The organism is Brevundimonas sp. AAP58, from assembly GCF_001295975.1.
Classification (GTDB): Bacteria; Pseudomonadota; Alphaproteobacteria; order Caulobacterales; family Caulobacteraceae; genus Brevundimonas.
Map to the genome: position 1 here is coordinate 1 of NZ_LJHU01000128.1, position 42,059 is coordinate 42,059.

The window sequence follows — 42,059 nt, forward strand, 5'->3', positions numbered from 1 at the left end:
CGTCCCCGCCCGGCGCGAGCCTCGATTCGTATTCACGGGGCGCGGGAGGCCGCATGGCCAAGGAAGAACTGCTCGAGTTTCCCGGCACGGTGTCGGAACTGCTGCCGAACGCGACGTTCCGGGTGACCCTCGAGAACGACCACGAAATCATAGCCCACACCGCCGGCAAGATGCGCAAGAACCGCATCCGCGTCCTGGCCGGCGACAAGGTCCTGGTCGAGATGACGCCCTACGACCTGACCAAGGGCCGCATCACCTACCGCTTCAAGTAAGGCCCGGCTCGCATGAGCCGGCCCGAACTCGTCCTGGCTTCGGCCAGCCCGCGCCGCATCGAGCTGCTGGCGCTGATCGGGATCACCCCCGACCGGATTGACCCCTCCGACATCGACGAAACGCCTCTGAAGGCCGAACAGCCTCCGCGCCTGGCCGTGCGGCTGGCCCGCGCCAAGGCCGAAGCCGTCCTGAGCCGCCATCCAGACGCGTTGGTCCTGTCGGCCGACACGGTCGTCGCCGTCGGTCGCCGCCTGCTGGAGAAGCCCGCCGACGCCGCCGAGGCCGAGCGGTTTCTGCGTCTGCTGTCCGGCCGCAACCATCGCGTCTTCACGGCCGTCGCCCTGGCGACGGCGGCGCGCACAACCCACCGCTGCGTCGAGACCCGCGTCACCTTCAAGCGCTTGTCCGACGCCGAGATCGCCGCCTACATCGCGGGCGGCGACTGGCGGGGCAAGGCGGGCGGCTATGGCATCCAGGGCCCCGCCGCCGCCTTCGTGACCCGCATCGTCGGCAGCCACCCGGCGGTCATGGGCCTGCCCCTGCCCGAGACGGTGAACCTGCTGGCGGGCGCGGGCTGGTATCAGATCGCCGACCCCTCGTGAGCCTCGAGGTCTTCCTCGACGACACGCCCGGCGAGACGCGCGGCGTCATCGCCCGCGACGGCCACATCGAATGGCTGATCATCCAGCGCGACGACGATCCGCCCCAGACCCGCCTCGGGGCCCGCTCTGTCGGCCGGGTCACCCAGTCCGAACCTGGCTTCAACGCCGCCTTCGTCGATCTCGGCGCGCCCGGCCGTCCCGCCTTCCTGCCGTTCGGCCAGGGCCGCGCGCCCCGCGAGGGCGAACACCTTGAGGTCGAGGTCACCGCGGAGCCTCGCGAGCAGAAGGGGCCGACGGTCCGCCTGATCGGCCCGGCCGACGGCCCACCCAGGCTCGTGATGCCCGGCCCGGATGTTCGCGCAGAGCTCGCCCGCCTCGCCCCCGGCGTGCCCGTCGAGACTGGCTCCGCCGCCATCCAGGCGTCTTGGGACGCCGAGGAAAAGGCGATGGGGCAGGGGGACTTTTTCGCTGAGGTCGCCCTCGATCTCGCCGTCCAGCGCACCCGCGCCCTGGTCGCCGTCGACATCGACTACGCCCACCTGCCGGGGCGGGACGCGAAGAGAGGTCGCCTCCGGGCCAATCTGGAAGGCCTGCGTCACGCCGCCCGCCTGATCCGGCTCAAGAGCTGGGGCGGACTGGTGGCCATCGACCTCGTCGGGACGCGTCTGGATGCCGACGCCATCGCCGCCGCCGCCCGCACGGCCTTCGACGAGCCCGAAGCCGTCTTCGGCCCGCTGAACCGCTTCGGCGTGCTGCAACTGGCCCTGCCATGGCGGCGCACGCCCATCGAGGAGCGCCTGCGCGGCTGGGCCGGTAGCCAGGTCCTGACCACCGCCGCGATCAACACGGTCCGTAGCCTGCGCATGCGGGTGCTGCAGGACAAGGCCACCCCCCGCTTCACCGCCCGCTGTCATCCCGAGGAGGCCGCCATCGCTGGCCCGCTCGCCGCCCGTCTCGGTCCGCGCGTCGCTGTCGTCGCCGACCCGGCTGTCGCCTTGGGCCGCGCCGACATCCAGGAAGCCTGAGCGTCATGTCCGCCTGCCCGATCTGCCGCAAGAACCCGACCCATCCGGACTACAGGCCCTTCTGCTCCCGGCGTTGCGCCGACGTCGATCTCCAGCGCTGGCTGACCGGGGCCTATGTTCTACCCGTCGATGACGACGAGGCTTCTCCGTCTGAAGAGGCGAGCCAGTGATGAGGGGCGTGACGCCCTCAAGAACCCTGCAGGCTCACCTGTCGTGCGCGGATGAAGCGGGCTTCAGCTGGAGCGGGTCCCAGTCCCAGCGCCATTCCGTATTCCGTGAGCGCACCTTCTGAATCGCCCAGCCGTCGTAGAAGATCCGCCTTTGCCGCGTGATAGGGCAGCCAACCCGAACCGGCCATATGGTTCAGCACGTCCATCGCGGACGCCGGGCCTTCGACTTCCGCAAGGGCCACGGCCCGGTTGACTTCGACGACGAGATCCCGGCGCTGCGCCAGAAGCGCATCGTAAAGATCCAGTATGGCGCGCCAATCGATCAAGCCTGTCCGTCGCCGGTCGGCGTGTGCGCCATGAATGGCGGCCTGCAAGGCCCGGGGGCCGGGTGGGGTTCGGCGCGATATGGACAGCCGGGCGGACGCGGCCAGGCAGGCTTCAGCCTCGGCGAGCAGACCCTGGTCCCACTCGGCCGGATCCTGGTCAGTCAGGGGAATCATGGCCCCCGAGGCGTCCAGGCGGGCGGGACGGCGGGCCTCGGCGAAACGGACGGTGGCGGCCAACGCCTGGGCTTCGGAATCGTCCGGCGCGAGACGGGCGAGCAGGCCCGTCAGCTTGAGCATCTCGTCGGCATAGTCCGCGTGGGGGCCGGCGCCGGCGGCGTCGGCGTGGGCCTGGGCGTAGGCGACCTCCAGCGTGGACAGGACCGCGTCCATGCGCTCGGGCCAGCGGTCGGGGGAGGGGACCTCGTAGGGGATGCCGGCCTCGGCGATCTTCTTCTTGGCGCGGACCAGACGTTGGGCGAGCGTGGCCTCGGGCGTCAGGAAGGCGGTGGCGACCTCCGCGGTGGACAGGCCGCAGACGGTGCGCAGCGTCAGCGCCGCGCGCGCGTCGGGGCTGACCGCCGGATGGCAGCAGACGAAGATCAGTCTTAGGCGCTCGTCGGGGATGGGCTCGTCCAGAGCCATGACGTGGTCCTCGGGCGTCGGTTCGGGCGGGGCGTCGTCGGGGCGGTAGGCGGCGGCGGTGGCGCGGCGGCGGAAGCGGTCGAGCGCCCAGCGCCGGGCGACGGCGTAGAGCCAGGCGGCGGGATCGGCGGGCGGGGCGTCGCCCCATTTCTCCGCCGCGCGCGAGCAGGCCTCGGCGAAGGCCTCCTCGGCCAGATTGAGATCGCGGAAGGCGGCGGCGAGGGCGGAGACCACCCGGCCGCCGGCGTCCCGGAACGTCTGGTCGAGGAGACGGCTCACCGGGCGGATCAGCCCTGCGGGGGCGGAGGCAGCATGGGCCGGATCTCGATGGAGCCGTTCTTCGAGATCGGCAGCTTCTTGGCCCATTCGATGGCGGCGTCGACGTCCGGCACGTCGATCATGTAGAGCCCGCCCAGCTGCTCGCGGGTCTCGGCGAAGGGGCCGTCGTGGACGGTGCGGCCCTCGGGCGTGACGCGGACGGTAGTGGCGGTGCTGTAATGCCTCAGGCCTGCTCCGCCGATGATGACCCCGGCCTGGGCCAGTTCGCCGCCGTACGCGATGTGGGCGTGGAAGATGTCCTGCCAGGCATTGCCCGTCTCGCCGTCGGGATAGGCCTCGGGATAGTTCTCGTGAATGAGCAGGGCGTAGTGCATGTCGGTTCCCCGTTTTGGATCGCGGCCCGGACGATCCGAACCTTGGCGATACCGGTGAGACGCGCGAAGGGGGCGGGAATCGACAGCCTGGGTGAAGAATCCGGCGCCGACGTGCCCGAGCCGTCCCTCGGGCGGCTCACCGGGAAGGATCAGCCCTGCGGGGGCGGGGGCAGCATGGGGCGGATCTCGATGGAGCCGGTCCTGGCGATCGGCAGCTTCTTGGCCCACTCGATGGCGGCGTCGAGGTCCGGCACGTCGATCATGTAGAGGCCGCCCAGCTGTTCGCGCGTTTCGGCGTAGGGGCCGTCGTGGACCGTGCGGCCCTGCGGCGTGACGCGGACGGTGGTGGCGGCGTCGGTGCGCTTCAGGCCCGCGCCTCCGACGAAGACGCCGGCGGCGCCCATCTCCTGACCGTAGGCGGTGTGGGCGGCGAGGATGTCGAGCCAGGCCTGGCCGCTCTCGCCGTCGGGATAGGACTCGGCCTCGGGTTCGTGGATCAGAAGGGCGTAGTGCATCTCGGTCTCCGGTTTAAGGATCGCGGCTCGGACGATCCGAACCTTAGCGATATCGTTGAGACGCGCGAGGGGGAGGAGAATCGACGGGATCGCTGCAGATTTCTCCACAGGCCCTTTATTTCGCCGACGAAGCGCGTATATGTGCCGGCTCCGCAAAACTCCCCATGAGTCTGCGCGAAAGCGCCGAGGCCCGGTCCGTCGCCCTCCGACCGAGCGAAGGCGTGGCTCCTCTCCCAGGAGCTTCAATGATTTCAGACCTCCTGGCGCTCCCCCGGGCGTCGAGGGTGGAGGTCGAAACTCCTGTCACGGGACGCCGCCCGGCGTCTCGTGCCGCCGCATTTCACGCGCGTCTCCCCGGCTGCGCGACATGGGAAAACAGAATGACTGACGTCCTGAACGGTCTCGCCATCAACGGTCAGATCGCCTCGGCCACGACCTTCACCGGTAAGAAGCGCATCCGCAAGTCCTTCGGGCGCATCCCCGAAGCCGTGGCGATGCCGAACCTGATCGAGGTGCAGCGCGCCTCCTACGAGCAGTTCCTGCAGCGCGAGGTCCGCCCCGGACAGCGCCGCGACGAGGGCATCGAGGCCGTCTTCAAGTCGGTGTTCCCGATCAAGGATTTCAACGAACGCGCCATCCTCGAATACGTCTCCTATGAGTTCGAGGACCCGAAGTACGACGTCGAGGAGTGCATCCAGCGCGACATGACCTATGCCGCGCCGCTCAAGGTCAAGCTGCGCCTGATCGTGTTCGAGGCCGACGAGGAGACCGGCGCGCGCTCGGTCAAGGACATCAAGGAGCAGGACGTCTACATGGGCGACATCCCGCTCATGACGGACAAGGGCACCTTCATCGTCAACGGGACCGAGCGGGTGATCGTGTCCCAGATGCACCGTTCGCCGGGTGTCTTCTTCGACCACGACAAGGGCAAGACGCACAGCTCGGGCAAGTTGCTGTTCGCCGCGCGGGTGATCCCGTACCGCGGCTCGTGGCTCGATTTCGAGTTCGACGCCAAGGACCTGGTGTTCGTCCGCATCGACCGTCGCCGCAAGCTGCCGGCGACGACGTTCCTGTATGCGCTCGGCATGGACGGCGAGGAGATCCTGCGGACCTTCTACGAGACCGTGCCCTATGAAAAGCGCGGCGAAGGCTGGGTCACGCCCTACAAGCCCGAGCGTTGGCGCGGGGTGAAGCCCGAGTTCGACCTGATCGACGCCGACACGGGCGAGATCGTCGCCCAGGCCGGTCACAAGATCTCGGCGCGCGCGGCCAAGAAGCTGGGCGAGACGACCAAGGCGCTGTCGCTGGCGGCCGATGCGCTGGTGACCCGCTATCTGGCGGCCGACGCGGTCAACTACGAAACCGGCGAGATCTATGCCGAGGCCGGCGACGAGCTGGACCAGGCCACGATCAACCTTCTGGAAGAGAAGGGCTTCACCACCATCGACGTGCTGGACATCGACCACGTCACGGTCGGTGCCTACATGCGCAACACCCTCCGGGTGGACAAGAACACCGGCCGCGAGGACGCGCTGTTCGACGTCTATCGCGTGATGCGCCCGGGCGAGCCGCCGACGCCGGAAGCGGCCGAGGCCATGTTCAACTCGCTGTTCTTCGACTCGGAACGCTACGACCTGTCGGCCGTGGGCCGGGTCAAGATGAACATGCGTCTGGAAACGCCGGAGGTCTCCGACGAGATCCGCGTGCTCCGCAAGGAAGACGTGCTGAAGGTCCTGCAGATCCTGGTCGGCCTGAAGGACGGTCGCGGCGAGATCGACGACATCGACAACCTGGGCAACCGCCGGGTGCGCTCGGTCGGCGAACTGCTGGAAAACCAGTACCGCGTCGGCCTGCTGCGCATGGAGCGCGCCATCAAGGAGCGCATGAGCTCGGTCGATATCGACACGGTCATGCCGCACGACCTGATCAACGCCAAGCCGGCGGCGGCCTCGGTGCGCGAGTTCTTCGGCTCTTCGCAGCTGTCGCAGTTCATGGACCAGACCAACCCGCTGTCGGAGATCACGCACAAGCGTCGTCTGTCGGCGCTGGGGCCGGGCGGTCTGACGCGTGAGCGCGCCGGCTTCGAGGTGCGCGACGTGCACCCGACCCACTATGGCCGCATCTGCCCGATCGAGACGCCGGAAGGCCCGAACATCGGCCTGATCAACTCGCTGGCCACCCACGCCCGGGTCAACAAGTACGGCTTCATCGAGAGCCCGTACCGCCGGGTGAAGGACGGCAAGGCCACCGACGAGGTGATCTACATCTCGGCGATGGAAGAGGCGAAGTACACCATCGCCCAGGCCAACATCCGTCTGGAGGACGGCGAGATCGTCGAGGACCTGGTCCCCGGCCGGATCAACGGCGAATCCCAGCTGCTGACCAAGGCCGACGTCGACATGATGGACGTGTCGCCCAAGCAGGTGGTGTCGGTGGCCGCGGCCCTGATCCCCTTCCTGGAGAACGACGACGCCAACCGCGCGCTGATGGGCGCCAACATGCAGCGTCAGGCCGTGCCGCTGGTCCAGTCCGACGCGCCGCTGGTCGGCACGGGCATGGAAGCCGTGGTGGCCCGTGACTCGGGTGCCGTGGTCGTGGCCCGTCGCGACGGCGTGGTCGAGCAGATCGACGGGACCCGGATCGTGGTGCGCGCCACCGGCGACCTGGAAGCCGGGCGCTCGGGCGTCGACATCTATCGCCTGTCGAAGTTCCAGCGTTCCAACCAGTCGACCTGCATCAACCAGCGCCCGATTGTTCGCGTGGGCGATGAGGTGAAGGTGGGCGACGTGATCGCCGACGGTCCGTCGACGGACCTGGGCGAACTGGCCCTGGGCCGCAACGCGCTCGTCGCCTTCATGCCGTGGAACGGCTACAACTTCGAGGACTCGATCCTGATTTCGGAGCGCATCGTGCGCGACGACGTCTTCACCTCGATTCACCTCGAGGAGTTCGAGGTGATGGCCCGCGACACCAAGCTGGGGCCGGAAGAGATCACCCGCGACATCCCCAACGTCGGCGAGGAGGCCCTGCGCAACCTCGACGAGGCGGGCATCGTGGCCATCGGCGCCGAGGTTCAGCCGGGCGACATCCTGGTCGGCAAGGTGACGCCAAAGGGCGAGAGCCCGATGACCCCGGAAGAGAAGCTGCTGCGCGCCATCTTCGGCGAGAAGGCTTCGGACGTGCGCGACACCTCGCTGCGCCTGCCGCCGGGCGTCGCCGGCACCATCGTCGACGTGCGCGTGTTTAACCGCCACGGCGTCGACAAGGACGAGCGCGCCATGTCGATCGAGCGCGACGAGATCGAGCGCCTGGGCAAGGACCGCGACGACGAGCTCAAGATCCTGGAGCGCAACGTCTATGGCCGCCTGAAGCCGCTGCTGCTGGGCAAGAACGCCGTCTCGGGTCCCAAGGGCCTGGGCCGCGGCGAGATCACCGAGGAGAAGCTGGCCGAACTGTCGCGCGGCCTGTGGTGGCAGATCGCGCTGGATGACGAGAAGGCGATGGGCGAACTCGAGGCGATGAAGAAGTCGTTCGAGGACAACCGCAAGGCGCTGGACCGCCGCTTCGAGGACAAGGTCGAGAAGCTGCAGCGCGGCGACGAACTGCCTCCGGGCGTGATGAAGATGGTCAAGGTCTTCGTGGCCGTGAAGCGCAAGCTTCAGCCCGGCGACAAGATGGCCGGCCGTCACGGCAACAAGGGCGTCATCTCCAAGATCCTGCCGATCGAGGACATGCCGCACCTGGAAGACGGCACCTCCGTCGACCTGGTTCTGAACCCGCTGGGCGTGCCCTCGCGCATGAACATCGGCCAGATCTTCGAGACGCACCTGGGCTGGGCCGCAGCCGGTCTGGGCAAGCAGATCCAGGGTCTGCTGGAAGCCTGGCAGAACGGCGGACAGAAGAAGGCGCTGATCGAGCGGCTGACCGACATCTATGGCGCGGACACCCCCCTGCCGGACGACGAGGAAGAGCTGGTCGAGCTGGCCCGCAACCTGTCCAAGGGCGTGCCCTTCGCCACCCCGGTGTTCGACGGCGCGCACATCTCCGACATCGAGGACCTGCTGGAACAGGCGGGCCTGGAGCGTTCGGGTCAGTCGATCCTGTACGACGGCCAGACCGGCGAGCAGTTCAAGCGCCCGGTCACGGTCGGCTACATCTACATGCTGAAGCTGCACCACCTGGTGGACGACAAGATCCACGCCCGCTCCATCGGGCCGTACAGCCTGGTCACCCAGCAGCCGCTGGGCGGCAAGGCCCAGTTCGGCGGCCAGCGCTTCGGCGAGATGGAGGTGTGGGCGCTGGAAGCCTACGGCGCGGCCTACACCCTGCAGGAAATGCTGACGGTGAAGTCCGACGACGTGGCCGGCCGCACCAAGGTCTACGAGGCCATCGTCCGTGGCGACGACAGCTTCGAGGCGGGCATTCCGGAGAGCTTCAACGTGCTCGTGAAGGAAATGCGCTCGCTGGGCCTGAACGTGGAGCTGGAGAACAGCTGATCCGGATCCGAGCCCTCTCCCGCCCGGCGGGGGAGGGCGGTCCGTCCTGCTCTTTAGCCTCTCAATGATTTACGCGGCTCCTCGCCGCAGCAAGGAACCCAAGATGAACCAGGAAGTCCTGAACATCTTCAACCCGGTCCCGGTCACCCCGACCTTCGACCAGATCAAGATCGCCCTCGCCTCGCCGGAGAAGATCCGCTCGTGGTCGTTCGGCGAGATCAAGAAGCCGGAAACCATCAACTACCGCACGTTCAAGCCCGAGCGTGACGGCCTGTTCTGCGCCCGTATCTTTGGTCCGACCAAGGACTACGAATGCCTGTGCGGCAAGTACAAGCGCATGAAGTACAAGGGCATCATCTGCGAGAAGTGCGGGGTCGAGGTGACCCTCGCGCGCGTCCGCCGCGAGCGGATGGGCCACATCGAACTGGCCAGCCCGGTCGCCCACATCTGGTTCCTGAAGTCGCTGCCGAGCCGCATCTCGCTGATGCTGGACATGGCGCTGAAGGACGTGGAGCGGGTGCTCTACTTCGAGAACTACATCGTCACCGAGCCGGGCCTGACCCCGCTGAAGCAGAACCAGCTGCTGACCGAGGACGAGTTCTATCGCTACCAGGACGAGTTCGGCGATGACGGCTTCACCGCCGAGATCGGCGCCGAGGCCGTGCGCAACCTGCTGATGGGCATCGACCTGCACGCCGAGGCCGAGAAGCACCGCGCCGAGCTGGCCGACAACCCGTCGGAAATGAAGGCCAAGAAGGCGTCCAAGCGCCTGAAGCTGATCGAGGCCTTCCTGGAGAGCGGCAACAAGCCGGAGTGGATGGTCCTGACGGTCGTGCCGGTCATCCCGCCGGAACTGCGCCCGCTGGTGCCGCTGGACGGCGGCCGCTTCGCCACGTCCGACCTGAACGACCTGTATCGCCGGGTCATCAACCGGAACAACCGCCTGAAGCGCCTGATGGAGCTGCGGGCGCCGGACATCATCATCCGCAACGAGAAGCGGATGCTGCAGGAGTCGGTCGACGCCCTGTTCGACAACGGCCGTCGCGGTCGTGTGATCACGGGGGCCAACAAGCGTCCGCTGAAGTCGCTGGCCGACATGCTGAAGGGCAAGCAGGGCCGCTTCCGTCAGAACCTGCTCGGCAAGCGCGTCGACTACTCGGGTCGTTCGGTCATCGTCGTGGGCCCGGACCTGAAGCTGCACGAGTGCGGCCTGCCCAAGAAGATGGCGCTGGAGCTGTTCAAGCCGTTCATCTACGCGCGGCTGGACGCCAAGGGCCTGTCGGGCACCGTCAAGCAGTCCAAGCGGATGGTCGAACGCGAGCAGCCGCAGGTCTGGGACATCCTGGAAGAGGTCATCCGCGAGCACCCGGTCATGCTGAACCGGGCGCCGACGCTGCACCGTCTGGGCATCCAGGCGTTCGAGCCCAAGCTGATCGAGGGCAAGGCCATCCAGCTGCACCCGCTGGTCTGCGCCGCCTTCAACGCCGACTTCGACGGCGACCAGATGGCCGTGCACGTCCCGCTGAGCCTCGAGGCCCAGCTGGAAGCGCGCGTCCTGATGATGTCGACGAACAACATCCTGTCGCCCGCGAACGGCAAGCCGATCATCGTGCCGTCGCAGGACATCGTGCTCGGCCTCTACTACCTGTCGCTGGTCAAGGACGGTGAGCCCGGCGAGGGCAAGCTGTTCGCCAACATCGGCGAGATCGACGCGGCGCTCGACGCCGGCGTCGTGACGCTCCACACCCGCATCAAGGCGCGCTGGACCGAGCAGGACAAGGACGGCAACGAGGTCACCAAGGTGATCGACACCACGCCGGGCCGGATGAAGCTGGGCGCGCTGCTGCCCAAGAACCCGAACATCGGCTACCGCCTGCTCGAGAAGAACCTGACCAAGAAGGAGATCGGCAACCTGATCGATCAGGTCTATCGCCACTGCGGTCAGAAGGCGACGGTCATCTTCGCCGACCAGATGATGGGCCTGGGCTTCCGCGAGGCGGCCAAGGCGGGCATCTCCTTCGGCAAGGACGACATCGTCATCCCGGCCAAGAAGACCGAGATCGTCGACGCCACCCGCACCCTGGTCGAGGAGTACGAGCAGCAGTACGCCGACGGCCTGATCACCAAGGGCGAGAAGTACAACAAGGTCGTTGACGCCTGGGCCAAGGCCACCGATCGCGTCGCCGACGAGATGATGGGCGAGATCGCCCAGCCTCGCGTCCTGGCGTCGGGCCGGACGGCCGAGATCAACTCGGTGTTCATGATGGCCAACTCCGGTGCCCGCGGCTCGCAGGCCCAGATGAAGCAGCTGGGCGGCATGCGCGGCCTGATGGCCAAGCCGTCCGGCGAGATCATCGAGACGCCGATCGTGTCGAACTTCAAGGAAGGCCTGACCGTGCTCGAGTACTTCAACTCGACCCACGGCGCCCGCAAGGGTCTGGCCGACACCGCGCTGAAGACCGCCAACTCGGGTTACCTGACCCGTCGTCTGGTGGACGTGGCGCAGGACTCGATCGTCACCGAGGACGACTGCGGCTCGACGCGCGGCATCACTCTGCGCGCCGTGGTCGAAGGCGGCGACGTGCTGGTCTCTCTGGGCCAGCGGGTCCTGGGTCGCTACGCGGCCGAGGACATCAAGGAGCCCGGCACCGACAACGTCCTGTTCCCCGCGGACACCTATCTGCAGGAAGAGGAGGTCGAGGTCATCGACGCGGCCGGCGTCCAGTCGGTTAAGGTCCGGTCGGCCCTGACCTGCGAGGCCGAAGCGGGCATCTGCTCCTACTGCTACGGTCGTGACCTGGCGCGCGGCACCAACGTCAACATCGGCGAAGCGGTCGGCGTCATCGCCGCCCAGTCGATCGGCGAGCCGGGCACCCAGCTGACGATGCGGACCTTCCACATCGGCGGCACCGCCCAGGTGGCCGAGACCTCGTTCTATGAGGCGACCAACGCCGGTACGGCCAAGATCGTCGGCCCGACCGTCACGGCCGCCCACGGCGACCTGGTCTCCATGAGCCGCAACGTCGTCATCACCGTCGTCGTCGACGGCAAGGACCGTGAATCCTACAAGGCGCCTTACGGTGCCCGGATCCGCGTCAAGAACGGCGAAGAGGTCAAGAAGAACCAGCGCCTAGCGGAGTGGGACCCCTACACCACCCCGATCATCACCGAAGTGGGCGGCATCGTCCGCTTCGAGGATCTGGCCGAGGGCCTGTCGTTCCGCGAGGAAACGGACGAAGCGACCGGCATCGCCCAGCGCGTCGTCATCGACTGGCGCGCCAGCCCGCGCGGCTCGGACCTGCGTCCGGCCATGGGCATCACGTCCCAGGACGCCTACGCCAAGTTAGCCTCGGGTTCGGACGCCCGTTACCTGCTGCCGGTGGGGGCCATCCTGTCGGTCGCCAACGGCGACGAGGTGAAGCCCGGCGAGATCCTGGCCCGTATCCCCACGGAAGGCGCCAAGACGCGCGACATCACCGGCGGTCTGCCGAGGGTGGCCGAGCTGTTCGAGGCCCGTCGTCCCAAGGATTGCGCGGTCATCGCCGAGATGGACGGCCGCGTCGAATTCGGTCGCGACTACAAGAACAAACGCCGCATCAAGATCACCCCGGAGCCGGACGCGGACGGCAACCAGGGCGAGGCGGTCGAGTTCCTGATCCCCAAGGGCAAGCACATCTCCGTCCACGACGGCGATCTGATCCAGAAGGGCGACTACATCATCGACGGCAACCCCGATCCGCACGATCTGCTGCGCATCCAGGGCGTCGAGGCGCTGGCCGAGTATCTGGTGAACGAGGTGCAGGAGGTCTATCGACTGCAGGGCGTGCCGATCAACGACAAGCACATCGAGGTGATCGTTCGCCAGATGCTGCAGAAGGTCGAGATCACCGACTCGGGCGAGACCACGCTCATCAAGGGCGACACGGTCGAGATCGCCGAGGCCGTGGCCGAGAACGAGAAGGTCGAGAAGCGTGGGGGCCGTCCGGCGACCGTGCAGCCCGTCCTGCTCGGGATCACCAAGGCCAGCTTGCAGACCCGCAGCTTCATCTCGGCGGCGTCCTTCCAGGAGACCACCCGCGTTCTCACCGACGCCTCGGTCAACGGCAAGAAGGACACGCTGGAAGGCCTGAAGGAGAACGTCATCGTGGGCCGCCTGATCCCGGCGGGCACGGGGGCCTATCTGCGGTCGCTGCAGAAGATCGCCAACCAGCGCGACGCCGAGCTGACCTCGACCCGCGAAGCGGCGGTCGAGCCCCTGCCGGCGGACCTGCAACTGGAGCTGGCCGAGAGCGAGTGATCGCTGTCCCGGATCAAGTCCGGGATGATCGGAATGGAGGGCGGTCCCGGCGACGGGGCCGCCCTTTTCGTACCCTGTCGGTCCGCGTCGATCCGACCCTTCACAGCCGAGCGGGACACTCTAGGGTCGCATCATCGTGATGGGAGACACGGCCGATGCGCAGACGCACCTTTCTGACCACCCTGCCTGCGGGCGCTCTGGCCGCGGGAGCCGCTGTAGGGGCTCCGGCCGCGCCGTCTCAGACGCCGGCCGGATCGGGGCAGGCAGGGCAGGGGGCGGCAAGGGCCTATCCCTATACCGGCGTCGGGCCGGGCGACCGGATCATGGGGGCACCGTTCGCGGGGCGCTCGACGGCATGGGGCACACAAGGCGCGGCGGCGACGGCGCATCCGGCGGCGACACTGATCGGCATCGACACCCTGAGGCGCGGCGGGTCGGCCATCGATGCGGCGATCGCCATTAATGCGGCGCTGGGGTTCCTCGAGCCGACGGCGAACGGGATCGGCGGGGATGCCTTCTGCCTGATGTGGGACCCGGCGCAGGGCAAGGTGGTCGGTCTCAATGGATCCGGGTCCAGTCCGCGCGGGCTGTCTCTGGAGACGGCGCGGTCCAAAGCCGGGTCGGACGGCTATCTGCCGCGCTACGGCGCCGTCACCGTCAACGTGCCCGGCACGGTCCACGCCTGGTGGGCGGCGCATCAGCGATACGGCAAGCTGCCGTGGCGCGACGTGCTGATGCCGGTTGTGGAGATGTGCGAGCAGGGCGTGCCCATGCCGCAGCTGATCGCCTGGTATCTGGAGCGCAACATGGCCGGGTTCGACCGCTCCGCCGGGATCATTGAGGACAATGATAACCGAAAGCGCGTCTATGCGCCGACGGGCCGGACGCCACGCGTGGGCGAGGTGTTCGCCAATCCGGACCTGGGCCGGACCTATCGCGCCATCGCCGAGGGCGGGCGTGACGCGTTCTACGACGGGCCGCTGGCGGATCAGATGCAGGCCTACTTCCGGCGCATCGGCGGGTGGATGACGCGGGCCGACCTGGTGGCGCACCGGACGGAATGGGTCGAGCCGATCATGACGACTTATCGCGGCGTCCAAGTCTATAGCCTCGGGCCGAACACCCAGGGGCTGTCGACCAACCAGATCCTGAACGTCTGCGAGCGGTTCGACCTGGCGGGCATGGGTTTTCAGTCCGCCGCCTCGATCCACGTCCAGGCCGAGGCCAAGCGGTTGGCGTTCGAGGACCGGGCCAGGTGGTTCGCCGATCCGTCGTTCGCGGCCACGCCGGTCGAATATCTGAACTCCAAGGCCTATGCGGCCGAGCGCGCGGCCCTGATCCGTCCCGACCGGGTGATGGACCGCGCCATGCCCGGCGATGCGCCGACGCAGGGCGACACGACTTACTTCAGCGTCGCCGACAGGGACGGGATGATGGTCAGCTGGATCCAGTCTAACTATCGCGGCATGGGCTCCGGCCTTGTGCCCGACGGCATGGACGGACACACGCTGGGCTTTATGTTCCAGGACCGCGGCGAGCTGTTCAACCTGCGCGACGGCCACCCCAACGTCTATGCGCCGGGCAAGCGGCCCTTCCATACGATCATCCCCGGCTTCGCCTGCAAGGACGGTCAGCCGTGGATGGCCTATGGCGTCATGGGCGGGGGCATGCAGCCGCAGGGCCAGGCCCAGATCATCATCAACATGGTCGACTACGGCCTCGACCCACAGGAGGCGGGCGACGCGCCGCGCTGGCAGCACGAGGGCTCGTCCGAGCCAACCGGGCATCCGGCGGAAGGGTCGGGCGTGCTGCATCTAGAGACCGGCGTGCCGGAGGAGACCAAGGCGCAGCTGAGGGCCATGGGCTGGACGCTGGGCGGGCCCAACGGCGGCTTCGGCGGCTATCAGAACGTCGTGCGTCAGGTGAACGCCCAAGGGCCGTGGACTTACGGCGCGGCGACCGAGATGCGCAAGGACGGCATCGCGCTGGCATACTGAGCCTTCAGGCCTCCACAGCCTCAGGGTCGAGCGCGTAGACGCGAGCGCAATACTCGCACGTCACATGGATCTTTCCGTCGGGCTCGACCATGTCGGCGCGTTCCTCCGCGCTGAAGGAGGCGAGGACCGTCTCGATGCGGTCGGCGGAGCAGCGGCACTGGGCCTTCAGCGGGCGGGCGTCCTCCAGCCGCACCCCGTCCTCGTGGAACAGGCGGAACAGCAGCGTCTCGGGCGTGATGGTCGGGTCGATCAGCTCGTCGTCGGCCAAGGTGTGGAACAGGGCGCGGGTGCGGTCCCAGGCCTCCTCGGTCGAGCCGCGCGCGTCGTCGCCGGCGATCAGCTGGATGAGGGCTCCGCCCGCGCGCCATTGCGTGCCCGCGTCCGTGGTCACGGCACCGACGGCGAGCCGCACCTTGGTCGGGATCTGCTCGGACTGTTCGAAGTAGTGCTCGGCGGCGAGCGACAGACTCTCGCCCTCGATGGGGGTGATGCCTTGCGTGCGCTCGAAGTCGGGGCCGCGGTCCAGGGTCATGACGAAGACGCCCTGACCCAGCAGGGTCCTGGCACCCGGACGCGAAAAGCCGCTGGAGGCGGCGGCGACCTCGGCCTCGTCGTAGCGGCAATAGCCGCGCAGGAGGCCCTCGGTGTCGTAGTCGGCCACGACGTAGCGGACCGGGCCGTCGCCCTGGGCCTGGACGATCAGGCGACCTTCGAACTTCAGGCTGGAACCGACCAGCGCCGCGAGCGCGCAGGCCTCGCCCAGCAGGGCGGCGACCGGTTCCGGATAGGCGTGGGCTGACAGGATGGTGTCGATGGCCTCGCCCAGCCGCACCAGGCGGCCGCGCACGGGCCAGCCCTCGATCTGGAAGGCGGCGGCGAGGTTGTCGGTGGGCGCGCTCGGCGCCGGCGCGTGATCGGTCACGGCGGGGTCCTGGGAAGCGGAAAATCGGTGAAGGGAGCAAGATAGGAAACCACACGCGTGATGGTAAGGCCCGGTCCGCGTGGCTATCTGTGTCGCGACCATCGCTTCGAGAGACCGCCCATGTTCAACCGACCGTCGCTGAAGCCCCTGAAGCAGCAGGCGATCGTGGTCACCCAGGCGGCGCACGGCGTGGGGCTGGCCACGGCGCGGCGGGCGGCTCGGGCGGGGGCCTGCGTCTTCCTGATCGACACCGACGAGCGGGCGCTGCGGCATCTGGTGGAGGCGATCCAGCGGGACGGCGGGCGGGCGGCCTATGCGGTGGCGGACGCGGCCGACTACGGGGCCCTGTCGGTGGCGGCGGAAAAGTGCGTCCGCCTGTTCGAGGGCTTTACGACATGGATCAACATCGTGGGGCCGGTCGAGGCGCGATCCAGCGAAGACACGGGCGTCGACGAGCCCGTCGAGGCGGAGCATTCGGGCTATGAGGGCCTGGTCAACGGCTCGCTGATCGCGGCAGAGCATCTGTCGCGGCGCAAGGGGGGAGGGGCCATCGTGAATGTGGGGCCGAGCCTGTCGGACCTGCCCCAGCCGGGCTGGGTCGCGCATCAGGCGGCCAAGGCGGCGACCAAGGCCTTCACCAACGATTTGCGCGCGCGGCTGAGGCGCGATGGGCATCCGGTTTCGGTGTCGCTGATCAAGCCGGGGCCGGTCCTCGATCCCGGTGCGCGGCGCGCGGGCCTGCCACCTCAGCCCGTCTATGCAGCGGAGGTCGTGGCCGACGCGGCCCTGTGGTGCGCGCATCATCCTATTACGGAGATCACGGTCGGCGGGACCGGACGGCTGATCGCCATGATCTCGGCGGCGGTGCCCGAGTTCGCGGAACCTTTGCTGGCCCGGTTCGCTCCTGTCGCACGGCGGGGCGACGATCCCGCATGGGACGCCGAGGGCCTGGACGGCCCGGACGGCGAGGGTACCGACGAGGAGATGATCTACCCCATGGTTCGCAACTTCAGCGCCCTGGCCGAGGCCAGGAAACATCCCGGTATCACGATCGGCTCCGTGGCCATCATCGTGCTGGCGGCTGTCGGCACGGTGCTGCTGACCCAGCGCACCGGCCCGCGTCGGTTTGAGATGATCCGCGACCGCATCGATCCGCGTGGGTGGATCGATGCTGAGGCCTTGCGCCACCGCTTCAATGACATTTCGCGCGGTCTGGGCGAGCGCGCTGCCGACCTCGGTGATCGCGCCGGAGACCTGTCTGACGACGCCCGCTATGGTGCCCGCAAGCTGCTCAAGCGCGGCCAGCGGGCGGTCTCGGAGAAGCAGCGCCGGAAGTATCTCCGCGAGGCGCGTCGCTACGCCGACGAGGCAGGCCGCTATGCGCGGGATCACGCCAAGGAGGGTGGGGCGCTGCTGGCGGTAGCGACCATCGCGGCGGCGATCGGCGCGGCCGCTCTGGAGAGCCAGCGGCCTGACAGCCGGGTGCGCCGCCTGACGGGTCTCTAACCGGCACCACAAAGCCGTTGCTGCATCTGCGAAGGTCGGCGTAACAGGGGGCATGGCCGCCCCGACGCTGATCTTCGACTTTGACTCGACCCTCGTGCGGATCGAGACGCTGGAGGCGCTCGCCGACATCGCCCTGGCGGGTCACGCCGACGCTGAGGGTATCCGGACGCAGGTGGCGTCTTTGACCGGCCGCGCGATGGCGGGCGAGATCGGCTTTGGCGAGGCGCTTCGAACGCGCCTCACTCTGCTGCCGCTGACGCGCGAACACGTCCTGACCCTCGCGGACCGCATCCTGGATGAGGGCACGCCGTCGGTGCGGCGGAACCTGAAGTTCTTCAACGAAAACGCGGACCGGATCATCATCTTGTCCGGGGGCTTTCGCGAGGTGATCGCTCCGATCGCCGAGCGCCTGGGCGTGCGCGCCGAACGGGTGCTGTGCAACGACCTGATCTATGACGAGACCGGCCGCGTGATTGGAGTGGACGAGGCCAACCCGCTGTCGCGAGAGGGCGGCAAGCCCGAGGTGATCAAGGCGTTGGGGCTGACGGGACCCGTGGTCATGGTCGGCGACGGCTGGACCGATGCGGAGGTCAAGCTGGCGGGCGCCGCCGACCGCTTCTATGCCTTCACCGAAATCGCGCGGCGGGAGCGGGTAGTGGAGGTCGCCGACGCCGAGGCGCGGTCCATCGACGAACTGCTGCATGCCGAGGGTCTGGCCGGGCGGTGGAGCTATCCGAGAAGTCGCATCCGCATGCTGTTGCTGGAGAACATCCACCCGGCGGCGGTCGAACGGCTGGAGGACGCGGGATACTCGGTCGAGACCCAGAAGGGCGCGCTGGACGAAGACGACCTGATCGCGGCGATCAAGGGCGTCCATGTGCTGGGCATCCGGTCCAAGACCAACGTCACCGAGCGGGTGCTGGCGGAAGCGGATCGGCTGCTGGCGATCGCGGCCTTCTGCATCGGCACCAACCAGATCGATCTGGAGGCGGCGGCGGGGAGGGGCGTGGCCGTCTTCAACGCGCCCTATTCCAACACCCGCAGCGTGGTCGAGCTGGCGATCGGCCTGACCGTGGCCCTGATGCGCGACGTGGCCGACAAGTCCGCCGCCATGCATGAGGGCCGGTGGAACAAGTCCGCCGACGGCTCGCGAGAGCTGCGTGGGAAAACGCTGGGCATCGTGGGTTACGGGGCGATCGGATCACAGCTGTCGGTGCTGGCCGAGGCGCTGGGGATGCGGGTCATCTTCCACGATCTGTCGGAGCGGCTGGCGCTCGGCAATGCGCGGCGGATGCGGTCGCTGGACGCCCTGCTGGCGGAGGCGGACGTGGTCAGCCTGCACGTCGACGGGCGCAAGGAGAACGCTAACCTGATCGGGGCGCAGCAGTTCCAGGCGATGAAGCCGGGCACGCTGTTCCTGAACCTGTCGCGCGGGCATGTGGTGGATGTCGGGGCGCTCGCCCAGGCGATCGGTTCGGGCCGGGTCGGCGGGGCCGCCATCGACGTCTTCCCCGAGGAGCCGCGCACCAACGCCGATCCCTTCGACAGTCCGCTGAGGGGCCTGAAGAACGTCATCCTGACGCCCCACATCGGCGGCTCGACCGAGGAGGCGCAGGAGGCCATCGCCGAGTTCGCCGCCGAACGGCTGCTGGGCTATCTAAACCGGGGCGACACCACCTTCTGCGTCAACCTGCCGAATGTGCAGCTGGCGGAGGTCTCGGGCGGGCACCGCATCCTGCATATTCACCGGAACCAGCCGGGCGTCATGGCCGAGCTGAACCGCGAACTGTCGGCGGCCGGACTGAACATCCTGGGCCAGCATCTCAAGACCGACGAGCGTACCGGCTACGTCATCACCGACGTGGACCGCGACTATGACCCGCAGGCGCTGCGGGTGCTGAAGAGTGTGGCGGGAACGCTGCGGTTCCGGTTGCTGCACTGATACCTTCCGTCGCGGCATCTTGCGTCTGTCCGTGGACGGCGCAGAGTGTTGCGGAACGGTCGCATTCAGCCGGCCGACGGGAGGACATCATGAACCGCTTTCTTCGCGGCGCCGCGCTCGGTGCCCTGACGCTTGCCGCCGCCACAGCTCTGGCCAGCGCCGCATCGGCCCAAACGTACAACCGACTGGTCGTGTTCGGTGATTCGCTGAGCGACAACGGCAACCTTTACGCTGCATCCTTCAACACACAGCCCCAGTCGCCGCCTTACTTCCAGGGTCGCTTCTCGAATGGTCCGGTTTTCACGGAGCTTCTGGGCTTTAATGCGCTGCGGGGGGCAATCTCGACGAGCTCGGTGACCGGCAGCGTGAACTTCGCCTACGGAGGCTCTCGGACTGACAATGTCGTGGCCTTCCCGCCCGGCATGCGTCAGCAGTTGACGACCTATCTCGGGCGGGGCGGAACCTTCGGATCGGGTGACCTAGTCAGCATTCTCGGCGGCGCGAACAACATCTTCCAGTCGATCGGTGCCTTCGCCGTGCTGCCGCCCACCTCGCAGGGGAATCCGACCGGTTTCGTCGACCCGACCATCCGGGCCGCGGTCGCCGACATGAATTTTCTTGTCAATGATGTGGCGTCCAGGGGCGCGGGCACGATCCTCGTGACGAATCTGCCTCGCCTCGGCCTGACGCCACAGTTCCGGCCCACCCCGCTCGCGGCTCTGGCCGACTATGCCGGTGGCCAGTTCAATAGCCAGCTGCAGAACGCCCTGCTGACGCTCGCTCCGACACGGCCGAACACCAACATCATTCTGTTCGATCTCGCCAAGGTGTCCGACGTCCTCGCCGCCAATCCAGGCCGGTTCGGCCTGACGGACGCCACGAGCCAGTGTCTGAACACGACCACCGGCGCGGTCTGCGCTAATCCCGACGGCTTCCTCTATTGGGATGGCGTGCACCCGACCGCCGCCGGTCACCGCCTGATCGCCACCCTGGCATCGGACTACCTGTACTACGGCGACCGGGCGGCCAGCTCGACGATCCAGGGCGAGACGGCCTTCCGTCACCGCGAGGACGCGATGGACGGTGCGACCGCGCGGCTGTCGGGCCGGGACGCCTGGCAGGCCGGAACGACCATCGTGGGCGGGGTCATGTATGACACCGCCGACATCGACCAGCGCGGTTTTGCCTCCGCCGGTGAAACCACCAGCTATGGCGGCAATGTCGGTCTCGAAAGCGGCACCGAGAGCCTGCGGTTCGGCGTGACCGGAGCCTGGCGCGTCGCCGACGTGACCGCCGGGGCGACCTCGTTCCAGCTCCAGACGCTGTCGCTGGACCTCTATGGTGGCTGGCGGTCTGGCAATGTCTTCGTCAACGGCGTGGTGGGCGTCGCCAGCGAGGACTTCAATGACATCAATCGCTTCAGCGCCTTGCCGGGCCTGGAGCAGACCGGCACCACGCGCGGCTTTTCGAGCGGAGCCCGGGTTCAGGCCGGTGTATGGTTCGACGCCGGTGGCATCGCCATCTCGCCGCGGGTCGCGGTGGCCTATGTCAGCTCCGACATCGAGGGCTACACCGAGCAGGGCTTCGCCGCCTCATACGAGTATCGCGACCGCGAGGTGAAGGGCATCACCGGCGAAGTCGCATTGCGGGCTGAGGGTGACGTTGGCGGCTTCGGTGTTCATGTCGAAGGCGGCTATCGCGACAGCCTCGATGACAGCTCCCAGGCCGTTCGGGTCGGCATCGCCGGCAACCCCGCCCAGGTCCTGTCGCGTCGGTTTGATGATCCGTTCGGCGGCTCCTTCCTCGCCTCGGCGGGTGTTTCGGGCCAGATGGGGCCCTTCGATCTGGAAATCGGCTACCGGGGTCGTTTCGGCGACAGCGCCGATAGCCATACGGGCGGCATCACCCTGACCTTGCCGCTGTCCTGATCCTCGGGTCGCGCCTGCAAGGAAGCGCGCCGGGTTCGCCCGGCGCGCTTTTTCGTTCTGGTTCCCGGGGTGCGACGACCTGCCGCCCCTCGCGCCCCAAAGTCGCCCCATGGACCCTTAGAACGACGGCCTGCGCCGCTCGCATTTGGTTACGAATCGTAACGGCGGCGCTCCTGACAGCTTTCTCCAAAGCGCCGACAGAGCCGACGACATCATGCGCCGACCCTTGCCGAGCCTCCGTGGCCTTCTCGCTCAGTCTGGCCAGGGAGCGGCTCTCGCCGGCGTCGCCATCCTGGCCATGGCGATGGCGCCGGCCACCCCTGAGCCCGCCATCGAGCCCGGCAGCCTGCCAGAACTTCCTCCCGTGACAGCCGTGGCGGAACCGGCTGGTCCGGTGACACGCACGATCACCTTCGAAGAACCGGTGCGCGGGTTCCCGATCAACTCCCGCTTCGGCATGCGCAGACTGGGTGGTGAGCGGGGCGCCCGGATGCACAAGGGCGTCGACATCGCGGCACCGACGGGCACGGCGGTCTATTCGTCCGCCGAAGGCGAGGTTCTCCGCATCGGCCGCCAACCGGACGGCTACGGCAACTTCATCGAGGTGCGCCACCCCAACGGCATGACCACCCTGTACGCCCATCTCAGCCGTATCGACGTGGCGTCGGGCGATCGGGTCCTGGCGGGCGAGCGCATCGGTCTGGTGGGATCGACGGGCTATTCGACTGGCCCGCACCTGCACTTCGAAGTGCGTCGCGACGGCGTGCAGATCAACCCCGGCCGCGTCGTGGGCGAGAGCTTCGAGGTCGCGGTCGAGGCCCCGATCGCCGGCTGAGGACGTTATCGCCGAACATGACGGCGAATACAGTTTGCATGTAAAGCGTCCTTTGCTACCCCTTGGTCAGTAGCCAGTGGGGGATGCGCATGGATGCCTTGACGCTCGAGGGCGTGAGCAAGCGATACGGCGGATTCCAGGCCGTGCGCGACCTGAGTTTCTCGGTCCGAAAGGGCGCGATTTGCGGCTTCCTTGGCCCCAACGGGGCCGGCAAGACCTCGACGATCCGCATGATCCTGGGCCTTCAACCGGCGACCACGGGGAGCATCACCATTCTCGGCGCGCCGGACGGACGCATGGTCCGAGACCGGATCGGCTTCCTCCCGGAAGAGCGCGGCCTCTACAAGAAGATGACGCCCGTCGACGCCATCGCCTTCTTCGGCTCGCTGAAGGGCTTGCCGACTGGCGAAGGGCGCAAGCGGGCCAAGGAGATGCTGGAGGCGCAGGGGCTGGGCGCGTCCCGCAACAAGAAGATGAAGGAGCTGTCCAAGGGGATGGCCCAAAAGGTCCAACTGATCGCCTCGGTCGTGCATCGGCCCGAGTTCGTGATCCTGGACGAGCCCTTCAGCGGCCTGGACCCGGTGAACCAGCAGGGGCTGGAGACCGTCATCCGCGATCTGGCGGCGAACGGGGCGACGGTGCTGTTCTCCACACACGTGATGCAGCACGCCGAGCGGCTGTGCGATCAGGTCGTGCTGATCGCACGAGGCCGAAAGGCGTTCGACGGCACGGTGGCCGAGGCGCGGGCGACCAGCCGTCGGTTCCTGGACCTGGAAGGAGCCATCGCGGTCGACCAGGTCGCGGCCCTGCCCGGCGTGACCGGTGTGGCAGTCGTTTCCGAGCATGACGGGGTTCGCACCCTGAAGGCCGCGTTGGCCCAGGGCGCGCCGGGTCAGGAGGCGCTGAAGGCAGCCTTTCTGAATGGGCTGGATGTGCGTCGCTTCGAACTCAAGGAGCCGACCCTGCACGATGCCTTCATCGACCTGACCGGCGACCATCCCGACCATGACCAGAGCGTCGCCCGGACTGAAACCCAGACGGAGGCTGCCCGATGAGCCGCATTCTGCTGATCGCCCGCCGCGAATTCATGGCCTATGCCCGAACGGTCGGCTTCTGGCTGTCGCTGCTGGCGTTTCCGTTGTTCGCGGTGCTGGGCGGGGCGATTCCGTTGTTGATGGACAACGCCGATCCGGTCCGTGCCGTCGTGCTGATCGAGGAGGGACCCCAGGCCGCCGGATTGGCGGCGGCGGTCCAGGGCCGCCTGGCCGATGAGGCGGAACGTTCGGCGGAACGCGCGCGAGAGGCCGCAGAGAAAGCCGCGGAGGCGTCCGGTGCGCCGGCTGGCGCGGCCGAGGGCGCGATCGCCCAGATGACTCGCCAACGGATGCGTTTTGTCGATGCGCCGGCCGATCTGTCCGCCGCCGCCCCGGGCGAGGCGCGCGACGCGGTCGTGCGTCGCTATCTGACCGACGAGACGCCCAAGGAACAGCGTCTGGACGCCGTGGTGTTTCTCGACCGCACGGCCGAAGGGCCGGCGGCGCGGGTATGGGCCGCGCGCGCCACCGACGACACAGTGGAGGATTTTGTGCGCGCCGCCCTGCGCGACGCCAATCGGGACGCCGTTCTGACCCAGGCCGGGATCGATCCGGCTGTCGTCGAGGCAACTGATGCCTTCCGACCCGAGGTCACACTGTTTTCGCCCCGGGCGTCGGACGGGGGCGAGGTGTCTTTCAAGGATCGGCTGCCGGGCATTATCGGCCTGGCCTTCAGCTTTCTGCTCTGGTCGCTGATCATCACGGGGGCCTCTATCCTGCTGAACAGCGTGATGGAGGAGAAGTCGAACAAGATTCTGGAGGTGCTGCTGTCCTCCGCCTCGCCGACAGAGATTCTGACCGGCAAGGTTCTGGGCGTGGCGATGCTGACGGTGTCGGTTTTGCTGGTCTGGGGCGGGATCGGCGCGGCGGGGCTGATCACGACCGTGCCCGAGCAGGCGACGAACATCTGGGAGATCCTGACCCGCGATGGGCTGATCTTCTACTTCCTGGCCTACATCGTGGGTGGCTACCTGATGTACGCGGTGTTGTTCGCCGCCATCGGGGCCTTCTGTGAGACGCCCCGGGACGCCCAGACGCTCATGGGGCCGATCATGATGGTGCTGGTCATCCCCATCCTGCTGGTCCAGTTCGCCCTGGTGAACCCGGACGCCCCGATGGTGCGGTTCGCGTCCTGGGTGCCCTTCTTCACGCCCTTCCTGATGGCGGCGCGCGCGCCGTCGGGGCCGCCTCTCATAGAGATCATCGGCACGATGGCCGGGATGTTTGCCGTCGCCCTGCTGATGGTGTGGCTGGCGGGCCGGGCGTTCCGGGCCGGAGCCCTGTCGGACGTGAAGCTTAGCTGGAAGAGCTTTGGCCAGGCCATCGCGGGCGGTGGGCGCTAAGGGGCAGCAAAAGCAAAAAGGCCGCCCGGATGGGCGGCCTTTGATCTTTCAGACGGCTTCGGTGATCAGCCGCGCGGTGCGCGGGGCTTCGGAGCCGGCAGCAGACCTTCGCGCTGGGCGCGCTTGCGGGCCAGCTTGCGGGCGCGGCGGACGGCCTCGGCCTTCTGGCGGGCGCGCTTTTCCGAGGGCTTCTCGTAGTGCACGTGGCGCTTCATCTCGCGGAAGCTGCCTTCGCGCTGCATCTTCTTCTTCAGGGCCTTGAGCGCCTGATCGACATTGTTGTCGCGAACGAAAATCTGAACCAGGTTCAACTCTCCTTTGGCTGCCCGCCGCGTCCTTACGAGAGGCGGGCAGACAAATAAAATCCGATCCCGCGGGCGACAGCCCGGCGAGCGAAGCCCGGTCGATACACCAAGCCCCCCGGAGTGTCCAGCGGGCCCGCCGCCATTCGTCGCGGTCCCCATCGCCGTCTCGCGCGTTCAGCCGGGCGACGCTAAGGATAGGCTCATGACCGACGTCCCCCCTCTGTCGAACGCCGAGCCTGACTGGGCCGACGCCACGGAACAGGCGGTACTGGATGCCGCCATCCGCCTGGCTCCGACCCTGGGCTGGAACGGGCGGATGGTGCGCGAGGCCTGCGCCGCCGAGGGCCTGTCGGAAGGCGATCAGGAGCTGCTGTTCCCGAATGGGCCGCGCGACCTGGCCGCCCTGCTGTCGCGGCGACATGATTCGCGGGCGCTGGAGGCGCTTGGGTCCGCCGAGGGCCTGAAGATCCGCGACCGCATCGCCAGAGCGGTGTCTGCCCGGATGGAGGCGGGCGCCGACGACCTGGAGGCCACCCGCAAGTGCGCGGGCTTTCTGGCGCTCCCGACCAATACCGACCTCGGCCTTACACTGGCATGGGAGAGCGCGGATCACCTGTGGCGCTGGGCGGGCGATACGGCGACGGACTGGAACCACTATTCCAAGCGCACCATTCTGTCGGGGATCCTGATCCCGGCATTGACCCTGCGCTGGTTCGAGGGGCGTGAGGCTGCGGAAGCCTTCGTGGCGCGCCGCATCGAAAACGTCATGGCCTTCGAGAAGTGGAAGGCCGGCAAGGACTTCGACGCCCCGGTCAGGAAGGCGACCGAGTTCCTAACGAAACTTCGTTACGGCACGCCCTGATCCCGTGTGCGCTTCCTATCAGGCCAAGCTGAACATCACCCAGCTGGTGGACTGGTTCGAGCGCGCCGGCGCGCCGCTCGATTTTCCGGGCGGCCTGCCTAACCTGGAGCCGCAGGACGAGGTGCGGCCGACCGATAGCGCGCCGGTGGTGGTCGGGACGGGCGGCGTGACCCAGCTGACGACGCAGCGCTTCGGATTCCCTCCGCTCAAGCCGAAGGCCGGGCCGATCATCAACCTGCGCGCCGAGGGTCGGACCTTTCTGAACCGGGATCGTACCGGCCGCTGCCTGGTCCCGGTCAGCGGCTTCTACGAGTTCACCGGCTCGACCTATCCCAAGACGCGCTGGATGTTTCGTGACGCCGAGGCGCCCTTCCTGGCGCTGGCCGCCGTCTGGCGCGCGGGGGAGGGTGACGCCTTCTCGCTGCTGACCACCGAGCCGGGGCCAGACGTCGCGCCCTATCACACGCGCGGGGTGATCCCGGTTGCGGTGGAGCGCTGGGCGGATTGGCTGTTCGCGGAAGCGTTTCCCGCCGACGTCTTCGCGCCGCCGCCCGCCGGGCGTCTGGTGGTCGAGGCGGCGCCGAGGCCGGCGAAGCCTACAGCGGCCTGACCTTGTTCACATGGGCCATCTTGCGGCCGGGGCGGGCTTCCGCCTTGCCGTAGAGGTGCAGCCGGGCGTCGGCCTTGCCGGCCAGTTTCCGCCACTGCTCGACCTCGTCGCCGAGCAGGTTGTGCATCTCGACGCGGGCGTGGGGCGTGGTCGGACCCAGCGGCCAGCCGGCGACCGCCCGGATGTGCTGTTCGAACTGGTCGCAAACGCAGCCGTCCTGGGTCCAGTGGCCGGTGTTGTGGACGCGCGGCGCGATCTCGTTGACCAGCAGCTTGCCGTTCCCGAGGTCGAACAGTTCGATACCGATGACGCCGACATAGTCCAGACCATCGAGCACGGCGCGCGCGATGGCGCGGGCCCGTCGCTCGGTCTTCGCATCGACCTCAGCAGGGGCAAGAGTGGTGCGGAGCACGCCACCTGCATGCGTATTTTCGCCCAGCGGATAGACGGCCGTCGCGTCGTCGCGGCCTCGCGCGGCGATGATCGACAGCTCGCGCGTGAAGTCGGCGCGCGCCTCCAGAATGGCGGGTCGGCCGCCGATGGCCTCGAAAGCCTTGGCCGCGTCCTTGGGCGACTTGATCCAGACCTGCCCTTTGCCGTCGTAGCCTTCGCGGCGGGTCTTGAGCAGGGCGGGGCAGCCCAGCGTCTCAATGGCGGCTGTCAGGTCCTCCAGCGTCGACACGGGAACGAAATCGACGGTCGTCGCGCCCACGCCATTCAAAAAGGTCTTCTCGTCCACCCGGTCCTGCGCCACGGCCAGGGCCACCGGCCCCGGGGCGACGCGGGCACCCGCCTCGGCCAGCCGTTCCATGGAGCTGGCGGGCACGTTCTCGAACTCGAAGGTGACGACGTCGCAGACGCGGCCGAAGACGTTCAGCGCCACCGGATCGTCATAGGCGGCGACGATCTGGCCGCGCGAGACCCGCCCGGCGGGGCTGTTGTCTTCGGGGTCCAGGATCACGACGTCGAAACCGAGCCGCGAGGCGGCCTGCGACAGCATGCGACCCAGCTGGCCGCCGCCGAGGATGCCGATGGTCGAACCCGGCGCGAGAGGCGCGTCGCTTCCGCTCACTCAGTCCTCGACCGTTTCGTGGACCGCTTCCGTCTGGGCCTCGCGGAAGGCGTCCAGCCGTCCCGCCAGCACCGGATCGCCCAGCGCCAGGATCTGGGCCGCCAGAATGCCCGCGTTCTTCGCCCCCGCCTCGCCGATGGCCAGGGTCGCGACCGGCACGCCGCCGGGCATCTGGACAATCGACAGCAGGGAATCGAGGCCCTTCAGCGCCTTGGACTGCACCGGCACGCCGAGCACCGGCAGGGACGTCATCGACGCCGCCATGCCCGGCAGATGCGCTGCTCCGCCCGCGCCCGCGATGATCACCTTGAAGCCCGCGCCCCGCGCGGCCGAGGCGAACTCCCAGAGGCGCTTGGGCGTCCGGTGCGCCGACACCACCCGGGCATCCCAGGCGACGCCCAGCCGGTCCAGGGTCTCGGCGGCGTGCTTCATCGTCGGCCAGTCAGAACGACTGCCCATGATGATCGCGACGGGCGGGGTCTCGGTCGCCATGCGGTCAAGGCTCCTCGCAGGAAAGCGGCCGGTTACAGCACGCGCGTTGCGCCCGCAACCAAGGGCGTTAGCCTGTCCTTGCGCGGCCGTTCCTTGAGTCGCGCCCCTGTGCCGTCTTGGAGCCCGACCGTGACCGACGCGGCCGACATCGACGCCCTCGCCGATCCGCATGCCGAGATCGCCCGCCTGCGCGCCGAGGTCGAGGCCCTGCGCGCCCGCGCAGAGGCTGCGGAGGCGGCGGCCGAACACGATGTCCTTACGCCGGTGCTGAACCGTCGGGGGTTCGTCGCCGCCCTGACGCGGACCATGGCCTACTGCACGCGCTACAAGGTTCCGGCGGCGCTGCTCTATCTCGATCTCGACGGCTTCAAGGGCGTCAACGACAGCCTGGGTCACGCGGCGGGCGACGCGGCCCTGGTGCGGGTGGCGGAGATCCTGCTCGAGAACGTGCGCGCCACCGACGCCGTCGGACGACTGGGCGGCGACGAGTTCGCCGTCGTGCTGCTGAACGCCGGGCTGGAAGAGGGGCGCGAAAAGGCCGCCGCGCTGAAGGCCGCGCTTGAATCGACCGAGTTCACCTGGGAAGGCCAGTCCGCGCGCCTGGACGGTTCATTCGGCGTGCGCGCCTTCGCCGGCCACACCGATGTCGAGGCCTGGCTGGCCGAGGCCGACGCGGCCATGTGGGTGCGAAAGCGCGGTCGCTAGGCGCGGGTCAGGGCCAGCTGAATCACATCGGTCCGCCGCGAGCGGAATCCCGCCTCGCAGTAGGCCAGGTAGAAGCGCCACAGCCGCCGGAACCGCTCATCGAAGCCCCCCATCTTGCGGATGTCGGCCCAGGCCGCCTGGAACCTCTGGTCCCAGCGCGACAGGGTGTCGGCGTAGTCGATGCCGAAGCGCTCGACCGCGTCCCAGCTCAGACCCGCCGCCTCGACCACGGGCTGAAGCCGCGACTCGGACGGCAGCATCCCGCCGGGGAAGATGTATTTCTGGATGAAGTCGACGCGGGCGTTGTACTCGTCGAACAGCTCGTCCTGGATGGTGATGATCTGCAGGCCCGCGCGCCCGCCGGGGACCAGCACGCGGCGCACCTTGTCGAAATAGGCGCCCCAGTATTCCTTGCCGACGGCCTCGAACATCTCGATCGATGCGACGCGGTCGAAGGTGCCTTCGACGTCGCGATAGTCGATCAGGCGGATGTCGGTCCGCTCCGACAGGCCGGCGTTGAACAGGCGCTGGCGGGCGAAGTCGTGTTGCTCCCGGCTAATCGTGACGCCGGTGACATGGGCGCCGACCTCCTTGGCCGCATACTCGGCGAAGCCACCCCAGCCGCAGCCGATCTCCAGCACCCGCATGCCGGGCTTCAGGTCCATGGCGCGGGCCAGATCGGCGTATTTGCGCGTCTGGGCGGCCTCCAGGGGTTCGGACGGGCTGTCGAACCGGGCCGAGGAGTAGGTCATCGTCCGGTCCAGCCACGCCTCGTAGAAGGCGTTGCCGAGGTCGTAGTGGGCGTGGATGTTCTTCTTCGACCCTGTCCGGCTGTTGCGGTTCAGACGGTGCGAGATCCAGTTTGCCGCCAGCATGATGGCGTTGCCGTCGAACAGGCGGCGGATGTGGTCGTAGTTGGAGGCTAGAACCTCCAGCAGCACGGCCAGATGCGGGCTGTCCCATTCGCCCGCGACATAGCCTTCGGCATAGCCGATATCGCCGTTGGCCAAGACGCGGCGGGCGAAGCGGTAGTCGATCACCTGCATGACGGCGGCGGGACCAGGCGTGGCACCCTCCAGCCGGTGGACCTCGCCGTTCGGCAGAGTCAACGTCAGCGAGCCATAGGTCCAGTTCGCCGACAGCAAGCGCACGAGCATGCCGAAAACGCGCGGCGTCTTGTTGGCGACGGGGATGGAGTGGTCTGCTGTGGATGCGGTCATGATGGCCAAGCTGTGTTCCCGAACAGCTACGGTCAATCCTCCGGCATGGCTTCACCGCCGCCGGTGACGACCTTCAGGGCTGCCAGCGCCCGTGCGCGCGCCTCCGCATGGTCCACCAACGGCCGGGGATAGGTGCGACCCAGCGTCACGTCGGCCGCGCGCAGGATCTCCGGCGGGGCCGTCCAAGGCGAGTGGACGAAGGCCGGAGACAACCGCTTCAGCTCTGGCACCCAGCGCTTCACATAGGCCCCATCCGGATCGAACTTCTGGCCCTGGGTCACCGGATTGAAGATGCGGAAATAGGGGGAGGCGTCGGCCCCCGAGCCCGCGACCCACTGCCAGTTCTGGGCGTTCTGGGCCAGGTCGGCGTCCATCAGACAGTCCCAGAACCAGGCCTCGCCCTTCCGCCAGTCGATCAGCAGATGCTTGATGAGGAAGGAGGCCACGATCATCCGCACACGATTGTGCATGAAGCCCGTGGTCCAAAGCTCGCGCATGCCCGCGTCGACGATGGGGTAGCCGGTCCGACCCTTCGTCCAAGCCTCGAACTGGGCCGCATCGTTGATCCACGGCATCCGGTCGTATTCCGGCCGGAAGGCGTCCGTTGGCAGGGTCGGGAAGTGCTGCAGCAGATGCGCCGAGAAATCACGCCAGATCAGTTCGTTCGTGAACTTGTCCGCCTGACTCTCTGAAATCCCGTTGGAACCCGCCGCGTCGTAGGCGGCCGTCCAGGCGCGCCACGGGCTGATCTCGCCGAAATGCAGATGGGGCGACAGGCGGCTGGTGCCCGGTCGGTCGGGCCGGTCGCGGTCGTCGGCATAGGTCTTGAGCCCGGTCTTGAGGAAGTCGGACAGGGCCTTGGCAGCCCCCACCTCTCCCGGCTCGCCCAGAAAGCCCGTCGACCAGTCCGGCCGGGTCGGGTGCAGGTCCCAGGCGTCGATGTCGTCGCTCTCGACCTCCGGCGCGCCGGACAGGTCCGGTGGCCCGAGTGTGTGGGCCGGGGCCACCGCCTGCGCCCTCAGCGCCTTCATGAACGGTGTATAGACCTTGTACGGCCCGCCCGAGCCGTTCAGCACCGTGCCGGGCGTGGTCAGCAGGGTCCCGTTGAACCCCTTCACCTCGACCCCGTCGGCCTTCAGAGCGTGGGCGATGTCCTTGTCGCGCGCCCAGCCGTCGGGCTCGAACAAGCGGTTCATCATCACGCAGGTCGCGCCGCTCTGGTCGATCAGGCGGCGCAGCTCGGCTTCCGAATCACCCCGTCTCAGCACCAGACGGCCGCCGCGCTCGGCGATGGAGGCCGCCAGCGCCCGCAGAGACTTGTCCAGCCACCAGCGGCTGGCCCCGCCGATTTGGCGCGTCGCCGGGCCGTCGTCCAGGATGTAGACCGGCAGGATCGGCCGTCCCGTGGCGTGGGCCGCCTGCAGCGCCGGATTGTCGGCCAGCCTCAGATCGCGTCGGAACCACAGGATGACGGGCGGCTCGCAGTCTGTGGTCACGCCTTCCGGCTCCGTGTTAGGTTGCGAAATCCGGCGGTCGGGACCACCTGACCGCCCCATAGGCTGGGCCAATCCAACGCGCCAGCCGCCAAACCGTCGCTAGTCGAAAGCCCCGCCCGTGACCGCTCCCAACTCCGTCATCACCCTGTCCGGCAACGGCATCACCACGCCCGTCGTCATCGGCGGCGGTGCCCGCATCGCCTTCATCGCCGGTCCGTGCCAGCTGGAAAGCCGCCAGCACGCCCTGGAAATGGCCCATGCGCTCAAGGAGATCGGCCAGCGGCTGAACGTCGGGATCATCTACAAGACCAGCTTCGACAAGGCGAACCGCACCTCGGCCACCGCCGCGCGCGGCATCGGCCTGGAGGGCGCCCTGCCGATCTTCGCCGAGATCCGTGAGGTCACCGGTCTGCCGGTCCTGACAGACGTCCACAACGAGGAACAGTGCGGGATCGCGGCCCAGGCCGTCGACGTGCTGCAGATCCCGGCCTTCCTCAGCCGCCAGACCGACCTGCTGCTGGCCGCGGCCGCGACCGGCAAGGCCATCAACATCAAGAAGGGCCAGTTCCTGGCCCCCTGGGACATGAAGAACGTCATCGCCAAGGTCACGGGCGCGGGCAATCCCAATGTCATGGCCTGCGAGCGGGGAGCCAGCTTCGGCTACAACACCCTGGTGTCGGACATGCGGGCCCTGCCGGTGCTGCGCGACATCGGCTGTCCGGTCGTGTTCGACGCGACCCACAGCGTCCAGCAGCCGGGCGGGCAGGGGACGTCGTCGGGCGGCCAGCGCGAGTTCGTGCCGGTGCTGGCCCGCGCCGCCGTCGCCGTGGGCGTCGACGCCGTCTTCATGGAGACCCACCAGGACCCCGACCACGCCCCGTCCGACGGTCCGAACATGGTGCCCCTGTCGGAGTTCGAGGCCCTCGCCGCCGACCTGATCGCCTACGACGATCTGTCCAAGGCCCGGATGGCGAAGGCGGCGTGAATCCGATAGGCGGTGGGCATGGCTGACACCCACCTCGACCTAGGCGGACTCCAAGCGCTGCTGGACAAGGCGCGCGGCCTGACGATCGCCTGCGTCGGCGACCTGATGCTGGACCGCTATGTCTATGGCGAGGTCAGCCGCATCTCGCCGGAGGCACCCATTCCCGTTCTGCGAGCCCGCCGCATGGTCGCCATGCCCGGCGGCGTGGGCAATGTGGCGCGGAACGTCGCCGCGCTGGGCGCCACCGCGCGCCTGGGCGGCGTCGCCGGTGACGATGCGCCCGGCGCCGAACTCGCCTCGCTGGTTTCGGCCGAGGATCGGATCGAGGATTTCATCGCCCGAACGGCGGCGGGCGGCACCATCGTCAAGACGCGCTACGTCTCCGGCGGGCAGCAGCTGATGCGGCTCGACGAGGAGGAGCCGGTCGTCGGCGCCTTCGAACGGGACGAGGTTTTTTCAAACGCTTCAGCCATTCTCCTGTCAGACTACGCGAAGGGTGTCGTCACCGAGCGCCTGATCCGATCCGCGCTGTGGCAGGCCCAAAACGCAGGCATTCCCGTCATCGTCGACCCCAAGGGCCGCGACTTCGCCCGCTACGGTGCCGTCGACGTGATCAAGCCCAATGCGTCGGAGCTCGCGGGGGCCACCGGCCTGCCGGTCGAGACCGACGCCGAGGTCGAGGCGGCGCTGACCGCCCTGCTGGAGGCCACCACGGCCAAGGCCATCGTCGTCACCCGCGCGGGCAAGGGCATGAGCCTGATGCGGCGCGGCGGCCCCGTCCGCCACTTTCCCGGTCGGGCGCGCGAGGTGTTCGATGTGTCCGGTGCGGGTGATACGGGACTGGCGGCGCTCGGCTTGGCGCTCGGAGCAGGCGCCTCGCTCGAACAGGCGGTGCAGCTGGCCATCCTGGCGTCCGGCGTCGTCGTCGGAAAGAGCGGCACGGCCGTGATCACCCCCGCCGAACTGATCGAGGCCGAGGTCAGCCAGCACGCGGGCGCGGCGCTCGCCAAGGTCACCGGCCTCGACGACCTCGCCGCCGAGGTCGAGGCCTGGCGCGCCCAGGGACTGAAGATCGGCTTCACCAACGGCTGTTTCGACATCCTGCACCGCGGTCACGTCGCCTATCTGGCCCAGGCGCGGTCATGGTGCGATCGGCTGGTGGTCGCTTTGAACACCGACGCCTCGGTCCGCGCGCTGAAGGGCGAGGGACGACCAGTCAACGACCTCGACAGCCGCGCCGTCGTCATCGGCGGCCTGGCCAGCGTGGACCGCGTGACCTCCTTCGACGACCCGACGCCCATCCGCCTGATCGAGCGGTTGCGGCCCGATGTGCTGATCAAGGGGGCGGACTACACGCGTGAGGGCGTGGTCGGGGGCGATCTCGTCGAGAGCTGGGGCGGAGAGGTGCGGCTGGCCGCCTTTACCGACGGCTTTTCCACGACCAAGACCATCGAGACGATGAAGGGGTCGGCATGAGGCGGGCGGTCGTGGTCACCGGCGGGGCTGGCTTCATCGGCTCCAACATCGTCTCGCGTCTGTGCGCTGAGGATCGCTGGGACGTCATCGTCTGCGACCGGCTGGAGAGCGCCGACCTCGGCAAGTGGAAGAACATCGCCAAGTCGCCCATCGCCGACTTCTGGCAGCCGGAGGAGCTGTTCACCCAGCTGGACCGTCACGTCGACCGTGTCACGGCCATCGTCCACATGGGGGCCATATCCTCGACGACCGAGCAGGACGCGGACCTGATCCTAAGGACCAACTTCAGCCTGTCGCGGGATCTGTGGGACTGGTGCGCGCTCAACGACACCCGGCTGATCTACGCCTCATCGGCGGCGACCTATGGCGACGGTTCGGCAGGGTTCAAGGACGCCGACGATCTTGCTTCTATCTCCCGGCTTCAGCCGCTAAACGCCTATGGCTATTCGAAGAAGCTATTCGACCAGTACGCCGTGCGCGAGGCCTCTCGCGACCATGCACCCAAGCAGTGGGCGGGGCTGAAGTTCTTCAACGTCTATGGCCCCAACGAGGGCCACAAGGGCGGGATGAAGTCCGTCATCGCCCAGATCTGGCCGAAGGTCGCGGTCGGCGAGACCGTCAACCTGTTCCGCTCGCACCATCCCGACTACGCCGACGGCGGCCAGCTGCGCGACTTCGTATTCGTCGACGATGTGGTCGACATCATCGACTGGCTGCTGTGCGAGCCCCGGATCAGCGGTATCTTCAACGCCGGGTCGGGCCAGGCGCGGTCTTTCCTCGACCTGGCCAAGGCCACCTTCGCCGCTGCGGGCCAGGAGCCCCGTGTCGCCTACATCGACATGCCCGAGGCCATCCGCGACCGGTACCAGTACTTCACCCAGGCCAGCATGGACCGGGTGCGTTCGCTGGGCTTCTCCGGACAGTCCACGCCGCTGGAGGAGGGCGTGCGCCGCTACGTCCAGAACTTCCTGAGCCAGCCGGATCCCTATCGGTGAGGGCGCGGTGATCCTGCCCCGCCTGACGTTGCGCCAGTGGTTCGGATGGATTGGGTTCGCGCTCGTCTTTTTGCTGGCGGCGGCGGTGGCGGTGTGGCGGGGCGATATCCTCCGGGCCGGGCTGGACCCGCAGATCCCGTTCCAGACCTACGACCCGCCGCCGGTGCCGGACTATGCCGAGCCGACCGCATGGGCTCTTCGCGACGTGCGCACGCCCGGGGCGGGGCCGGCGGCGGTCTTCTTCCTGCATTCCACCACCTATGAAGGCGGCGAGGAGTGGAACGGTCCGATCGGCGACCCGGACGCCGATGCCTATCTCGACCGGGTCGTTCTTCCCAACTACGCGGGTCCATTCGCACGCGCCGGCTCCGTCAGCGCGCCGCGATACCGCCAGGCCTCACTGTACACCCGGCTGACGTTGCGGGACGACGCCCGCGACGCCCGGGCCTTCGCCTATGGCGACGCGCTCATGGCCTTTGACGCCTGGGTGGCGGCTCATCCGACGGGGCCTCTGGTTCTGGCGGGCGTCGAGCAGGGCGGAGAACTGATCGACAGGCTGCTGCGTGAACGGATCGTGTCCAACCCGACGCTTGGTGCCCGCGTCGCAGCCGTCTATCTGATGGACGTGATTGTGGCGCGAGAGCCGCTGTCGCCCTCGCTCCCCGCCTGCGCTACCGCCACCAGCATCGGCTGCGTCATTGCCTGGTCGGGCGTCGATGAGAAGAACGACGGCGCGGCCCAGCGCCGGCTGCGCCGCGCCCTGGTGTGGGACGCCAACGGACGTCTGGTTGATCTCACCGGTCGTCAGGCGTTGTGCGTCAATCCGGTCAGCGGAGCCGCTGATGAGGTCGCCGTTCCCGCCCGCCGCCACCAGGGGGCCGCCAACGCCACGGGGCTGGAGTGGGGGGTTCATCCGGCTTTCATCGACCGGGCCGTGGCCACCCAGTGCCGCCAGGGCATCCTGCGCCACACCGAGCTGACGACCGAGTCTTTTCGCGAGGTTGGCGGCTGGGCGGATCGACGGAAAGCCCGTCAATACAATCTATTCTATGCTGATATTGAAGCCGACGTTGAACGTCGTCTGAACGTCTGGATGGCCTCCAACGCGGGCTAGTCAAGCGCCGCGCGCTCGCTTCTCCAGTCGAAAAGAGCCTCAAGCACCTGGATCGCCTTGCCGCGCTCCGACAACAGGTCGGGATCGCGGCCGAGCACCAGCCGCGCGTCGTCCGCGGCCGCCAGAAGCAGAGCCCGGTGCCGGATCGGATCGGCAAAGCGATAGGCCGGAAAGCCGCTCTGCTTCAGCCCCAGCGGATCGCCGCCGCCCCGCAGCCGGAAATCCTCCTCGGCGATCTCGAAGCCGTCCTCGGTGCGACGTAGTGTCTCCAGCCGGAGCCGTGCCGTCTCGCCCAGCCCCGCGTCCTCGCCCCCGTACAGCAGGATGCAGGCGCTGGCCTTGGAGCCCCGGCCGACGCGGCCGCGAAGCTGATGCAGCTGGGCCAGGCCGAAACGGTCGGCGTGCTCGATGACCATGATGGAGGCGTTCGGCACATCGACGCCGACCTCCACCACCGTCGTCGCCACCAGCACCGGCAGGCGGCCGTCGGCGAAGTCGGCCATGACGGCTTCCCGCTCCGCCCCCGGCATCTGGCCGTGTGCCAGCCCGACCTCACCGCCCAGAAGGCGGCGCAGATCGACTGCGCGCGCTTCCGCCGCCGCCAGGTCGACAGCCTCGGACTCGGCCACGAGGGGACAGATCCAGTAGGCCTGGGCTCCGCTCTCGACCGCCGCCTTCAGCCGCTTGGCCACCTCGCCGATACGGGCCAGCGGCAGGACGGCGGTGGCCACGGGCGTTCGGCCCGGCGGCTTCTCGGTCAGGCGGCTGACGTCCAGCTCGCCGTATTGGGTGAGCTCCAGGGTGCGCGGGATCGGCGTGGCCGACATGGTCAGCAGATGCACGCCGCCCGTCCTGGGGTCGCCCTTGGCCTGAAGTCGCGCGCGTTCATTGACGCCGAACCGGTGCTGTTCGTCGATGACGGCCAGACCCAGCCGGTCGAACCGTACCGCGTCCTGGAACAGGGCATGCGTCCCGATCGCCACCTGCGCCACGCCGGACGCCAGGGCGGCCAGCTTCTCGCGGCGCTCGGCCGGCGTGTCGCGGCCCGTCAGCAGGATCGTCGGCGCGCCCGCTGCCTCCAGCATGGGCCCGAGCCGCTGATGATGCTGCCGCGCCAGGATCTCGGTCGGGGCCATCAGGGCGGACTGGAAGCCGCTGGAGGCCGCGTCCGCCATGGCCAGCGCCGCCACGGCGGTCTTGCCCGAGCCCACGTCGCCCTGCAGCAGCCGCCCCATCTGCTCGCCGGATGCCAGATCGCGGCGGATTTCGGCGACCGCCTGATCCTGCGCCCCCGTCAGGCGGAAGGGCAGGGCGGCCAGCAGAGCCTCGGACACCGCGCCCGGCCGGATGACCGGCCCCGGCGTGATCTGCCGCGCCCGCCGCCGCCGCGCCAGGGCCAGCTGATGCGCCAGCAGCTCGTCATAGGCCAGTCTCTGGCGCGCCGGTGCATCGGCCTCCAGATCGGCCTCGGCCTTCGGCGCATGCAGCGTCTCGATGGCCGTCCGCCAGCCCGGCCACCGCTGCTTCGCCAGCCAGGCCGGGTCCTGCCATTCCGGCAGGTCTGGTGCGACGGCTAGAGCCGACAGCGCGATCTTTCGGACCTGCCGAGAGCTGATCCCCTGCGTCGCCGGATAGACGGGCTCGACCACCGGAATCTCTTCGCTCTTGTCCAGCGGCACGATCCAGTCGGGATGGACGATCTGGACCTCGCCGTTGAAGCGTTCGACCTTGCCCGACACCAGGCGGCGTTCGCCCCGGGGCAGCTGGCGCTCGATGTGCTGGGGACTGCCCCCGAACCAGATCAGGTGGACGAAGCCGGTGTCGTCGCTGGCTCGCACCTTCAACGGCACGCCCGGCCGACCGGGCGCGATCATGCGGTCGACGATCACGTCGAACACCCCGACCTCACCCTCGATGGCATTGGCGGCCTCGGTGCGGCGGCGCGTGATGACGCCGTTCGGGGCCAGGAACAGCACGTCGCGCACCAGGGGTCCCGCCAGCTTCTGCACCAGCGGCAGGGTGCGCGGCCCCACGCCCTTCAGCGTGCCGACCTCCGCGAACAGGGGAAACAGAATCTCCGGGCGCATCGCCTGCGACCATAGCGGTCGCAGCGGCGCTGGCGAAACGGGCAGGGGAACGCTATCTCCCGCGACCTGTTGGAATGATGGACCGGGCAAGGATTCTTGTGGCCGAACACGATGCGCGCGCCGAAACCCCCTCTGATCCTCGCCGCGAACGGCTGGGGCGGCTGACCTTCCGCGCCTGGCGTCGGGGTTTCCGCGAGGCCGATCTGGTGCTCGGACCGTTCATGGAGGCCGAAGGCGCGGCCCTCTCGGACAGCGAACTCGACGCCTTCGAGGCCCTGCTGGCCGAGGACGACCACGACCTTTACGCCTGGATCATCGAGTCCAAGCCGACGCCCGAGCCGCACGCCACTCCGCTGATGACCCGTCTGCGCGCCTTCATGCGCACCCATGTCTCGGCTGCGGTCGCTGAAGGGGCAGGCTGATGGACGGCGCCCAGATCGAACGCCGCACGGATCAGACCCTGGGCGGCGCGCCCGAAGGCATGGATGCCCTCGTCGTCGCCGAGCGGCTTAAGGCGTCCAGTGGCGTTGCTGTTTTCGTGGCGCGCGACGCGACCCGGGCCGCGGCATTCAGACAGGCGTTTGGTTTCTTCGCCAAGGATATTGAGGTTCTTGAGTTTCCGGCTTGGGACTGTTTGCCCTACGATCGGCTAAGCCCGACTTCGAGCGTCTCCGCCGAACGGATGGCGGCGCTCACGACGCTCGCCCGCCGCGAGGTCGAGGCGCGCGAGCCCCTGCTGGTCGTCACGACCGTCGCCGCCGCCATGCAGCGCACGCCGCCGCGCGAAGTGACCACGGCCGCCGGGTTCGACGCCGTGGTCGGCCGCGATCTCGACCTCCAGGCGCTGGAGACCTACTTCGCCATCAACGGCTACGTCCGCGCCTCGACCGTCAGCGACCGGGGCGAGTTCGCGGTGCGGGGCGGTGTGGTCGACGTCTTCCCGCCCGGTTTTGCCGAGCCCGTCCGTCTCGACATGTTCGGTTCCGAACTGGAATCCATTCGCACCTTCGACCCCGAGACCCAACGCTCGACCGGCCAGCTGCGCGAGGTGTCGTTGTCGCCGGTGTCCGAGGCCCTGTTGGACAAGGACAGCATCAGCCGCTTCCGCAGCGGCTACCTCAATCTGTTCGGCGCGCCGGGCGAGGACCCGATGTACGCCTCGGTCAGCGAAGGCAGCCGCCGTCAGGGCTTCGAGCACTGGCTGCCCTTGCTCTACGACCGGCTGGAGACCCTTTTCGCCTATCTGCCGGATCGCGCGGCGATCTTCGTCGATCATCAGGCGGACGCGGCGCGTGCCGATCGCTGGGCGCTGACGCGGGATGCTTATGAAGCTCGTCAGGAGGCCTCCAAGGCCAAGGGCGGCGGGGCCAACCGGACGCTGCCACCCGAGCGTCTGTATCTGCCCGAGGAGGAGTGGAACGGCGCGCTGGCCGGACGCTCCGTGCGTCGCTTCAGTCCCTTCGACGGCGGAGCCGAGGACGCCGGCGGTCGGCTGGGTCGCACCTTCGCCGCCGAACGCGCCCAGGACAGCGTCAACCTGTTCGGGGCGGTCGCCGCCCATGCCGGAAAGCTGAAGGCCGAGGGCAAGACCGTCCTGTTCGCCAGCTGGACCGAGGGGTCTTCGGATCGTCTCGGCGTCATGCTGTCCGACCACGGACTGGAGCCGGTCGTGGCCGTCCGCGACTGGGCCGATGTGCAGGCGGCGTCCAAAGATCTCTTCCTGCGCGCGGTCCTGTCGGTCGAGCACGGCTTCGTTACCGAAGACGTCGCCGTCATCTCCGAAACGGACATCCTGGGCGACCGTCTAGCGCGGCCCAAGCGCAAGCGCCGCGCGTCGAACTTCCTCGCCGAGGCCTCGGCCCTGACCACAGGCGACCTCGTCGTCCACCTCGATCACGGCATCGGCCGCTATGAGGGGCTCAAGACGCTGGAGATCCAGGAGGCGCCGCACGACTGCCTGGAGCTTCTCTATGCGGGTGAGAGCAAGCTCTACCTGCCCGTTGAAAACATTGACCTGTTGACCCGTTACGGGGCCGAGTCCGACGACGTCCAGCTGGATCGTCTGGGCGGCGCCGGCTGGCAGGCGAGGAAGGCCAAGGCCAAGCAGCGTCTGCGCGACATGGCCGAGGGCCTGATCGCGCTCGCCGCCAAGCGCGCGCTCAAGACCGGCGAGCCGATCACCCCGCCCCACGGCCTGTTCGACGAGTTCTGCGCCCGCTTCCCCTACGAGGAGACCGACGACCAGCTGAACGCTATCGGCGACGTGCTCGAGGACCTCGGCAAGGGCTCGCCGATGGATCGCCTGATCTGCGGTGACGTCGGATTCGGCAAGACCGAGGTCGCCATCCGCGCCGCCTTCGTGGTCGCCATGAGCGGCCAACAGGTCGCCATCGTCTGCCCGACGACGCTATTGGCCCGCCAGCACTTCAAGACCTTCTCGGAACGCTTCGCTGGTTGGCCGATCAAGGTCCGGCACCTGTCGCGCATGGTCACCGCCAAGGATGCGGCCGAGACCCGCGCGGGGCTGAAGGACGGCTCCTTCGAGATCGTCGTCGGCACCCACGCGGTGCTGTCCGATCAGGTCGGCTTCAAGGACCTGGGCCTCGTCATCGTCGACGAGGAGCAGCACTTCGGCGTCAAGCACAAGGAAAAGCTCAAATCCCTGCGCGCCAACGTCCACCTGCTGACCCTGACCGCCACGCCCATCCCGCGCACGCTGCAGATGGCGCTGTCGGGCATCCGCGAGATGTCGATCATCGCCACCCCGCCGGTCGACCGCCTGGCGGTGCGGACCTATGTCGCGCCGTGGGACCCGGTCATGGTGCGCGAGGCCCTGCTGCGCGAGAAGTATCGCGGCGGCCAGGCCTTCTACGTCTGCCCGCGCCTGTCGGACCTGCCCGACATCGAGGCGTTCCTGCGTGTCCAGGTGCCTGAGATCAAGTTCGTCGTCGGCCACGGCCAGATGAGCCCGACCCAGCTGGAAGACGTCATGAGCGCCTTCTACGACGGCAGCTACGACGTGCTGGTCTCGACCACCATCGTCGAAAGCGGCATCGACATTCCGACCGCCAACACCTTGATCGTGCACAGGGCCGACATGTTCGGCCTGGCCCAGCTGCACCAGATCCGGGGCCGGATCGGCCGGTCCAAGGCGCGGGCCTTCGCCTATCTGACGACCGATCCGAACAAGCCCATGACCCTGTCGGCCGAGCGCCGGCTGCAGGTGCTGCAGTCGCTCGACAACCTGGGCGCCGGGTTCCAGCTGGCCAGCCACGATCTGGATCAGCGCGGCGGCGGCAATCTGCTGGGCGACGAGCAGTCGGGGCATATCCGCGAGGTCGGGGTCGAGCTGTATCAGCAGATGCTGGAGGACGCCGTCGCCGAACTGCGCGCCAACGGCGAGGCGGGCAGCGTCGACCGGGGATGGTCGCCGGCCATCAACGTCGGCGCGGCGGTCCTGATTCCAGAGGATTACGTCCCGGACCTGAACGTCCGTCTCAGCCTCTATCGCCGCCTGTCGGACGCCGAGAACACCGAGAGCCGCGAGGCCCTGGCCGCCGAACTGATCGACCGCTTCGGCCCCCTTCCGGACGAGGCCAAGCAGCTGCTGCGCATCGTCGGTATCAAGGCCAACTGCAAGACGGCCTGCGTGGAGCGCATCGACATCGGTCCCAAGGGCGCGGTCCTGACGCTGCGCGACAACCGCTTCCCCAATCCCGCGGGCCTCGTCGGCCTGATCCAGAAGAACCACGCCAGCTGGAAGATCCGGCCGGATCAGAAGATCGTGGTCAAGGGCGACTGGCCGACGCCGGAGGACCGCCTGAAGGTCGCCGAGCGGATCACCACCGACCTGGCGCGCGTGGCGGGGGCCTAGGCCGCTCGCGCGGCGTGCAGGTCGGCCGAGGCGCGCTCCAGCACGGCCGCCGCGCTCTCGCCCGGCATCAGCTCGGCCACGCCGACGCGGAACTCGACCACGAACGGCGAGCGGTCCGGGCCGGCGTCGAAGGCGGTGCAGCCGATCACCGCCGCGATCCGCTCGGCCGCCAGCCGCGCGGCGGGGCCGGGTGTGGCGGG

32 protein-coding genes and 2 pseudogenes are annotated in these 42,059 nt (G+C 68.3%); 23 read left to right on the forward strand and 11 right to left on the reverse strand.

The window, feature by feature from the left end; all coding sequences use genetic code 11:
* The first annotated feature begins 53 nt into the window (after positions 1-53).
* From infA to IP78_RS15140, 4 genes are read left to right on the forward strand one after another with little or no spacing between them, the layout of a single operon-like run.
* Entirely contained in the window at positions 54-272 is a 219-nt protein-coding gene (gene infA / locus IP78_RS14125; protein ID WP_008261544.1) for a translation initiation factor IF-1, read from the forward strand.
* Between the two features lie 12 nt (positions 273-284).
* Positions 285-875, forward strand: coding sequence for a nucleoside triphosphate pyrophosphatase (locus IP78_RS14130; protein ID WP_054112302.1), 591 nt, complete (start codon positions 285-287; stop codon positions 873-875).
* Positions 872-1,900 carry a ribonuclease E/G gene (locus IP78_RS14135; RefSeq protein ID WP_054112303.1) on the forward strand — a complete coding sequence of 343 codons (1,029 nt, stop codon included), beginning with the start codon at positions 872-874 and terminating at the stop codon, positions 1,898-1,900. The genes IP78_RS14130 and IP78_RS14135 overlap by 4 nt, the downstream gene beginning before the upstream one ends.
* A 5-nt stretch (positions 1,901-1,905) precedes the next feature.
* Positions 1,906-2,070 carry a DNA gyrase inhibitor YacG gene (locus IP78_RS15140; RefSeq protein ID WP_082385162.1) on the forward strand — a complete coding sequence of 55 codons (165 nt, stop codon included), beginning with the start codon at positions 1,906-1,908 and terminating at the stop codon, positions 2,068-2,070.
* 17 nt (positions 2,071-2,087) lie between these two features.
* Here the strand turns inward: IP78_RS15140 and IP78_RS14140 are convergent, their stop codons facing one another.
* The 3 genes from IP78_RS14140 to IP78_RS14150 form a co-directional block, all read right to left on the reverse strand.
* The gene (locus IP78_RS14140; RefSeq protein ID WP_054112304.1) at positions 2,088-3,317 is read right to left on the reverse strand and encodes an RNA polymerase sigma factor; all 1,230 of its coding nucleotides are present in this window, start codon (positions 3,315-3,317) and stop codon (positions 2,088-2,090) included.
* An 8-nt stretch (positions 3,318-3,325) separates the two neighbouring features.
* A complete protein-coding gene (locus IP78_RS14145) occupies positions 3,326-3,691 on the reverse strand; it encodes a YciI family protein (RefSeq protein WP_054112305.1) in 366 nt (121 codons plus the stop codon).
* A gap of 149 nt (positions 3,692-3,840) precedes the next feature.
* Positions 3,841-4,206, reverse strand: a complete 366-nt coding sequence (locus tag IP78_RS14150) for a YciI family protein (RefSeq protein ID WP_054112306.1) — start codon at positions 4,204-4,206, stop codon at positions 3,841-3,843.
* 380 nt (positions 4,207-4,586) lie between these two features.
* Between IP78_RS14150 and rpoB the strand changes: the two genes are divergently transcribed.
* The 3 genes from rpoB to IP78_RS14165 all read left to right on the forward strand — a co-directional run bounded on the left by rpoB (position 4,587) and on the right by IP78_RS14165 (position 14,996).
* Positions 4,587-8,702, forward strand: coding sequence for a DNA-directed RNA polymerase subunit beta (rpoB, locus tag IP78_RS14155; RefSeq protein ID WP_054112307.1), 4,116 nt, complete (start codon positions 4,587-4,589; stop codon positions 8,700-8,702).
* A 103-nt stretch (positions 8,703-8,805) separates the two neighbouring features.
* Positions 8,806-12,999 (forward strand): DNA-directed RNA polymerase subunit beta', encoded by a 4,194-nt coding sequence (gene rpoC, locus IP78_RS14160; RefSeq protein ID WP_054112327.1) that lies wholly within the window; start codon positions 8,806-8,808, stop codon positions 12,997-12,999.
* Positions 13,000-13,154: 155 nt separating this feature from the next.
* Positions 13,155-14,996 carry a gamma-glutamyltransferase family protein gene (locus IP78_RS14165; RefSeq protein WP_054112308.1) on the forward strand — a complete coding sequence of 614 codons (1,842 nt, stop codon included), beginning with the start codon at positions 13,155-13,157 and terminating at the stop codon, positions 14,994-14,996.
* 4 nt (positions 14,997-15,000) lie between these two features.
* Here the strand turns inward: IP78_RS14165 and IP78_RS14170 are convergent, their stop codons facing one another.
* Positions 15,001-15,918: an Hsp33 family molecular chaperone gene (locus tag IP78_RS14170; protein WP_054112309.1), complete on the reverse strand. Its 918-nt coding sequence runs from the start codon at positions 15,916-15,918 to the stop codon at positions 15,001-15,003.
* A gap of 120 nt (positions 15,919-16,038) precedes the next feature.
* Between IP78_RS14170 and IP78_RS14175 the strand changes: the two genes are divergently transcribed.
* From IP78_RS14175 to IP78_RS14200, 7 genes and pseudogenes are all read left to right on the forward strand, one after another.
* Positions 16,039-17,424, forward strand: a complete 1,386-nt coding sequence (locus tag IP78_RS14175) for an SDR family NAD(P)-dependent oxidoreductase (RefSeq protein WP_054112310.1) — start codon at positions 16,039-16,041, stop codon at positions 17,422-17,424.
* A 52-nt stretch (positions 17,425-17,476) separates the two neighbouring features.
* Positions 17,477-18,001: pseudogene (locus IP78_RS15835) on the forward strand (HAD-IB family phosphatase); the annotation flags it as partial.
* Positions 18,002-18,136: 135 nt separating this feature from the next.
* Positions 18,137-19,366 carry a phosphoglycerate dehydrogenase gene (gene serA / locus IP78_RS14180; protein ID WP_231681026.1) on the forward strand — a complete coding sequence of 410 codons (1,230 nt, stop codon included), beginning with the start codon at positions 18,137-18,139 and terminating at the stop codon, positions 19,364-19,366.
* Positions 19,367-19,455: 89 nt separating this feature from the next.
* Positions 19,456-21,294: an SGNH/GDSL hydrolase family protein gene (locus IP78_RS14185; RefSeq protein WP_054112312.1), complete on the forward strand. Its 1,839-nt coding sequence runs from the start codon at positions 19,456-19,458 to the stop codon at positions 21,292-21,294.
* A gap of 226 nt (positions 21,295-21,520) precedes the next feature.
* Positions 21,521-22,129, forward strand: coding sequence for a M23 family metallopeptidase (locus IP78_RS14190; protein ID WP_231681024.1), 609 nt, complete (start codon positions 21,521-21,523; stop codon positions 22,127-22,129).
* Between the two features lie 89 nt (positions 22,130-22,218).
* The gene (locus IP78_RS14195; RefSeq protein ID WP_082385170.1) at positions 22,219-23,184 is read left to right on the forward strand and encodes an ABC transporter ATP-binding protein; all 966 of its coding nucleotides are present in this window, start codon (positions 22,219-22,221) and stop codon (positions 23,182-23,184) included.
* On the forward strand, positions 23,181-24,566 hold the full coding sequence (locus IP78_RS14200; RefSeq protein WP_054112315.1) for an ABC transporter permease: 1,386 nt from the start codon (positions 23,181-23,183) through the stop codon (positions 24,564-24,566). Before IP78_RS14195 ends, IP78_RS14200 begins: the two co-directional genes overlap by 4 nt.
* 65 nt (positions 24,567-24,631) lie before the next feature.
* Here the strand turns inward: IP78_RS14200 and rpsU are convergent, their stop codons facing one another.
* Positions 24,632-24,871 carry a 30S ribosomal protein S21 gene (gene rpsU, locus IP78_RS14205; protein WP_156320439.1) on the reverse strand — a complete coding sequence of 80 codons (240 nt, stop codon included), beginning with the start codon at positions 24,869-24,871 and terminating at the stop codon, positions 24,632-24,634.
* A 202-nt stretch (positions 24,872-25,073) separates the two neighbouring features.
* Here rpsU and IP78_RS14210 point away from each other — a divergent pair, with 202 nt between their 5' ends.
* Complete coding sequence (locus tag IP78_RS14210) at positions 25,074-25,733, forward strand: COQ9 family protein (protein ID WP_054112316.1); 660 nt, start codon at positions 25,074-25,076, stop codon at positions 25,731-25,733.
* 4 nt (positions 25,734-25,737) lie between these two features.
* Positions 25,738-26,343 carry an SOS response-associated peptidase family protein gene (locus IP78_RS14215; RefSeq protein WP_054112317.1) on the forward strand — a complete coding sequence of 202 codons (606 nt, stop codon included), beginning with the start codon at positions 25,738-25,740 and terminating at the stop codon, positions 26,341-26,343.
* Here the strand turns inward: IP78_RS14215 and IP78_RS14220 are convergent.
* Positions 26,330-27,415 carry a 5-(carboxyamino)imidazole ribonucleotide synthase gene (locus IP78_RS14220; RefSeq protein WP_054112318.1) on the reverse strand — a complete coding sequence of 362 codons (1,086 nt, stop codon included), beginning with the start codon at positions 27,413-27,415 and terminating at the stop codon, positions 26,330-26,332. The genes IP78_RS14215 and IP78_RS14220 overlap by 14 nt on opposite strands.
* Positions 27,416-27,907 carry a 5-(carboxyamino)imidazole ribonucleotide mutase gene (gene purE / locus IP78_RS14225; RefSeq protein WP_054112319.1) on the reverse strand — a complete coding sequence of 164 codons (492 nt, stop codon included), beginning with the start codon at positions 27,905-27,907 and terminating at the stop codon, positions 27,416-27,418.
* Between the two features lie 129 nt (positions 27,908-28,036).
* On the opposite strand from purE, the gene IP78_RS14230 reads away from it, so the two are divergent.
* Positions 28,037-28,612, forward strand: coding sequence for a GGDEF domain-containing protein (locus IP78_RS14230; RefSeq protein WP_054112320.1), 576 nt, complete (start codon positions 28,037-28,039; stop codon positions 28,610-28,612).
* On the opposite strand, the gene IP78_RS14235 is transcribed toward IP78_RS14230, so the two are convergent.
* Both IP78_RS14235 and IP78_RS14240 read right to left on the reverse strand, forming a co-directional pair.
* Positions 28,609-29,832: a cyclopropane-fatty-acyl-phospholipid synthase family protein gene (locus tag IP78_RS14235; protein WP_054112329.1), complete on the reverse strand. Its 1,224-nt coding sequence runs from the start codon at positions 29,830-29,832 to the stop codon at positions 28,609-28,611. The two genes, IP78_RS14230 and IP78_RS14235, sit on opposite strands and share 4 nt — an antisense overlap.
* A gap of 32 nt (positions 29,833-29,864) precedes the next feature.
* Entirely contained in the window at positions 29,865-31,328 is a 1,464-nt protein-coding gene (locus tag IP78_RS14240) for a deoxyribodipyrimidine photo-lyase (protein WP_054112321.1), read from the reverse strand.
* A 118-nt stretch (positions 31,329-31,446) separates the two neighbouring features.
* On the opposite strand from IP78_RS14240, the gene kdsA reads away from it, so the two are divergent.
* The 4 genes from kdsA to IP78_RS14260 are packed head-to-tail and all read left to right on the forward strand — an operon-like array spanning position 31,447 to position 35,898.
* Positions 31,447-32,313 (forward strand): 3-deoxy-8-phosphooctulonate synthase, encoded by an 867-nt coding sequence (gene kdsA / locus IP78_RS14245; protein ID WP_054112322.1) that lies wholly within the window; start codon positions 31,447-31,449, stop codon positions 32,311-32,313.
* Between the two features lie 18 nt (positions 32,314-32,331).
* Positions 32,332-33,789, forward strand: coding sequence for a D-glycero-beta-D-manno-heptose 1-phosphate adenylyltransferase (rfaE2, locus tag IP78_RS14250; protein WP_054112323.1), 1,458 nt, complete (start codon positions 32,332-32,334; stop codon positions 33,787-33,789).
* Positions 33,786-34,784, forward strand: a complete 999-nt coding sequence (gene rfaD / locus IP78_RS14255) for an ADP-glyceromanno-heptose 6-epimerase (RefSeq protein ID WP_054112324.1) — start codon at positions 33,786-33,788, stop codon at positions 34,782-34,784. Before rfaE2 ends, rfaD begins: the two co-directional genes overlap by 4 nt.
* A 13-nt stretch (positions 34,785-34,797) precedes the next feature.
* Positions 34,798-35,898 carry a DUF3089 domain-containing protein gene (locus IP78_RS14260; RefSeq protein ID WP_054112330.1) on the forward strand — a complete coding sequence of 367 codons (1,101 nt, stop codon included), beginning with the start codon at positions 34,798-34,800 and terminating at the stop codon, positions 35,896-35,898.
* Here the strand turns inward: IP78_RS14260 and recG are convergent.
* Positions 35,895-37,985, reverse strand: coding sequence for an ATP-dependent DNA helicase RecG (gene recG, locus IP78_RS14265; protein WP_054112325.1), 2,091 nt, complete (start codon positions 37,983-37,985; stop codon positions 35,895-35,897). The two genes, IP78_RS14260 and recG, sit on opposite strands and share 4 nt — an antisense overlap.
* Before the next feature lie 98 nt (positions 37,986-38,083).
* Here recG and IP78_RS14270 point away from each other — a divergent pair, with 98 nt between their 5' ends.
* Positions 38,084-38,407, forward strand: a complete 324-nt coding sequence (locus IP78_RS14270; RefSeq protein ID WP_054112331.1) for a succinate dehydrogenase assembly factor 2 — start codon at positions 38,084-38,086, stop codon at positions 38,405-38,407.
* A complete protein-coding gene (gene mfd / locus IP78_RS14275) occupies positions 38,407-41,859 on the forward strand; it encodes a transcription-repair coupling factor (protein WP_054112326.1) in 3,453 nt (1,150 codons plus the stop codon). The genes IP78_RS14270 and mfd overlap by 1 nt, the downstream gene beginning before the upstream one ends.
* On the opposite strand, the pseudogene IP78_RS15580 reads toward mfd, so the two are convergent.
* A pseudogene (locus IP78_RS15580) lies at positions 41,856-42,059 on the reverse strand (GGDEF domain-containing protein); the annotation flags it as partial. The gene mfd and the pseudogene IP78_RS15580 overlap by 4 nt on opposite strands.

Bases quoted from the DNA above. Each gene is read 5' to 3' on its own strand.
- purE (WP_054112319.1), bottom strand. From the start codon at position 27,907: ATGGCGACCGAGACCCCGCCCGTCGCGATCATCATGGGCAGTCGTTCT.
- IP78_RS14165 (WP_054112308.1), top strand. From the start codon at position 13,155: ATGCGCAGACGCACCTTTCTGACCACCCTGCCTGCGGGCGCTCTGGCC.
- mfd (WP_054112326.1), top strand. From the start codon at position 38,407: ATGGACGGCGCCCAGATCGAACGCCGCACGGATCAGACCCTGGGCGGC.
- rfaE2 (WP_054112323.1), top strand. From the start codon at position 32,332: ATGGCTGACACCCACCTCGACCTAGGCGGACTCCAAGCGCTGCTGGAC.
- IP78_RS14195 (WP_082385170.1), top strand. From the start codon at position 22,219: ATGGATGCCTTGACGCTCGAGGGCGTGAGCAAGCGATACGGCGGATTC.
- rpoC (WP_054112327.1), top strand. From the start codon at position 8,806: ATGAACCAGGAAGTCCTGAACATCTTCAACCCGGTCCCGGTCACCCCG.
- IP78_RS14145 (WP_054112305.1), bottom strand. From the start codon at position 3,691: ATGCACTACGCCCTGCTCATTCACGAGAACTATCCCGAGGCCTATCCC.
- recG (WP_054112325.1), bottom strand. From the start codon at position 37,985: ATGCGCCCGGAGATTCTGTTTCCCCTGTTCGCGGAGGTCGGCACGCTG.
- IP78_RS14200 (WP_054112315.1), top strand. From the start codon at position 23,181: ATGAGCCGCATTCTGCTGATCGCCCGCCGCGAATTCATGGCCTATGCC.
- IP78_RS14175 (WP_054112310.1), top strand. From the start codon at position 16,039: ATGTTCAACCGACCGTCGCTGAAGCCCCTGAAGCAGCAGGCGATCGTG.
- IP78_RS14150 (WP_054112306.1), bottom strand. From the start codon at position 4,206: ATGCACTACGCCCTTCTGATCCACGAACCCGAGGCCGAGTCCTATCCC.
- IP78_RS14185 (WP_054112312.1), top strand. From the start codon at position 19,456: ATGAACCGCTTTCTTCGCGGCGCCGCGCTCGGTGCCCTGACGCTTGCC.
- IP78_RS15140 (WP_082385162.1), top strand. From the start codon at position 1,906: ATGTCCGCCTGCCCGATCTGCCGCAAGAACCCGACCCATCCGGACTAC.
- rpoB (WP_054112307.1), top strand. From the start codon at position 4,587: ATGACTGACGTCCTGAACGGTCTCGCCATCAACGGTCAGATCGCCTCG.
- rfaD (WP_054112324.1), top strand. From the start codon at position 33,786: ATGAGGCGGGCGGTCGTGGTCACCGGCGGGGCTGGCTTCATCGGCTCC.
- IP78_RS14130 (WP_054112302.1), top strand. From the start codon at position 285: ATGAGCCGGCCCGAACTCGTCCTGGCTTCGGCCAGCCCGCGCCGCATC.
- IP78_RS14235 (WP_054112329.1), bottom strand. From the start codon at position 29,832: ATGACCGCATCCACAGCAGACCACTCCATCCCCGTCGCCAACAAGACG.
- IP78_RS14210 (WP_054112316.1), top strand. From the start codon at position 25,074: ATGACCGACGTCCCCCCTCTGTCGAACGCCGAGCCTGACTGGGCCGAC.
- infA (WP_008261544.1), top strand. From the start codon at position 54: ATGGCCAAGGAAGAACTGCTCGAGTTTCCCGGCACGGTGTCGGAACTG.